This window comes from Pandoraea pnomenusa (assembly GCF_040391475.1).
In the GTDB taxonomy this organism is placed as follows: Bacteria; Pseudomonadota; Gammaproteobacteria; order Burkholderiales; family Burkholderiaceae; genus Pandoraea; species Pandoraea pnomenusa_C.
In genome coordinates this window covers 55346-113016 of sequence record NZ_JBEBXS010000014.1, presented here as the reverse complement: position 1 = coordinate 113016, position 57671 = coordinate 55346, and the positions used below count along the sequence as shown (strand labels likewise).

47 protein-coding genes and 1 pseudogene (2 of these 48 running past the window's edge) are annotated in these 57671 nt (G+C 65.6%); 32 read left to right on the top strand and 16 right to left on the bottom strand.

What is annotated here, in order from left to right; translation table 11 throughout:
- The 9 genes from mutL to ABWO90_RS16255 form a co-directional block, all read left to right on the top strand.
- A protein-coding gene (mutL, locus tag ABWO90_RS16295; RefSeq protein WP_502922633.1) for a DNA mismatch repair endonuclease MutL crosses the window boundary here: on the top strand, positions 1-776 show its final stretch. The gene continues 1282 nt to the left of window position 1, outside the view; 776 of the gene's 2058 nt are visible here — the last part of the coding sequence; its start codon lies beyond the left edge, outside the window; the stop codon is at positions 774-776.
- Positions 777-783: 7 nt separating this feature from the next.
- Complete coding sequence (gene miaA / locus ABWO90_RS16290) at positions 784-1731, top strand: tRNA (adenosine(37)-N6)-dimethylallyltransferase MiaA (RefSeq protein ID WP_353192266.1); 948 nt, start codon at positions 784-786, stop codon at positions 1729-1731.
- 317 nt (positions 1732-2048) lie between these two features.
- On the top strand, positions 2049-2894 hold the full coding sequence (locus tag ABWO90_RS16285) for an ABC transporter permease (protein WP_502922637.1): 846 nt from the start codon (positions 2049-2051) through the stop codon (positions 2892-2894).
- Between the two features lies 1 nt (position 2895).
- Entirely contained in the window at positions 2896-3948 is a 1053-nt protein-coding gene (locus tag ABWO90_RS16280) for an ABC transporter ATP-binding protein (protein WP_353192264.1), read from the top strand.
- Between the two features lie 110 nt (positions 3949-4058).
- Positions 4059-5123, top strand: a complete 1065-nt coding sequence (locus ABWO90_RS16275) for an extracellular solute-binding protein (protein ID WP_353192263.1) — start codon at positions 4059-4061, stop codon at positions 5121-5123.
- 26 nt (positions 5124-5149) lie between these two features.
- Entirely contained in the window at positions 5150-6061 is a 912-nt protein-coding gene (locus tag ABWO90_RS16270) for an ABC transporter permease (protein ID WP_353192262.1), read from the top strand.
- A 101-nt stretch (positions 6062-6162) separates the two neighbouring features.
- A complete protein-coding gene (locus tag ABWO90_RS16265; RefSeq protein ID WP_353192261.1) occupies positions 6163-7359 on the top strand; it encodes a M24 family metallopeptidase in 1197 nt (398 codons plus the stop codon).
- A gap of 29 nt (positions 7360-7388) precedes the next feature.
- Positions 7389-8630 carry a metal-dependent hydrolase family protein gene (locus ABWO90_RS16260; RefSeq protein WP_353192260.1) on the top strand — a complete coding sequence of 414 codons (1242 nt, stop codon included), beginning with the start codon at positions 7389-7391 and terminating at the stop codon, positions 8628-8630.
- Between the two features lie 143 nt (positions 8631-8773).
- Positions 8774-9688: a LysR substrate-binding domain-containing protein gene (locus ABWO90_RS16255; RefSeq protein WP_353192259.1), complete on the top strand. Its 915-nt coding sequence runs from the start codon at positions 8774-8776 to the stop codon at positions 9686-9688.
- A gap of 128 nt (positions 9689-9816) precedes the next feature.
- On the opposite strand, the gene purM is transcribed toward ABWO90_RS16255, so the two are convergent.
- On the bottom strand, positions 9817-10863 hold the full coding sequence (gene purM, locus ABWO90_RS16250) for a phosphoribosylformylglycinamidine cyclo-ligase (RefSeq protein ID WP_353192258.1): 1047 nt from the start codon (positions 10861-10863) through the stop codon (positions 9817-9819).
- A 146-nt stretch (positions 10864-11009) separates the two neighbouring features.
- On the opposite strand from purM, the gene hda reads away from it, so the two are divergent.
- The 6 genes from hda (at position 11010) to panB (ending at position 16007) form a co-directional block, all read left to right on the top strand.
- Positions 11010-11720, top strand: coding sequence for a DnaA regulatory inactivator Hda (hda, locus tag ABWO90_RS16245; RefSeq protein WP_353192257.1), 711 nt, complete (start codon positions 11010-11012; stop codon positions 11718-11720).
- Between the two features lie 30 nt (positions 11721-11750).
- Positions 11751-12431 carry a histidinol-phosphatase gene (locus tag ABWO90_RS16240; protein WP_353192256.1) on the top strand — a complete coding sequence of 227 codons (681 nt, stop codon included), beginning with the start codon at positions 11751-11753 and terminating at the stop codon, positions 12429-12431.
- On the top strand, positions 12428-13960 hold the full coding sequence (gene pcnB / locus ABWO90_RS16235; protein WP_353192255.1) for a polynucleotide adenylyltransferase PcnB: 1533 nt from the start codon (positions 12428-12430) through the stop codon (positions 13958-13960). Before ABWO90_RS16240 ends, pcnB begins: the two co-directional genes overlap by 4 nt.
- Positions 13957-14469 (top strand): 2-amino-4-hydroxy-6-hydroxymethyldihydropteridine diphosphokinase, encoded by a 513-nt coding sequence (gene folK / locus ABWO90_RS16230; RefSeq protein WP_353192254.1) that lies wholly within the window; start codon positions 13957-13959, stop codon positions 14467-14469. Before pcnB ends, folK begins: the two co-directional genes overlap by 4 nt.
- Complete coding sequence (locus ABWO90_RS16225) at positions 14466-15122, top strand: deoxynucleoside kinase (protein ID WP_353192253.1); 657 nt, start codon at positions 14466-14468, stop codon at positions 15120-15122. The genes folK and ABWO90_RS16225 overlap by 4 nt, the downstream gene beginning before the upstream one ends.
- A gap of 66 nt (positions 15123-15188) precedes the next feature.
- On the top strand, positions 15189-16007 hold the full coding sequence (gene panB, locus ABWO90_RS16220) for a 3-methyl-2-oxobutanoate hydroxymethyltransferase (protein WP_353192252.1): 819 nt from the start codon (positions 15189-15191) through the stop codon (positions 16005-16007).
- 62 nt (positions 16008-16069) lie between these two features.
- On the opposite strand, the gene ABWO90_RS16215 is transcribed toward panB, so the two are convergent.
- Complete coding sequence (locus tag ABWO90_RS16215) at positions 16070-17437, bottom strand: sensor histidine kinase (RefSeq protein ID WP_353192251.1); 1368 nt, start codon at positions 17435-17437, stop codon at positions 16070-16072.
- On the bottom strand, positions 17434-18096 hold the full coding sequence (locus ABWO90_RS16210) for a response regulator transcription factor (protein WP_353192250.1): 663 nt from the start codon (positions 18094-18096) through the stop codon (positions 17434-17436). Before ABWO90_RS16210 ends, ABWO90_RS16215 begins: the two co-directional genes overlap by 4 nt.
- A gap of 205 nt (positions 18097-18301) precedes the next feature.
- Between ABWO90_RS16210 and ABWO90_RS16205 the strand changes: the two genes are divergently transcribed.
- Genes ABWO90_RS16205 through ABWO90_RS16195 form a run of 3 tightly spaced genes read left to right on the top strand, consistent with a single transcriptional unit; the run spans position 18302 to position 21117 of the window.
- Complete coding sequence (locus ABWO90_RS16205; RefSeq protein ID WP_353192249.1) at positions 18302-19117, top strand: ABC transporter ATP-binding protein; 816 nt, start codon at positions 18302-18304, stop codon at positions 19115-19117.
- A gap of 8 nt (positions 19118-19125) precedes the next feature.
- Positions 19126-20034 (top strand): ABC transporter permease, encoded by a 909-nt coding sequence (locus ABWO90_RS16200; protein ID WP_353192248.1) that lies wholly within the window; start codon positions 19126-19128, stop codon positions 20032-20034.
- A 54-nt stretch (positions 20035-20088) separates the two neighbouring features.
- Positions 20089-21117 (top strand): ABC transporter substrate-binding protein, encoded by a 1029-nt coding sequence (locus ABWO90_RS16195; RefSeq protein WP_353192247.1) that lies wholly within the window; start codon positions 20089-20091, stop codon positions 21115-21117.
- 64 nt (positions 21118-21181) lie between these two features.
- On the opposite strand, the gene ABWO90_RS16190 is transcribed toward ABWO90_RS16195, so the two are convergent.
- The 5 genes from ABWO90_RS16190 to grpE form a co-directional block, all read right to left on the bottom strand.
- Positions 21182-23128 (bottom strand): chorismate-binding protein, encoded by a 1947-nt coding sequence (locus ABWO90_RS16190; RefSeq protein ID WP_353192246.1) that lies wholly within the window; start codon positions 23126-23128, stop codon positions 21182-21184.
- Positions 23129-23132: 4 nt separating this feature from the next.
- Positions 23133-24275, bottom strand: a complete 1143-nt coding sequence (gene dnaJ / locus ABWO90_RS16185) for a molecular chaperone DnaJ (RefSeq protein WP_353192245.1) — start codon at positions 24273-24275, stop codon at positions 23133-23135.
- Between the two features lie 128 nt (positions 24276-24403).
- The gene (gene dnaK / locus ABWO90_RS16180; RefSeq protein WP_353192244.1) at positions 24404-26329 is read right to left on the bottom strand and encodes a molecular chaperone DnaK; all 1926 of its coding nucleotides are present in this window, start codon (positions 26327-26329) and stop codon (positions 24404-24406) included.
- Positions 26330-26425: 96 nt separating this feature from the next.
- The gene (locus ABWO90_RS16175; RefSeq protein WP_353192243.1) at positions 26426-26854 is read right to left on the bottom strand and encodes a thioredoxin family protein; all 429 of its coding nucleotides are present in this window, start codon (positions 26852-26854) and stop codon (positions 26426-26428) included.
- Positions 26855-27034: 180 nt separating this feature from the next.
- On the bottom strand, positions 27035-27580 hold the full coding sequence (grpE, locus tag ABWO90_RS16170; protein ID WP_353192242.1) for a nucleotide exchange factor GrpE: 546 nt from the start codon (positions 27578-27580) through the stop codon (positions 27035-27037).
- A 305-nt stretch (positions 27581-27885) separates the two neighbouring features.
- Between grpE and ABWO90_RS16165 the strand changes: the two genes are divergently transcribed.
- Positions 27886-28077 carry a hypothetical protein gene (locus ABWO90_RS16165; RefSeq protein WP_353192241.1) on the top strand — a complete coding sequence of 64 codons (192 nt, stop codon included), beginning with the start codon at positions 27886-27888 and terminating at the stop codon, positions 28075-28077.
- A 204-nt stretch (positions 28078-28281) separates the two neighbouring features.
- Here ABWO90_RS16165 and ABWO90_RS16160 read toward each other — a convergent pair whose 3' ends face one another.
- The 4 genes and pseudogenes from ABWO90_RS16160 to hrcA all read right to left on the bottom strand — a co-directional run bounded on the left by ABWO90_RS16160 (position 28282) and on the right by hrcA (position 33666).
- Complete coding sequence (locus tag ABWO90_RS16160) at positions 28282-28677, bottom strand: RNA-binding S4 domain-containing protein (protein ID WP_502922636.1); 396 nt, start codon at positions 28675-28677, stop codon at positions 28282-28284.
- A gap of 158 nt (positions 28678-28835) precedes the next feature.
- A pseudogene (hemH, locus tag ABWO90_RS16155) lies at positions 28836-29867 on the bottom strand (ferrochelatase); the annotation flags it as partial.
- A 110-nt stretch (positions 29868-29977) separates the two neighbouring features.
- The gene (locus tag ABWO90_RS16150) at positions 29978-32359 is read right to left on the bottom strand and encodes a DUF6600 domain-containing protein (protein ID WP_353192239.1); all 2382 of its coding nucleotides are present in this window, start codon (positions 32357-32359) and stop codon (positions 29978-29980) included.
- A 278-nt stretch (positions 32360-32637) separates the two neighbouring features.
- Positions 32638-33666, bottom strand: a complete 1029-nt coding sequence (gene hrcA, locus ABWO90_RS16145) for a heat-inducible transcriptional repressor HrcA (RefSeq protein ID WP_353192238.1) — start codon at positions 33664-33666, stop codon at positions 32638-32640.
- Positions 33667-33783: 117 nt separating this feature from the next.
- On the opposite strand from hrcA, the gene ABWO90_RS16140 reads away from it, so the two are divergent.
- The gene (locus ABWO90_RS16140; protein ID WP_353192237.1) at positions 33784-34692 is read left to right on the top strand and encodes an NAD kinase; all 909 of its coding nucleotides are present in this window, start codon (positions 33784-33786) and stop codon (positions 34690-34692) included.
- 22 nt (positions 34693-34714) lie between these two features.
- On the top strand, positions 34715-36379 hold the full coding sequence (recN, locus tag ABWO90_RS16135; RefSeq protein WP_353192236.1) for a DNA repair protein RecN: 1665 nt from the start codon (positions 34715-34717) through the stop codon (positions 36377-36379).
- A 45-nt stretch (positions 36380-36424) separates the two neighbouring features.
- Here the strand turns inward: recN and glnE are convergent, their stop codons facing one another.
- A complete protein-coding gene (gene glnE, locus ABWO90_RS16130) occupies positions 36425-39289 on the bottom strand; it encodes a bifunctional [glutamate--ammonia ligase]-adenylyl-L-tyrosine phosphorylase/[glutamate--ammonia-ligase] adenylyltransferase (RefSeq protein WP_353192235.1) in 2865 nt (954 codons plus the stop codon).
- Between the two features lie 173 nt (positions 39290-39462).
- On the opposite strand from glnE, the gene ABWO90_RS16125 reads away from it, so the two are divergent.
- The 4 genes from ABWO90_RS16125 (at position 39463) to aroG (ending at position 47921) form a co-directional block, all read left to right on the top strand.
- A complete protein-coding gene (locus tag ABWO90_RS16125) occupies positions 39463-43935 on the top strand; it encodes a YhdP family protein (protein WP_353192234.1) in 4473 nt (1490 codons plus the stop codon).
- Between the two features lie 54 nt (positions 43936-43989).
- Positions 43990-44850, top strand: a complete 861-nt coding sequence (locus ABWO90_RS16120) for a carbon-nitrogen hydrolase family protein (protein ID WP_353192233.1) — start codon at positions 43990-43992, stop codon at positions 44848-44850.
- A 53-nt stretch (positions 44851-44903) separates the two neighbouring features.
- Positions 44904-46364: a metalloprotease TldD gene (tldD, locus tag ABWO90_RS16115; protein WP_353192232.1), complete on the top strand. Its 1461-nt coding sequence runs from the start codon at positions 44904-44906 to the stop codon at positions 46362-46364.
- Positions 46365-46847: 483 nt separating this feature from the next.
- The gene (gene aroG / locus ABWO90_RS16110) at positions 46848-47921 is read left to right on the top strand and encodes a 3-deoxy-7-phosphoheptulonate synthase AroG (protein ID WP_353192231.1); all 1074 of its coding nucleotides are present in this window, start codon (positions 46848-46850) and stop codon (positions 47919-47921) included.
- Between the two features lie 91 nt (positions 47922-48012).
- On the opposite strand, the gene ABWO90_RS16105 is transcribed toward aroG, so the two are convergent.
- Entirely contained in the window at positions 48013-48576 is a 564-nt protein-coding gene (locus ABWO90_RS16105) for a cob(I)yrinic acid a,c-diamide adenosyltransferase (RefSeq protein WP_353192230.1), read from the bottom strand.
- A 330-nt stretch (positions 48577-48906) separates the two neighbouring features.
- On the opposite strand from ABWO90_RS16105, the gene ABWO90_RS16100 reads away from it, so the two are divergent.
- From ABWO90_RS16100 to glcE, 4 genes are read left to right on the top strand one after another with little or no spacing between them, the layout of a single operon-like run.
- The gene (locus ABWO90_RS16100) at positions 48907-50328 is read left to right on the top strand and encodes an FAD-binding oxidoreductase (RefSeq protein ID WP_353192229.1); all 1422 of its coding nucleotides are present in this window, start codon (positions 48907-48909) and stop codon (positions 50326-50328) included.
- Positions 50329-50335: 7 nt separating this feature from the next.
- A complete protein-coding gene (locus ABWO90_RS16095; RefSeq protein ID WP_502922632.1) occupies positions 50336-51886 on the top strand; it encodes an FAD-linked oxidase C-terminal domain-containing protein in 1551 nt (516 codons plus the stop codon).
- A gap of 1 nt (position 51887) precedes the next feature.
- A complete protein-coding gene (locus tag ABWO90_RS16090; protein WP_353192228.1) occupies positions 51888-52757 on the top strand; it encodes an ion transporter in 870 nt (289 codons plus the stop codon).
- Positions 52757-53839: a glycolate oxidase subunit GlcE gene (gene glcE / locus ABWO90_RS16085; protein WP_353192227.1), complete on the top strand. Its 1083-nt coding sequence runs from the start codon at positions 52757-52759 to the stop codon at positions 53837-53839. The genes ABWO90_RS16090 and glcE overlap by 1 nt, the downstream gene beginning before the upstream one ends.
- Before the next feature lie 35 nt (positions 53840-53874).
- On the opposite strand, the gene ABWO90_RS16080 is transcribed toward glcE, so the two are convergent.
- On the bottom strand, positions 53875-55362 hold the full coding sequence (locus tag ABWO90_RS16080; RefSeq protein WP_353192308.1) for an aminotransferase-like domain-containing protein: 1488 nt from the start codon (positions 55360-55362) through the stop codon (positions 53875-53877).
- 248 nt (positions 55363-55610) lie between these two features.
- On the opposite strand from ABWO90_RS16080, the gene ABWO90_RS16075 reads away from it, so the two are divergent.
- Positions 55611-56135, top strand: coding sequence for a hypothetical protein (locus ABWO90_RS16075; protein ID WP_353192226.1), 525 nt, complete (start codon positions 55611-55613; stop codon positions 56133-56135).
- A 7-nt stretch (positions 56136-56142) separates the two neighbouring features.
- On the opposite strand, the gene ABWO90_RS16070 is transcribed toward ABWO90_RS16075, so the two are convergent.
- Positions 56143-56640, bottom strand: a complete 498-nt coding sequence (locus tag ABWO90_RS16070; protein WP_353192225.1) for a glutathione peroxidase — start codon at positions 56638-56640, stop codon at positions 56143-56145.
- Positions 56641-56858: 218 nt separating this feature from the next.
- Between ABWO90_RS16070 and ABWO90_RS16065 the strand changes: the two genes are divergently transcribed.
- Together ABWO90_RS16065 and proC are read left to right on the top strand one after the other, a co-directional pair.
- Complete coding sequence (locus tag ABWO90_RS16065) at positions 56859-57572, top strand: YggS family pyridoxal phosphate-dependent enzyme (RefSeq protein WP_353192224.1); 714 nt, start codon at positions 56859-56861, stop codon at positions 57570-57572.
- A gap of 58 nt (positions 57573-57630) precedes the next feature.
- A protein-coding gene (gene proC, locus ABWO90_RS16060) for a pyrroline-5-carboxylate reductase (RefSeq protein WP_353192223.1) crosses the window boundary here: on the top strand, positions 57631-57671 show its 5' end (the start). It continues 772 nt past the right edge of the window; the window shows 41 of its 813 coding nt (coding positions 1-41); it begins with the start codon at positions 57631-57633; its stop codon lies beyond the right edge, outside the window.

The window sequence follows — 57671 nt, the reverse complement described above, 5'->3', positions numbered from 1 at the left end:
TCTCCGTCTACGACAATCTGTTCGGACGCACCGCGCCGCCCGCGCCGCGCCCCTACGGCCAGCCCGGCGTGACCGATGCGCCCCCGCGCCCTTACCTGAACGACGGCGCCGCCACGGATGCGCAAGGTGGTTCGGCATTGACCGGCGGTCTCGAATCGGCGGGCACCGGTGCGCAAGACGTCATGTCGCTCGAACAGCCGCTCGGCTTCGCGCTCGGCCAGTTGCACGGCATCTACATCCTCGCGCAGAACGCCTACGGCCTCGTCCTCGTCGACATGCACGCCGCGCACGAACGCATTCTGTACGAGCGCTTCAAGCAGGCACTCGTCGAGCAAAGCGTGCCGGTACAGCCGTTGCTGATTCCCGTGACGTTCTTCGCCGATCCGGTCGAGATCGGCACGGCAGAAGAGCATCAGGAAACGCTCACCGCACTCGGCTTCGACCTCGCGGCGATGTCGCCGACGACGCTCGCGGTCCGCGCGATTCCCGCACTGCTCGATGGCGCGGACGCACAGGCGCTCGCGCGTGCCGTGCTCGCCGATCTGCGCCAGTACGGCGGCTCGCGCGTGCTCACGGAGCGTCAGCACGAACTGCTCGGCACACTCGCCTGCCACACGGCGGTGCGCGCCAACCGGCGTCTCACGCATGAAGAGATGAATGCGCTGCTGCGCCAGATGGAAGCGACGGAACGCGCCGACCAGTGCAATCACGGACGTCCCACCTGGTACCAGCTCACGCTCGGCGACCTCGACAAATTGTTCATGCGCGGACGTTGAGCGGTTCATGAAGGCACATCCCCCGATCGTCTGTCTGCTGGGCCCGACGGCTTCCGGCAAGACCGCCGCCGCGCTCGCGCTGGCACAAGAGACCCCGCTGGAGATCATCAGCGTCGACTCCGCACTCGTCTATCGCGAGATGGATATCGGCACGGCCAAGCCGAGCGCCGCCGAACTGGCGGCGGTCCCGCATCACCTGATCGACATCATCGATCCACGTGACGCTTACTCCGCCGCGCAGTTTCGCGAAGACGCACTACGTCTGGTCGACGAGATTGCCGCGCGCGGACACCGTCCGCTACTCGTTGGCGGCACGATGCTCTACTACAAGGCGCTCACGCAAGGCCTCTCACCGCTACCGTCGGCCGACGCACAAGTGCGTGCGAAACTCGACGAAGACGCCGCACGCGAAGGCTGGCCCGCGCTGCATGCGCGCCTGGCGAGCGTCGATCCGGTGACGGCCGCGCGCCTCGCACCGAACGACTCGCAACGCATTCAGCGCGCGCTGGAAATCTTCGAACTGTCGGGCAAGCCGATGTCGCAATGGCTGGCAGAACAAGCACAGTCGCCCGAAGCCGCTTCGGCACACACGTTCGTGCCTGTCGCACTCGAACCGGGCGACCGCTCGGTGCTCCACGCACGTATTGCCGAACGCTTTCGCCTGATGCTCGCGGCGGGCTTCGTCGAAGAAGTCGAACGCCTGCGCGCGCGCGGCGATCTCGACCCGGGCCTGCCGTCGATGCGTTGCGTCGGCTATCGACAGGTGTGGGAATACCTCGACGGCGAGACCGACTACGACACGATGCGCGACAAGGGGGTCTTCGCCACGCGTCAGTTGTGCAAACGCCAGCTCACGTGGTTGCGCTCGATGCCTGAGCGCCATATCGTCGACTGCACCGCCCCCGACGCTCCGCAACGCGCCCTCGCGACCGTGCGCGCACTCTGGCAAGCCTGAACGCCGCATCGCAAGCGATGTGCAACGCTTCACCGCAGACGCGGTGAAGCCAGCCGCTGCCTGGCGCGCGCCGTACGCGAAACGTGCGAAACACGCGACGCACTCGCCCTGCACCGCTCGCCGTCGCCTTCCGCGGTGCGAAACATGCCCCCTTCCCCAGTCATTCGTCTCGGTTGAAACCCTGACAGCTTTCCGGTTTGCATGTCGATTTTGATATGCTAATTTGCATATCAACGTTTCGAGCAATGCAAATTTGCATCGAATCCACGATACCGGGAAGAGCGCCAATGACGCAGACTTCGATGGAGCCGAGTGGGATGACGGGTGACGTGCTGCGGCTGCCGGCAGGCAGGCCGCGACGTGTACCGGTCGCGAAATGGGCTGTGCGGGCAGGCATCGCGCTGATCTATCTGTTCATGTTGAGCCCGCTCATCTTCGTGGTCTGGCTGAGCTTCTTCAAGGACGCGATCATCACGTTCCCGCCGAGCGGCTACACGGTCTCGTGGTACCTGAATGCCTGGCGCAACGCCGCCTTCGCCGACGGTTTCCTGCTCTCATTGCAACTCGCGGCATGCGCGGCCATCGGGGGCGTGATCCTCGGCGTGGCCGCCTCGCTCGCCATCGCGCGCTATCGCTTCCCCGGGCGCCGTACGCTCGGCAACGTGCTGTTGTTGCCGCTCGTCGTGCCGGGCATCGTAGCGGGCATTGCCACCTATCTCTTCTATCTGCGCGCCGAGAACACGCTCGACATGGACATCGTCGGCACGTTCGGCGGCCTCGTGATCGCGCACATCTGCCTGACCATTCCGTGGACGATGCGTCTCGTCGGCGCGAGTCTGGCGCAGATCGACGGCACCATCGAGGAAGCCGCCCGCAATCTCGGCGCGGGGCCGTGGCGCACGCTCTGGCGCGTGACACTCCCGATGCTGCGCCCGGCGATCGTTGCGGCCGTGCTGTTCAGCTTCATCGTGTCGTTCGAGAACCTCGAACTCACGCTGCCGCTCGTGGGCCCGGGCAAGACCACCCTGCCCATCGCGATCATGCAGTACCTCGAATTCAATCTCGATCCGACGATTGCCGCTGTTTCCGCGGCGCAGATCGTGCTGCTCGGCATCGTCATGCTGATCACCGATCGCTTCGTCAAACTCAGCCAGGTGATCTGACATGGCCAATGTTTCGCTTCGCGGACTGCGCAAGCAATACGGCAACGCCGCTGCCGTGACGGACTTTTCGCTGGAGATCGGCGAGGGTGAGCTCGTTGCGTTCCTCGGCCCGAGCGGCTGCGGCAAGACCACCACGCTGCGCATGGTCGCCGGATTCGTCGAGCCGACGGCCGGCGAAATCTGGATCGGCGGCAAGGAAGTCTCGCGCCTGCCACCGCACCGGCGCAACACGGGCATGGTGTTCCAGCGCTATGCGCTCTTCCCGCACATGACCGTGGCCGAGAACGTGGCGTTCGGGCTGGAGATGCGACGCGTGTCGAGCGCCGAGCGCGCCACGCGCATACGCGAGGCACTCGATATGGTGCGTCTCTCGCAACTCGCCGATCGCTATCCGCGCCAGCTCTCCGGCGGTCAGCAACAGCGCGTGGCGATTGCACGTGCCCTTGCGATCCGCCCCGACGTCTTCCTGCTAGACGAACCGCTCTCGAACCTCGACGCGAAGCTGCGCACCGAAGTCCGCGAGGAAATCCGCGCGTTGCAACGGCGTCTGGGCCTCACCACGATCTTCGTCACGCACGATCAGGAAGAAGCACTTGCCATCGCCGACCGTCTTGCCGTGATGCATGACGGCTGCGTGCAGCAGATCGGCACGGCCGATGCGCTCTACGAACGTCCGGCCAATCCGTTCGTCGCGAACTTCCTCGGCAAGATGAATTTCCTCGCAGGTCAGATGCACGACGGCCATTTCGTGACGGCCAAAGGCGAACGCCTCGCCCTCGCCGGCGCGACACCCGACGCCCGAACCCTCGGCATTCGCCCCGAGCGCCTGCGCTTGACCGATGCGCCCGCACACGACGAGACGGCCGTGCCCGTCACGGTCGATCAGACGATCTACCTCGGCTCGACGCTGGAGCTTCGCCTGAAGAGTCCGCAAGGCGAGACGCTCGTGGCGCACGTGCCCAACACAGCGCGCGACGACGCGGGCCGTTACGCGCCGGGACGCGCCCTCAAGGCGTGTTTCGCCAGTACCGATTGCCTGTTCTTCAACGCCTGACGACGCCACGACTGCCACCACAACGCTTCGATTTCTTCACGCCTCGATTTCTTCACGCTTCGCCCCCTACCTTGGCCAGTCGACTGGCCGACGTTTAGAAGGATGACGACATGACGCACGCCCTGAACCGCCGCACGTTCCTGAAGACCGCTTCCGGTCTGGTGATTGCCCCCGCGCTCGGCCTCGATGCCCTCTCGGCGCACGCGGCCGCTGCCTGCCCGAACGTGGTCGTCGGCACCTGGGGCGGCGACTACCTGAACCTGCTCGAACAAAACATCGCCAAGCCGATCATCGAGCCCGCCGGCGGCAAGGTGACGTACGACTCGGCGGGTCAGGTCGAGCGCATGACGAAGCTGCGCGCCGAGAAGGCGTCACGTCGCGGCTCGCTCGATGTCGCCTGTCTGGCCGATCTCGATATGTACGACATCAACCGCTCGGGCATTCTCGAAGCGGTCGACGCCAAGCTCGTGCCCAACCTGGCGAACACGCTGGAATCGCTGCGCCGCCCGTACTCGATCCCGCACATCTTCAGCGCGATGGTGATCGTCTACAACCCGGAGAAGCTCGGCACGAAACCCGACTCGTTCACGACCGCACTCGATCCGAAGCTCAAGGGCAAGGTCGGCTTTTCGGACATCCTTTACAACTTCAACGTGGTGAGCAGCTCGCTCGCGGCCGGGCACAAGGACGGCGACATGGCCGGCGGCGTGCAATTCCTGCGTGAACTGCGCAAGACGCAGCAGCCCAAGGTCTATCCGTCGAACGAAGCGGTGGCGTCTGCGCTCAAGAGCGGCGATATCTGGTTCACCTGCATGTGGAAAGCGCGCGCGCTGCAATGGAAGAAGGCCGGGGTGCCCATCGAGTACGTCGTGCCCAAGGAAGGCGCGGTGCCGGTCACGTTCGAGGCCGCCGTGCCGAAGAACTCGCAATCCAAGGCGTGCGGCTTCAACTATCTGAACGCGATGCTCGACCCGCGCGCGCAGATCGGCTTTGCCGAAACGATGGGCTACGCGCCGACCGTGAAGAACGCGAACCTGCCGCCGTCGCTGCAGCAAAGTGTGGGCTTCACGAGCGCCGAACTCGATCGCATGGTCAAGCTCGACTATGCCCGCTTTACCGCCGAGAAGCCTGCGTTGCTCGACTTCTGGAACAAGGAATTCAAGGTGGGGCTGTGAACGTCGCCGCCCCACCGGAGCCAGCGATGAATTCGCGCACCGCTTCGCCTCACGCCTCACGGGCCGCCAGCGCACGCGCGCTGCGCGGCGCCTTCACGGGCGGCTCGCTCGCCACACCGGCCACGCTCGTCGTGCTGCTGGTGATCGTGCTGCCCGGTCTGCAACTCGTACGGTACAGCTTCAACCGGTTCGACCCCGTCGACATGATGCAGGCGGCGTTGACCGTCGAGAACTACCTCAAGTTCTTCACCGATCCGTACTACCTGTCGGTGCTGTGGACGACGATCAAGGTGGCCTCGCTGTGCACTGCGCTCGCGCTCGTGTTCGGCTTTCCGGTCGCCTATGTGCTCGCCCGCACGCAGAGCCGTTTCAAGAGCCTGCTCGTGATGCTGCTGGTCTTCCCGCTGCTCGTGGGCAACGTGGTGCGCGCCGCAGGCTGGATGGTCATGCTCGGCAACGCCGGGTTCGTCAATTCGCTGCTTGTCTCGCTGGGCATCGTGCCGCAACCGGTGCGCTTGCTGTACACGCCGTTTGCCGTCGTCGTGGGCACCACGGCCGTGGTGTTGCCGTACATGATCCTCACGTTGCAGAGCGTGCTCGAAGGCATGGACTTCTCCGTCGAGGAGGCCGCGCGAAATCTCGGTGCCACGTTCTGGCAGACGCTCATGCGCGTGCTCCTGCCGATGGCTGCACCGGGCATCGCGGCAGGCACCATGCTCGTGTTCATCCTTTGCATGAACGCCTATGCCACGCCGGTCCTGCTCGGCGGCACCGGCATCACGATGATGACGCCCACGATCTACGACCAGATTGCCAAAGCGAACAACTGGCCGTTCGGCGCGGTGCTCTCCATCGTCTCGATGGTCGTGACATTCGCGCTCGCCATCGCCTCGCACTGGGTCATCCATCGCCGTTACGCGAAGACGATGATGACCTGACGTTCCGAATGCTTACCGCATTGTCCGACGCGACCGGCGCGCAGGCGCCGAACGCGCGGCAATGGATTTGAACGCCATGACAAGGACAGGAGAACCCCGCCATGCCAACGCTTTCCGACGCGACACGTCAGTACCGCCGCAACCTCATGAACGACCTGATGGACCGAACGCGCGTCGATGCGCTCGTGTTCACCGCCGCCGACTTCTTCCAGTGGGCGACCAACTTCCACGTCGACGTACAGACGTGGGAGCGCCCCATTGCCGTGTGCGTGCCACGCAACGGCGAGCCGTTCGCCGTGATGAACGAACTCTCCACGCATCATCTGATGATGGCCAGGGAGCGTCATCATCTCTGGCTCGATCTCACGCGCGTCACCCTCTACGCCGAACACCCGCGCGTGACGCAACGTCAACCGCTGCTCGCCGAAGTGCCCGCGCTCATCGCCGACACGCTGCGCGCTGCCGGTCTGGGCAACTCGCGCATCGGCGTCGATGCCGCTGGCGGGCCCCTCGCCCGAGCCGGGGCGATGCTGCCGGATGCAAAGTTCGTCCCGATGCTCGCCGAGATGCGTGGGCTGCGCTGGGTCAAGCACGAGGAAGAGATCGCGATCATGCGCGCTGCCGCCGAGCTTGCCGACTGGGTGCAGGAGCGCTATCGCGAGAACATTCGTCCGGGGCGTCTGGTTCAGGAACTCGACTACTCGATGGCCGCGCTCATGGTGACCGAAGGCGCGAAGCGTTTTCCCGGCGAGAACCTCGAAGTGATGCGCTGCTGGACGCTTTCCGGCCCGGCATCGGCCTCCCCACACGGTGACGGTGCGTCCTGCGGCGCGCGCATCAGCGAGGGCGACGGCATGGTGAACATCGTGATTCCGCGTCTGAACGGCCTGGTCATCGAGAACGAGCGCACGTGGTTCTGCGGCAAGCCGTCGAGCGAACAAGCGCGCTTCTATGAGGTCGCGCGCGCGGCCAATGAAGCCGCCGTCGGCGCAGCCGTCACGGGCCAGCCCGTTTCCGGCATCGATGCCGCCGCGCAGGCGGTGATCGAGAAAGCGGGATGCGGCGAGTACATCCGCCACCGCACCGGGCACGGCATGGGCATCATCGGCCACGAGTATCCGGACGACATGGCGTTCAACCACCGACCGCTGCTGGCCAACGAGGTCTACTCCGCCGAGCCGGGCATCTACGTCTACGGACTGGGCGGCTTCCGTCTGGACGACTCGGTCGTCACCGGCGACACCCCGCTGATGCTTACGCGCACCCCGCGCACGCTCGCTCACGCCACGATCGATTGAGCCGCACACCACATCCCGGAGGAGAGGTCATGGAGTCGATTCTGCTGTCGAACTGCGCGTTGCTGGACCCGGTCAAGGGCGAACTGCGCGAGGATCACGCCGTTCTGATCGAGAACGGACGCATCAAGGAAGTCTCGGACAAACCCATCCGCACGCAGGCCGCGCGCGAGATCGATGCCCACGGGCGCACCGTCATGCCCGGGCTCATCGATCTGCACGTTCACGTGCACGCCACGCAACTCAACCTGGCGGCGCAGGCGCATCTGCCCAACGTGCTGGTCACGCTAAAGTCCGTGCCGATTCTGCAAGGCATGCTGCGCCGGGGCTTCACGACCGTGCGCGATGCGGGCGGTGCGGGGCACGCCATCAAGCACGCGGTCGAGAGCGGGCTGGCCGAAGGGCCGCGCCTGTTCGTGTCGGGCCGGGCCATCAGCCAGACCGGCGGACACGGCGACGGACGTGCACGCACCGACTACATCGGCACCGACGGCCCATGCCCGTGCTGCGTGCGCGTGGGGGCGCTGTCGCGTGTGGCCGACGGCGTGGACGAAGTGCGCCGCGCCGTGCGCGAAGAACTGCAAATGGGCGCCGACCAGATCAAGATCATGGCCTCGGGCGGCGTGGCCTCCCCGACCGACCCCGTGGGCGCCTGGGGTTATTCGGAAGACGAGATCCGTGCGATCGTCGCCGAGGCGCGCGGGCGTGGCACGTACGTGCTTGCGCACGCCTACACCGCCGCCGCCATCGAGCGTGCCGTGCGCTGCGGCGTGCGCACCATCGAACACGGCAACCTGGTCGATGCCCCCACGGCGCGGTTCATGGCCGAACAAGGCGCCTTTGTCGTTCCCACACTGGTGACCTACGACGCGCTGGCCAACGAAGGCAAGTCGCTCGGCTTGCCGGACGACAGCGTGGCGAAAATTGCCGATGTCCACGCAGCGGGCATGCGCTCGCTGGAGATCTTCCGCGACGCGGGCGTCAAGATGGGATACGGCTCCGATCTGCTCGGTGAATCGCAGCGTCTGCAAAGCGACGAGTTCCGTCTGCGCGCCGAAGTGCTCACCCCTGCGGAGATTCTGCGCAGTGCGACGGTCGTCGGCGCCGAGGTGCTCGGCCAGTCCGGACAACTGGGCGAGATCGTGCCCGGCGCGCATGCCGACGTGCTGATCGTCGACGGCAATCCGCTCGCGTCCCTCGACTGCCTGCTCGGTCAGGGGGAGCAGATTCCGATGGTGATGAAGGGCGGTAGAATCCACGCTTTCGCGCTGTAAGGCGATGGTTGCCGGGCGAACGGGCGTCTCGACGGGCGCCGTGCCCGGCGCTCGCCCCCGCCCTCGCGGTCCGGCACCGCACCGATCGCCGATCCGGGCGCCTGCGCGCGCGGCGAACACGCTAACCCTTCCGTGGAGAATCGATGGATTTCCGGCACATCGACGCCTTTCGGGCGCTGATGCTCACACGCACGACCACCAAGGCCGCACAGGTGCTCGGCACGTCGCAGTCTGCGGTCAGCCGTCTCGTGGCCGATCTCGAACGCTCGACGCGTCTCACGCTGTTCGACCGGGCGCGCGGCCGGCTCGAACCCACGGCCGAGGCGTTCGCGCTGTTCGAAGAGGTGGAGCGGCGTTACGCCGGGCTCGACAACATTCGCGAGTTCGCGCTGAATCTGCGCAATCCCGACCGCGCCGTCATTCGCGTGGGGTCGGTGGTCTCGTTCGGCTTGGGCTTCTCCGCCCGCGTGATGGCCGGCTACCGCGCGCTGCACCCAAGCGTTCAACTGGCGTTGACGACCGGCGCGTCGGACCTGATTCGCGATCAGGTCGTGACACATCAGTTGGCCCTCGGCCTCGTGACCGACACCATCGACGTGGCGGCAACCGACGCCGTCTCCTTTGCCAAGCTCGATGCCATCTGTGCGCTGCCCGCCGGTCACCCGCTCGCGCGCAAGCGCGTGGTGAAACTGGCCGATCTGAAGGGGCAGCCGATTTTGTCCTACGAACCGACGGACATGATTCGCTGGGGCATGGATCAACTCTTCGCCGACGGGAATCTGCATGAGCAGGTCGTCGCGACCGCGCGTTACTCGATCAATATCGGCACGATGGTCAAGGAGAACGTGGGCATCGGGTTGCTGCACCCGGTATCGGCCTACGACTTCCTGGACTCGAACCTCGTGTTGCGCCGCTTCGAGCCGTCGATGCCGTTTCACACGCTGCGCATCACGCCGCGTGCCGCCGCCCCCAGCAGCCAGCTCGACGATCTCGTGCGCGTGATGGAAACCACGCTCGACGAGGTGCTGCGCGCCGTCGAGGCAAGAATGAAGGCCTGACGTCCGACGGGAGGCCGCCTCTCGCCGCTCGCCGAACCAACAAAAAGCCCGCCGAGGTTTCTCCCGGCGGGCTTTTGCGATTTCCAACGACGCAGGGCGCTGTGCTGCCTCGCGCCCTCGCAGGTGGCTTACGACACGATCGTCTGTGCTTCGCCTTCCTTGCGCTCGCGGATCGTGCCAAGACGGTAGACCGTCTCGCCCGCGTCTTTGAGTTGCTGCATGGCGGCGTCGGCGTCGGCTGCCGACACGATCACTGCCATGCCGATACCGCAGTTGAACACGCGGTGCATTTCGGCGTCGGCCACCTTGCCGTGCGCCTGCAGCCACTGGAACAGCGGCGGCAGGGTCCAGGCGTCCTTCGAGATGTCGGCCGTCAGGTGGTCCTGCAGCACGCGCGGAATGTTCTCGACGATGCCGCCGCCGGTGATGTGGGCCATGCCCTTGACCGTCAGCGTCTGCATCAGCGCGAGCAGCGGCTTCACGTAGATGCGCGTGGGCGCCATCAGCACGTCTCGCAGCGGTTGGCCGTGGAAGTCGGCGTCCAGATCCGGCTTCGCGACTTCGATGATCTTGCGAACCAGCGAATAGCCGTTCGAATGCGCGCCCGACGAGGCCAGGCCCAGCACCACGTCGCCCGGCACGATGGACTTGCCGTCGATGATCTTGCTCTTTTCCACCGCACCGACCGCGAAACCGGCCAGGTCGTACTCGCCGTCCGGGTACATGCTCGGCATTTCGGCCGTTTCACCGCCGATCAGCGCGCAGCCGGCCAGCTCGCAGCCCTGGGCGATGCCCTTGACGACGGTCGCGGCCGTGGCCACGTCCAGCTTGCCGCAGGCGAAGTAGTCCAGGAAGAACAGCGGCTCGGCGCCTTGCACCAGAATGTCGTTCACGCTCATGGCGACCAGATCCTGGCCGACCGTGTCGTGCTTGTTCAGGGTGAAAGCCAGCTTGAGCTTGGTGCCCACGCCGTCGGTCCCCGAAACGAGCACCGGCTCCTTGTAGCGCTTGGGCACTTCGAACAGTGCGCCGAAGCCGCCAATGCCGCCCAGCACGCCGTCGCGCAGGGTTTTCTTGGCAAACGGCTTGATCGCTTCGACCAGCGCGTCGCCCGCTTCGATGTCGACGCCAGCGTCGCGATAGGAAAGGCCGGAAGTTTCGTTAGGGTGTGACATGACGGGAATGCATCAAGGTTCGGTAAAATGCGATTTTACCCGATGCGCGAGTCCTTTCGGCACGCAAACCGGATATCGGACGCCGGATGACCCCGGCGTGCCCCGTAAACCGTACTCTGCCGGCCTGTTGCCGGCTTTCTTCGTTCGTGATCCAGCAACTGTATCTCGACCTCGGCACGCCGCCGCCCGCCACGTTCGACAATTTCATTGTCGGGCCCAATCGCGAGGTGGCGCTCACGCTCGCCGGCCTGAGCGCCGAATTGTCGGCCGGCACCGCGCGCGACCGTGGCATCTACCTCTGGGGAACGGCCGGGTCCGGGCGTACCCACCTGATGGAGGCCCTGTGCCACGCCGTCGGCCCGAGCGCGCGCTATTTGCGCCCGAACAGCCCGCTGGCCGCCTTCACGTTCGACGAGGCGAGCACGGTCTACTGCGTCGACGACTGCGACAACCTGTCGGCGACCCAGCAGATTGCCGCGTTCAACCTGTTCAACGAGACCCGCGCCCGCCCGCATTGCGCTTTCGTGGCCGCCGGCTCGCAGCCCCCGGTCGACATGCCGCTGCGCGAAGACCTGCGCACCCGCCTCGGCTGGGGTCTGGTATTTCACATTGTGGGACTCGACGACGAGGGCAAGAAGCAGGCGCTGCAAAATGCCGCGCGTGAGCGCGGCTTGCAGCTCGCGGCCGATGTCCCGGCCTATCTGCTGACCCACTTCCAGCGCGACATGTCGAGCCTGATGGCCTTGCTCGACCGCCTGGACCGATTTTCGATGGAACAAAAGCGCGCGGTGACCTTGCCGTTGCTGCGCCAGATGCTCACCCACACCGATCCTGCCTCCCCCGACGGCAAAAACTGACCGGTGTTAGCTTCAGGTAAAATTCGCGCAATGACCAATTTAGCTCTCTTCGATCTGGACCACACCCTGCTGCCTACGGACAGCGACAAGGAGTGGGGCCGCTTTCTCGTGCGCCAGGGCGCGGTCGAGCGCGACTCGTACGCGCAGGCCAACGAGGCCTTCTATCAGGATTACCGCGCGGGCCGGCTCGACATGCCGGCCTATCTGCGTTTCTGCCTGGCGCCGCTCGCCCGCTACCCGCGCGATCAGCTCGACGCCTGGCACGCGCAGTACATGGAAGAAGCGATCTTGCCGCACGTGCGTCCGGAAGCGCTCGAACTGCTCGATACGCACCGCAAGGCAGGCGATCTGTGTGCGATCGTCACGGCCACGAACACGTTCGTCACGCGCCCGATCGCCAAGGCCTTCGGCGTGGATCATCTGATCGGCACCGAACCGGCCACCGCCGGCGACGACCCGAACGCGCGCTATACCGGCGAATACGTGGGCACGCCGAGCTTCCGCGAAGGCAAGATCACCCGTACTGAAGCGTGGCTCGCCAGCCTGGGCAAGACCTGGGCCGACTTCGACCACGCATTTTTCTACAGCGATTCCGCCAACGACGTCCCCCTGATGGAGAAGGTGAACCATCCGGTGGCAACGAACCCTGATGAGGCGCTGCGCGAAATCGCGCTGGCGCGTCGCTGGCCCATTCTCGAGTTGTTCCAGTGATCCGCAAACTCATCAAGAAGCTGCTGGGCAAAGACGGCCAGACCAACGGCGGCGCAGGCAGCCCGCCCGCCCCCGGCATGCCGGTCGTCATTCCCGTCTCCGTGCACGGTATCGATCCGAGCCTGCTCTCGAAGAACGCCGTGCGCGTGACCGACACGCTGCAACAGGCCGGCTTCAAGGCCTTCATCGTCGGCGGCGCCGTGCGCGACCTGCTCCTGGGCATCGCGCCGAAGGACTTCGACGTGGCCACGAGCGCCACGCCCGAACAGGTGCAGCGGCTGTTCCGCCGTGCGCGCATCATCGGACGCCGCTTCCAGATCGTGCACGTGCAGTTCGGACAGGAAATCATCGAAACCTCGACGTTCCGCGCGCTGGTCGAAGCGGTCGATAGCGAGCAGATCGGTGCGCGCCGTCCGAAAAAGGGCGAGCTTGATCGAAAGACGCACGTCACCGACGAATCGGGTCGTGTGCTGCGCGACAACGTCTGGGGCGAGCAGGACGAAGACGCCGCCCGGCGCGATTTCACCGTCAACGCCATGTATTACGACCCGGCGACGCAGACGGTGCACGATTACCACCGTGGCTGGGAAGATATCCAGAAGCGCGTGCTGCGCATGATCGGCGATCCGGCGACACGCTATCGCGAAGATCCGGTGCGCATGCTGCGCGTGGTGCGCTTCGCGGCCAAGCTCGGCTTCAAGATCGACGAGGCCACCGCGGCACCGATTCATCAGCTCGCGCCGCTCATCGACAACGTGCCGGCGGCGCGTCTGTTCGACGAGATGCTCAAGCTGCTGCTCTCGGGCCATGCCTGGGCCTGCGTGCAGCAACTGCGCACGCAAGGTCTGCATCATGGATTGCTGCCGCTGCTCGACGTGGTGCTGGAGCAGCCGCTGGGCGAGAAGTTCGTCACGCTCGCACTCGCCAACACCGACGCACGGATTCGCGCAGGCAAGCCGGTGTCGCCGGGCTTCCTGTTCGCTGCGCTCCTGTGGCACCTCGTGCTCGAGAAGTGGCAGGCCTATCAGAGCGCGGGCGAATATCCGATTCCTGCACTGCATCTCGCGATGGACGACGTGCTCGACGCGCAAACGGGCAAGCTGGCGATCCAGCGCCGTTTCGTCGCCGACATGAAGGAAATCTGGGGCTTGCAGGTGCGTCTGGACAAACGCGTCGGTCGCACGCCGCTGCGGCTGCTCGAGCATCCGCGCCTGCGCGCCGGTTACGACTTCCTGCTGCTGCGTTGCGAGTCGGGTGAAGTCCCGGCCGAAGCAGGTCAGTGGTGGACGGACTTCCTCGAGGGCGACGCCGCCACACGCGACACGTTGCTCGCGCAAGGCAGCGGCTCGGGCAGTACTCCGGCGGCCAAGCGCCGTCGCCGTCGTCGCAAGCCGGGCGGCGGACGCGGGGGTGAAGGCTCGGGTGGCGAGCACAACGAGCGCGAAGGCGGCGGCAATGAGAATGCCGCCAGCGAGAATCAGGGCAAGCGGGTATCATCGCGACAGCATGGTTCCGAAGGTGCTTCATGACTGTTGCCTATATCGGGCTCGGCGCGAATCTCGGCGACGCCCGCCAATCGATCAAGGACGCCGTGGTGTGTCTGGCGCAGCAGATCGGCGTCACCATCATCGGTAAATCCGATCTGTACCGCACCGCGCCCATCGACTCGAGCGGCGACGACTATCTCAATTGTGCCGTCGCCGTCGAGACCAGCCTCACGGCGCGCCAGTTGCTCGCGCTCTGCCTGAAGATCGAATTGCATTTCGGACGGGAGCGGCCGTACAAGAACGCGCCGCGCACGCTCGATCTCGACCTGTTGCTCTACGGCGACGAACGCATCGCCGAACCCGACCTGATCGTGCCGCATCCGCGCATGGCCCTGCGTGCCTTCGTACTGCGCCCGCTCGCCGATCTCGCTCCCGAACTCGACATCCCCGGTGTGGGACGCGTGAGCGCTCTGCTCACCGACGTCGCCGACCAGCGCATCGAGCGCGTCGCGCAGTGTTGCTGCCCGACGAAGCGCGCCTACGCCTCATGAGATCTCCCGTCCTCGGGCGTTTCCGCTATCTGGCGGTCGAAGGCCCCGTCGGCGTCGGCAAGACCTCGCTCACACAGCGCCTGGCCGATGCCGCCGGCGCCGACGTGATGCTCGAGCAGCCGGCGCTCAATCCGTTTCTCGAACGTTTCTATCGCGACAGCGCCCGCTATGCGTTGCCCGCGCAACTGTCGTTCTGTCTGCAGCGTGTGGACGAAGCGACGGAAATCGCGCGTCGCGAAATCGACGGCAAGCCGATCTTCACCGACTTCCTGCCGGAGAAGGACAGCCTGTTCGCCCGCCTCACGTTGTCCGCCGACGAGCTCGACCTGTACCGCAAGCTCGTGGCACACATCGAGCGTCCGCATCGCGCACCGGATCTCGTGATTCATTTGCAGGCCAGTCCCGAAACGCTGTTCGCTCGCATCCAGAAGCGCGCGATTCCGATGGAGCAGCAGATCCCGGACACTTATCTGCGCGCGTTGTGCGACATCTACGGCGAATTCTTCTATCATTACGCCGCAGCGCCGGTATTGACTGTCGACACCGAACAGTTCGACCCGGCGCACAACGACAGCGACTTCGCCCTGCTGGTCGAGCGCATCGATCAGATGCGCGGACGCAAGGAAGTCTTCGTCAAGGGCGCCCGCCCCTGATCGTCTCCCGAGATTCGTCGATTGCGCGCCCGTCGCGCCAGCGAACCCTGCTGAACCGAGGCTGACATGAGTTATCTGCAAGAATCCAACCGCAAGGCCGTGACCGTTCCCGGACTTGCCCAGATGCGTGAGCGCGGCGAGAAGATCGCCATGCTTACCGCCTATGACGCGAGCTTCGCTGCGCTGCTCGATCGCGTGGGCGTCGACGCCATCCTGATCGGCGACTCGCTCGGCAACGTGATTCAGGGCCAGCGCACCACGCTGCCCGTCACGCTGCGCGACATCTGCTATCACACCGAATGCGTGGCACGCAGCGTGAACAAGGCGCTGGTGCTGGCCGATTTGCCGTTCGGCACGTACGGCACGAAGGAACAGGCGTATCAGAGCGCGGTGGCCGTCATGCAGGCCGGTGCGCAGATGGTAAAGATCGAAGGCGGCGCGTGGCTCACGGAGACCGTGCGCTTTCTGGTCGAGCGCAGCATCCCCGTGTGTGCGCACCTGGGGCTCACGCCGCAGTCCGTGCACGCGTTCGGCGGCTTCAAGGTTCAGGCGCGTGAAGACGGCGCGCAAGCCCAGTTGATCGACGACGCCCGCGCCTTGCAGGCGGCCGGTGCACAGTTGGTCGTTCTCGAAGCGATTCCGGCGGCGCTCGCCTCGCGCGTGACGCCCGAGTTGCCGACGATGCCGACCATCGGCATCGGGGCCGGCCCCGAGTGCGACGGCCAGGTGCTCGTGCTGCAGGACATGCTCGGCGTGTTCCCCGGCAAGTCGCCCAAGTTCTCGAAGAACTTCATGGAAGGCCAGCCGAGCATTGCCGCTGCCATCGAGGCCTACGTGCAAGCCGTAAAGCACGTCTCGTTCCCGTCACAGGAACATTGCTTCTGAGCGATAGCAGTACGGCAATACACCGTTGAAGATGAAAGCGGCCCGGCAATGGGCCGCTTTTTTTATGCCATCACCGGCAACGTCAACACCACGGCGAATCCCTCACCCTGCACGCGTTCGAAGGTCATCTGTCCGCCATGCGCGCGCATGACTTCGGCCACCATCGCCAGTCCGAGGCTCGCGCCTTCGCGGCCGTCCGCACGCGACGAGAACGGCGTACGCACGCGCTGCCACTCCGATTCGGGAATGCCGGGGCCATCGTCGAAGAAACGTAGCCGCCATTGCTCGCCGGTCTGCGTCACGTCGACATGCAATCGCTGCGGCGCACCGTAGGCCAGCGCGTTGACCAGCACGTTCTTGATCGCCTCGCGCAAGCTCAGTGCGTCACCGACGATCATGCAAGGGGCGTCCGGGGCATGCAGCGCAACGTCGATATCGCGCGTGGCGTACGACAACGTCTCGCGCATCGCCGTCTGCAACAACTCATTCAGATCGACCGGCACCGGCGCCACGCTATCGGCCCGGTGCTGCACCATCGCGTGATTGATCAGTTGATGGATGAGCCCACCCAGTCCGCGCGCCTGCTTCTGGATGCGTGCGATATGCGTCTGACGGGCCGTCTCATCCTGCGTTTGCGTGAGCATTTCCGTCTGCGCGGTGAGTGCGGTCACCGGCGTTCGCAGTTGATGCGCAGCGTCGCCGATCACGCGCCGCATCAGCGAGCGCGACGTCGCCAGCCGCTGCATGAAGTCGTTGATCGCGCCGACAAGCGCGAGCGTCTCGGCCGGTGCCGTCACCGCGAGTGGCACGAGATCGTTCGAGTCGCGCGCACGAATCGCCGCCTCGATCTGCTTGAGCGGCGCGAGCGCCTGGCGCAAGGTCCAGAGCGCAGCGAGCATCGTCAGCACACCGGTGGCGATAGTGATGAGCAAGGTGTTGTCGGCCAGCCCCCGCGTGAACCTCACCCGGGCGTTCTGCGTGTGCGCCAGCGCCACCACCGCCCACGGATGTTCTGCCGTCACCGGCATGCGACGCCCGACGATGGCGATGCGAATCGGCATCTCCTGGTACGTGCCGTCGACCACGAGCGGCCCGTCGGCGAGCTTGTCCCACGGAATCGGTGGACGGAATTCGGAATCGCCGGCGACCGAACGTCCGTTCGGATCGAGCACGGTGTAGAAGATCTGATCGCCGGGGGCCAGCGCCGAGAACGCGGCCAGCGGCACGTCGACGTTCACCTCGCCGTTCTGATACCACGTGTTCTCCGCCACCTGCAACGCGCTGCCCAGCAGCCACCGGTCGTAGGCGCGGTCGACCGCCGCGCGCGTGGAGAACCAGATACCGAGCAGCACGGCCGCCACCGCGAACGCCAGCACGGCGCCCATGCGCACGACCAGCCGCAGATACAGGGAACGGCCGGGAACGATCATGACAGGACGAGCTGGTAACCGAGTCCGCGCAGCGTGCGGATCTGGAATTGCGCCGCCGCAAGCTTCTTGCGCAAGCGGGCGACGTACTGCTCGATGGCGTTGGCGTTCGGCGCGGGCTCGTCGCCGTAGAGCCGATCCATCAATTCGTCCTTGCCGAAGATTCGCCCGGGGCGCGCCGCGAGAATCTCGAGCAGTGTGACTTCGCGACGCGTCAGCTCGATGGGCTGCCCGTCGATCTCCACGCCACGGCTCTTGCGATCGAGCGTGAGATTGGCGCAGGCGAGCCGGTTCGTGGCGTCCTGCCCGGTGCGGCGCATGAGTGCGCGCACGCGTGCTTCCAGTTCGCGGAAGTCGAATGGCTTGGTGAGGTAGTCGTCGGCCCCGAGATCGAGCGCCCGCACGCGCTCCTCGATCTCGGCACAGGCCGTGAGCATCAGCACGCGGGTGGACAGCCCGCGCTCGCGCACGCGCCGGAGCAATTCGAAACCGTCGACGTGCGGCAGCATGACGTCGAGGATCAGCAGGTCGTAATCGTCGCCGATGCGGGCGGCGGCCACGGCGCCGTCCGTCTCGCAGTCGAGCGCGTGACCGAGTTTGCGCAGTTGGGTGGCGATCGCCTCGGCGACATCGGCGGTGTCTTCCACCAGCATGATGCGCATGATTGTTCTGTCTCCTTCATGGGCGCGGGGCGTCGCAGTGTGCAGCGCACCCCGGCTTCTGGGCGCGATTGTCTCGGAAATCGGCGAGGCCGTCCTCGGGGTTTCCCCTGAAAGCGCGCCGCCTGAGCGCCCGATGTCAGCTTCGCTACAGCTTGGCTGCTTAGTATCGGAACCGATTATAAAAGCATCCATTCGGAGACACGCCATGCCCCATGCCCCCCATGCCCCCCATGCGGGCCGCGGCGACAGCAGCGCAAGCGCGCCTGCCATCGCGCCACTGCTCGAAATCGACGGCGTCACGCTGCAATACAAGACCGACGACTACCTCGTCACCGCCGCCCAGCAGGTGAGCTTCAACGTGTATCCGGGCGACCGTTTCGTGCTGCTGGGCCCGTCCGGCTGCGGCAAGTCGACGTTGCTCAAGGCCATTGGCGGCTATCTGCCGCCGGTGAGCGGCGAGATCCGCCTCAAGGGCCGCACGATCAGCGAGCCGGGCCCGGATCGCATGATGGTGTTCCAGGAATTCGATCAGTTGCTGCCCTGGAAGACGGTGCGGCAGAACGTTGAGTTCGCGCTCATCGCCAGTGGCCGCCTGAAGGGCCGCGAAGCCGCGGAGCGCGCCGCGCATTACATCGAAAAGGTCGGTCTCGCGAAATTCATCGACAGCTATCCGCACACGCTCTCGGGCGGCATGAAGCAACGCGTGTCGATCGCGCGCGGCATGGCCATGGAGCCCGACGTGCTGCTCATGGACGAGCCGTTCGCCGCACTCGACGCCCTCACCCGCCGCAAGATGCAGGACGAATTGCTGCGCCTGTGGGACGACACGCGCTTCACGGTGCTGTTCGTCACGCACGGTATCGATGAAGCCATTCGCATCGGCACGCGCATTCTGCTGCTCTCGCCGCACCCGGGTCAGGTCAAGGCCGAGCTCAACAGCATCGCCCCCGAGCAACTCGGCACTGCCCACCAGAGCGCGCTCGAGACGCGCATCGATCAACTGCTGTTCGCAACGCATTGAGGACGTCCATGAACACGATTGCCCAACCGACGTCGTCGTCGCCCCAAGCCACCCGCATCGAGCCGGTCGTGCGGCCCGAGTTCGTGCTCGAGCCGGTGCAGGCCGAACTGTCCTCGATCCAGCGCCCGCTCTCCACGTTCGAGACCCTCTACCGCCTCAGCTGGCTGCGCAAGACCGTGATCCTGTGCGTGCTCGCGATCATCTGGGAAATCTACGGACGCTGGCTCGATAACGCGCTGCTCTTCCCGAGCTTCACCGACACGCTCGGCGCGTTCGTGAGCGGCATCACCAGCGGCGTACTGCTCCTGCGTGCGGTGGTCTCGCTCAAGACACTGCTGATCGGCTACGGCATCGGTATCGCGCTGGCCGCCGTGCTCACGACCGTGGCCATCAGTTCGAAGATCGGCAACGACCTGCTCGAAACGCTGACGGCGATGTTCAATCCCCTGCCCGCCATTGCGCTGCTGCCGCTCGCGCTCATCTGGTTCGGCCTGGGCAACGGCAGCGTGATCTTCGTGCTGGTGCACTCGGTGCTGTGGGCCGTGGCGCTGAACACGCACAGCGGCTTTCGCGGCGTGTCGAAAACGCTTCGCATGGTCGGTCAGAACTATGGCCTCAAGCGCTTCGCGCTGGTGCAGCACGTGCTGATTCCGGCCGCGTTCCCGAGCATTCTCACCGGGCTGAAGGTGGGCTGGGCGTTTGCATGGCGCACGCTGATCGCCGCCGAACTGGTGTTCGGCGTGTCCTCGGGCTCGGGTGGTCTGGGTTGGTACATCTTCGAGAACCGCAATTCGCTGGAGACGGCCAACGTGTTCGCCGGGCTGTTCTTCGTGATCCTGATCGGGCTGGCCGTCGAGAACCTGCTGTTCGCCCGCATCGAGAAGCGCACGCTGCACCGCTGGGGCATGCAGCATTGATTGACGCCCCTTCGGGGGCATGAATAATTCCAACTATCCGGAGACGACAACACCATGAACCGACGCCACTTCACCCGATGGGCCAGCACGCTCGCGCTGGCCGCCACCACCGCATTCTCCACGCTGGGCAACGTCGCACACGCCGAAGCCAGCACGGTGCGCCTGTCGCACGGCTACGGCATTCTCTATTTGCCACTCATGGTCATGCGCGACCAGCATCTGGTCGAGAAGCACGCCAAGGCACTGGGTCTCGGCGACGTGAAGACGACGTGGACCATTCTCGACGGCGGCAACGTCATCAACGACGCCATGCTCGCGGGCAATCTCGACGTGGCAGGCACCGGCGCACCAGGCTTCGTCACCCTGTGGTCGAAGGCGCACGGCATTCCGCGCTCGGAAGTGATCGGTCTGTCGGCGCTGTCCACCGGCCCGCTCTGGCTGAACACGAACAACCCGAACATCAAGTCGCTCAAGGACTTCACGTCGAAGGACAAGATCGCGATTCCGGGCATCAAGACGTCGCTCTCCGCCGTGCTGCTGCAAATGGCCGTGGCGAAGACGTTCGGCATCGAGAACTACGCGAAGCTCGATCCGCAGACGGTCAGCCTGAGTCACCCGGAAGCCGTGAGCGCCCTGCTCTCCGGCAAGACGGAGATCACGGCGCACTTCACCTCGCCGCCGTTCTCGTACCAGGAACTGAAGGACCCGCGCATCAAGCGCGTGCTGAATTCGACGGACGTGCTCGGCAACATCACCATCGACGTGGTGTTCGCGCCGAAGCAGTTCACCGTGCAGAACCCGAAGCTGGTGCAGGCGATCCTGGCCGCGCAGGACGAAGCGGCGGCGTACATCGCGAAGGATCACGTGGGGGCAGCGCAAACGTTCCTGCGCGTGTCGAAGATGAACCTGCCGCAGGCCGAGATCGAGCAGATGCTCGCCGACCCGGGCCTGCAGTTCACCACTACGCCCAATGGCCTGATGCAGTACGTGGAATTCATGAGCCGCGCGGGCACGATCAAGACGCGTCCGGCGAAGTGGAGCGATCTGTTCGTGCCGCAGATGGCGTCGCGTCAGGGAAGCTGAGTCAGTCGTCCAACGGCCAAACCTCGCAAGACACACAGCGGCGCTTCACAGCGCCGCTGTGCGTTCAGGCCGACGGTGTTGTCCCCGCCGGCGACGCCGACGATAGCGTCGCGGGCATGGCCCCTCGCAGTGCGTTGCACACCACGATGGCCTGCGCGTTCAGCACGTCGTCGCGCGTGAGCACGGCTTCGACCGCCGCCCACGCCGGATCGTCGAGCATCACCGCGCGCATCACGCCCGGCAACACGCCGCACGACAACGGCGGCGTCGTCCAGATGCCGTCGCGCTTGACGAACACGTTGCTGCGTCCGCCTTCGGTCAGTTCGTCGCGCTCGTTGAAGAACAGCACGTCGAATGCGCCGCTCGCCTCTGCCGCTTTCCACCCCGCATCGTAGCGCTCGCGCACCGTCGTCTTGTGGCGCAGGAACAGGTCGTCGGCACGAGTCGCGCTCGCGGTATCCGAGAGCAGCACCGTCACGGGTGTCTTCGGCAATGGCGCGAGTACGGCGTGCGTGATCGTGGCCACGCCATCATGCGACAGCGCCAGACGCACGCGATGGAGATCGTCCTCACTCAACGTGGCGACGATGGCATCCACTTGCTCACGCATCGACACTTCGTCGAAGCGAAAGCCGAAATACGCGGCCGACGTTGCGAGCCGCGAGAGATGCCTTTCGAGATGCGGCACGCCGGATATCGCGCTCGCCTGCATCGTCTCGAAAATCTCGAACCCGGGGTCGAGCGCGCTCAGGAATCTCGCCTTGAGCTTGCACTCGTCGCGCTCTTCCGCCGCCTTGCTGTCGAGCACGATGCCCGCGCCGACGCCCAGCCGTCCGCGACGCAAGCCGCTGGCCGCCGGGGCTTCGAGTTCGAGCGTCCGGATGGCGACCGACAGGCAGAAGTCACCCAGCGCCTGCGGATCGTCCGTGCGCGCATCGAGCCAGCCGATCGCCCCGGTGTAAAGGCCGCGTGGCGATGTCTCCAGTTCGCCGATCAGTTGCATCGTGCGATGCTTGGGCGCGCCGGTAATCGAGCCGCAGGGATAGAGCGCGCGGATGGCATCCGCGAACGTGACAGTCGACGGCAGCGCCGCCGTGACCGTCGACGTCATCTGCAGGACGCTCGCGAAGCGCGTCACTTCGAACAGCTTCGGCACCTTGACCGAACCGGGCGTTGCGATGCGTCCGAGATCGTTGCGCAGCAAGTCGACGATCATCAGGTTCTCGGCGCGGTTCTTCTCGTCAGCCGCGAGCGCAGCACTGCGCCGGGCGTCGATGGCAGCGTCGCCACACGCCGGCGCCGTGCCCTTCATCGGGCGCGCCTCGATTTGCCCGTGCGAATGACGCAGGAACAACTCCGGCGAGAGCGAAAGAATCGCACGCCCCGCCACGTCGGCGGCGCCGGGCAGCATCACGAGCGCGCCGTAAGGCACCGGCTGACGCGCGCGCAGGCGGCGATACAACGCGACGGGCGAGCCGAATGCGTCGAAATTCAGACGATACGTGTAGTTGATCTGGTAGCACTCACCCTGCGCGAGCCACTCGTGAATCCGGGCGATGGCGTCGTCGAAAGCCGCGTCGCTCACATCGCCTTGCAGCGACGCGACACCCGCAACGCCCGGCGGCGCGATCGCGTCGACCCGCAGCTCGCCGGACTTCGCCTCGATCGCCGACGCGCAGGCGGCTTCGCGTTGCGACAACCACGCCTGCGTCTGCGTGGCGCTCAGGTGCTGCAAGTCGCTGAACAGCAACGCGCGGAACTGGCCCGGCGCACGACGCGTGGCCACGGTCAGCACACCGGCAAGGCGAACGCCGAATTCGTAGTCGGCCAGCAGCACGGCATGCAGGCCGTGGCGCGTGGCGTCTTCCACATCGCGGAGCGCGTCGGAAAGCACACCGGGCTCGTCGCAAGTCACCTCGCGCACGAGCCCGGTATACAGACGCGCCCCGCCGGCCGGATCCGCACTGTCGTCCAACAGTGCGAATGCGGCCAGGGGCGCTTCACTTTGCATGGAATTACTCGAAGAACTGCTTCACACGGTCGAACCAGCCCTTGCTCTGCGGGCTATGACGCGCGCCGCCCGCCTTGAGCGAAGCGTCGAAGTCACGCAGCATCTGCTTCTGCTCGGCGTCGAGCTTGACCGGCGTTTCGACCTGCACATGCACGTACAGATCGCCCGGATAGCTCGCGCGCAGGCCCTTGATCCCCTTGCCGCGCAGACGGAACGTCTTGCCGGTCTGGGTGCCTTCGGGCACTTCGAACGTTGCCTTGCCGTGCAGGGTCGGTGCGTCGATGTCGCCACCCAACGCCGCCGTTGCGAACGAAATCGGCATCTGGCAGTGCAGATCGTCGCCGTCGCGCTCGAACACGTTGTGCGCCTTGATGTGGATTTCCACATACAGGTCGCCCGCCGGACCGCCATTCACCCCCGGTTCGCCGTTGCCGGACGAACGGATGCGCATGCCGTCTTCGATACCCGCCGGGATCTTGATCTCCAGCGTCTTGGTCTTCTTGATCTTGCCCGAACCGTGACAGTTCGTGCACGGCTCCGGAATGTACGAGCCCGTGCCATGGCACTTCGGGCAGGTCTGCTGAATGCTGAAGAAGCCCTGCGACATGCGCACCGAACCCGAACCGTTACAGGTCGGGCAGGTCTCGGGCTTCGTGCCCGGCTTCGCGCCATTGCCGTGACAGACCTCGCACTCTTCCCAGCTCGGCACGCGAATCTGCGTGTCGAAGCCGTTCGCGGCCTGCTCGAGGGTGATCTCCATGTTGTAGCGCAGATCGGCGCCGCGATACACCTGCGGGCCACCGCGGCCACGGCCACCGGGGCCGCCCTGCTGTCCGAAGATATCGCCGAAGATGTCGCCGAAGGCATCGGCAAAGCCGCCGAAGCCCTGACCGCCCGCCCCGCCGAAGCCGCCCATGTTCGGGTCGACACCCGCGTGCCCGTACTGATCGTACGCAGCGCGCTTTTCCGGCTCGGAGAGCATCTCGTAGGCCTCTTTGACCTCCTTGAACTTCTCCTCGGCGTCCTTGCTGTCCGGATTGCGGTCCGGGTGGTACTTCATCGCCAGCTTGCGATACGCCTTCTTGATTTCGTCGTCGTTGGCGTTCTTGGCGACGCCAAGGACTTCGTAGTAATCACGTTTGGCCATAAGTCTTTCCAGTGTTGGCGCATGTCCGCCATCAGGCAAAAAGCCGGGTCGAGATTCCCTTCGCAGAGAACTTCGATACCCGGCCTACACGCAGCGCACGTTGCCATGCGCCGCGCGCCATGCACGCCTTACTTCTTGTCGTTGACTTCCTTCACTTCTGCGTCGACGACGTTATCGTCATGCGGCTTGCCCTGCTCGGCGCCTGCGGCACCCGCAGCGCCGGCTTGCGCCTGCATGTCGGCATACATCTTTTCGCCAAGCTTCTGGCTGGCGGTGCCCAGCGCTTCGACCTTGGCATCGATGTCAGCCTTGTCCGAACCGCGCAGCGCTTCTTCCAGTGCCGTGATGGCCGATTCGATGGCTTCCTTCTCCGAAGCTTCGATCTTGTCGCCGTACTCGGTCAGCGCCTTGCGGGTGCTGTGCACCAGCGCGTCGCCCTGGTTACGGGAATCGGCCAGCTCGCGCGCCTTCTTGTCTTCTTCGGCGTTGAGCTCGGCGTCCTTCACCATCTGCTCGATCTCGGCGTCCGACAGGCCCGAGTTCGCCTTGATGACGATCTTGTTTTCCTTGCCGGTAGCCTTGTCCTTCGCGCCCACGTGCAGAATGCCGTTGGCGTCGATGTCGAAGGTCACTTCGATCTGCGGCGTGCCGCGTGCTGCCGGCGGAATGCCCTCGAGGTTGAACTCGCCCAGCGACTTGTTGCCGGCGGCCATCTCGCGCTCACCCTGATACACCTTGATCGTCACGGCCGGCTGGTTGTCGTCGGCCGTCGAGAACACTTGCGAGTGCTTCGTCGGGATCGTGGTGTTCTTCGTGATCATCTTGGTCATCACGCCGCCCAGCGTCTCGATACCGAGCGAGAGCGGGGTCACGTCGAGCAGCAGCACGTCCTTGCGGTCGCCCGAGAGCACCGAACCCTGAATCGAGGCACCGGCAGCCACGGCTTCGTCCGGATTCACGTCCTTGCGCGGATCCTTGCCGAAGAACTCCTTGACCTTCTCCTGCACCTTCGGCATGCGGGTCATACCGCCAACTAGGATCACGTCGTCGATGTCGCTCACCTTGACGCCAGCGTCCTTGATCGCGGTACGGCACGGTTCGATCGTGCGTGCGATCAGGTCTTCCACCAGCGCTTCGAGCTTGGCGCGCGTGATCTTCAGGTTCAAGTGCTTCGGACCCGAGGCGTCGGCCGTGATGTACGGCAGGTTGATTTCGGTCTGCTGGCTCGACGACAGTTCGATCTTGGCCTTTTCAGCGGCTTCCTTCAGGCGTTGCAGCGCGAGCACGTCCTTCGACAGATCGACGCCTTGTTCCTTCTTGAACTCGCCGATGATGTAGTCGATGATGCGCTGGTCGAAGTCTTCGCCGCCCAGGAACGTGTCGCCGTTGGTCGACAGCACTTCGAACTGGTGTTCGCCGTCCACATCCGCGATTTCGATGATCGAGATGTCGAACGTGCCGCCACCCAGGTCATACACCGCGATCTTGCGGTCGCCGCCTTCCTTCTTGTCCAGACCGAATGCCAGTGCGGCAGCCGTCGGCTCGTTGATGATGCGCTTGACTTCCAGACCGGCGATACGGCCGGCGTCCTTGGTGGCCTGGCGCTGGCTGTCGTTGAAGTAGGCCGGCACCGTGATCACGGCTTCCGTGACCGGCTCGCCCAGGTAGTCCTCGGCGGTCTTCTTCATCTTGCGCAGCACTTCGGCGGAAATCTGCGGCGGGGCCAGCTTCTGGTCGCGCGCTTCCACCCAGGCGTCGCCGTTGTCGGCCTTGACGATCTTGTACGGCATCAGGCCGATGTCCTTCTGCACTTCCTTTTCTTCGAAGCGACGGCCGATCAGGCGTTTGACAGCGTACAGCGTGTTCTTCGGATTGGTCACCGCCTGGCGCTTGGCCGGTGCGCCGACCAGGATCTCGCCATCGTCCATGTAAGCGATGATCGACGGCGTGGTGCGAGCACCTTCCGCGTTTTCGATGATCTTGACCTGATTGCCTTCCATGACGGCCACGCACGAGTTCGTGGTGCCCAAGTCAATACCGATGATTTTGCCCATTTAAATTTCTCCTAGCGTCCTTTGCGTCTTTCTGTCAGGCCCGTGGCCCATTCAATTCATTGATCTGCACGACATATGGGTGCAGCCCGGTACATTTCAAGACCCTTCCTGCTGTCCGGTTTTGCCCCCGGCCGCCGCGATTTTCTCGCGGGCGGCGGCCACCGCCAGCCGGAACTGGGGCAGGCCTTGCCAGCCGGTCGCCCGGCCCAGCTTCTTGCCTTCATGGAAGAAGAAAAACGTGGGCACCCCATGCAGCGCAAAGCGTTTGCCCAGCGCCATGTCGGCGTACACGTTGGCGTGAAACCAGCGCAGCGACAGGGCTTCGATGGCCTCGCGCTGCGCGAGCATCGTCTTCTTGGCAACTTCGCAGTTGAAGCAGTCCACGCCCCAGAAAAACACCACGGCGAGCGCATCGCCCGCCTCGCGCAGTCTTTCGTCGAACGTGGCGCTGGTCAGTTCGTGCATTGAAAATGCCTCGAACGCGGTGCCATCCACGCCCTTCATGCCCGGAAGATCGCTTGCCATGATCGAGATGCCTCGCGTCGAAAAGCCCGGTCGGGGCGGTGCCGCCCCTTGTGTGCCTGGTCAGCCATGTCGCGCGGACCCTCGCACGGACTCGCGCACCGTCGGGCGCCCAAAGCTTGCCACGATGTCATGACAAAAGGCGCCGGCTTGCGATGCGCGGGTTCCGTGCAGGTTCCGGTCTTACTTGCCGGCCGCGACGGTCACGAGCGCCGGACGCAACACGCGATCCGCGATCAGGTAACCCTTTTGCAGCACGGACACGACCGTGTTCGGTTCCTGTTCGGCCGGTACCATCGAAATGGCCTGATGCTGGTGCGGGTCGAACTTCGCGCCGGCCGGGTCGATGACGGACACCTTGCTGCGCTCGAGCGCCGAGACGAGCTGGCGCAGCGTGAGGGCCACGCCCTCTTGCAGCTTGGCCACGTCGCCGCTCTTGTCGGCGGCGGCAGCTTCGAGGCTGTCGATTACCGGCAACAGGTTCTCGGCGAAGCTTTCCACGGCGAATTTGCGGGCCTTGGCCACTTCGTCTTCCGCGCGGCGGCGAACGTTTTCCATCTCGGCGCGGGCACGCAGTGCCTCGTCGCGCAGCCCCGCCGCTTCGGCCTGTGCGGCCAGAAGTTGTGCCTCGACCGAGGGCAGCGCGTCGTTCGCGCCCGCCGCATCGTTCGGGGCCGCATCGGCCTGGGACGCAATCGGCTGGTCGGGGGTGTTTTGCTGTTCAGTCATGAGCTTGAGTCGTCAAAAGGTTCTTGCAGCGCACCACGACGATGCGCCACCGGTTCAAATCCCTTTGGATAGTAGGGGCGTTCACACCAATTTCAAGGGCTGGCGGGCATTCTGTGCGCCATATCGGTGCGCGCCGCGTGCCGGTAAATATCCGGTTACACGCGTTACGAGTCCTCTATTGTATCGGCCGTTGCTGCGACCTAACATGAATTACGGTCCAGTTGATGGATGTACCGTGCTGGACCCGGCCGCTCACCGGATACCGCTACGTCCGGTGTAGTGTTTATAGGTGTTAGGAGCGCATCATGAAGCTGCCACTGGCTGTTGTCTTCATCCTTGCGTTGGTGACGACGGTAACGATTACGATCTGCCTGTCGGGCGCGGTCACCCGGCGCGACACCGAATACGGTGGCGTGCGCGCGGTGTTGCATCACTATGTCGAAATGCCCGGCATGCCGGTACACCACTCGTCCAATTCCGGAATCCCCTCGCGCTGATCGCCCTCCCGAGCGCCGTGACGTGCCCACATGGACGATCGCCATGCCCGTCATGCCTGTCCGGGAATGTTCCCCCAAGGGGGACAGCTGATTTTCGCTCCCTCCCATGTCCGCCGCTGCGCGCTACGCCAGCGGCGGCGCTCATTGGGGCTCGGGAACAAGGGATGAAATGCGGGCGGCGTGCAGCGAGACGCCGGCGTCGGGCTACTCGCCCAGTCCGCCGAGACGTCGCCGGTCGCGCTTGGTCGGACGGCCGTGCATTTGCGCCGCCGGCTCGCGGAACAGGCGCTGGCGTTCGCTTTCGTCGGCGCGGGCGCGCAGGCTCGCCTCCGTTTCTTCGTAAAGCGACTGGGCGACCGGGGCGGAACCCCGGACTTCCGCGATCGCCTTCACACGCACTTCCCACCGGGTGCTGCCGTTGTCCACCGACACGAGGTCGCCGGGACGCACGTCGCGCGCCGGTTTGACGCGCGCCTCGTTGCACAGCACGCGACCACGATCCACGGCCTGCGTGGCAAGGGAGCGCGTTTTGAAGAAGCGCGCTGCCCACAGCCATTTGTCGATGCGCGTGGCGGCTTGCGGAGAATCGTCGACCTTCACCGTCACGAGCGTTCTCCCGATGCCGGCTGGTCTTGCGTTGCCGCTGCTGCGGCGGCGGCCGCCGTGGCTTCGTCGAAGGCAGCAACGGCCGCGACCTGACGCTGCCGGGTCGACGCCACCGCCGCTGCCGACGCCTGCGCCGCCCCTTCCGGCGAGAGCACCGGCCAGCCTTGCAAGTGACGCGCCGCGATCTCGCCGAGCGCCGTGATCCACGCCCCCGCACCATTCAGACACGGGATGAAGTGGAACGCCTTGCCCCCCGCCGACAGGTAAGCGTGGCGACCTTCCATGTTGATTTCCTCGAGCGTTTCGAGGCAATCGGACGTGAAGCCCGGGCAGAACACGTCGACGCGCGGGGTGCCGCCACGGCCCAGCTCCTCGAGCGTGGGCGCCGTATAAGGCTGGAGCCACTCGGCCTTGCCGAAGCGGGACTGGAACGTGAGGCGGCAGGTCGTCTCATCCAGACCGAGTGCGGCGGCGAGCAGTCGCGCCGTTCTCACGCACTGGTCGTGATACGGGTCGCCCAGATCGAGGGTGCGACGCGGTACGCCGTGGAAGCTCAGCAGCAAACGCTCACCCGCAGCGAAGTCCGGCCGGCCATGCTGCAGCCAATAGCCTTCGACTTGCTGGCGCAACGCCTCGATATAGGCGGGATGGTCGTGGTAATCGCGAACGGTGCGCACATCCGGCTGATTGCGCAGGCGCGCCAGCACGCGGAAGACGGCATCGCTGGCCGTGGCCGTCGTGCTGCTCGAATACTGGGGGTACAGCGGCAGGACGAGGATCCGCTCGACACCGTTCTGCCGCAACGCGCGAATGCGCTCGGCAATCGACGGATTGCCGTACCGCATGGCGTATTCCACGACGACGTCGTAGTCGTTCGCATGCAGCAAGGCGCGCAGGGCGTTGGCCTGATGTTCGGTATTGACCTTGAGGGGCGAGCCCTCACGCGTCCAGACCGTCGCGTATTTCTGCGCCGACTGGCGGGAGCGGAACGGCAGAATGACCAGCCGCAGCAATGGCTGCCACACGATTGACGGGATCTCGACGACGCGTGGGTCCGACAGGAATTCGCGCAGATAGCGGCGAACGGCCGCAGGGCGCGGCTCGTCGGGCGTACCGAGGTTGATCAGCAGGACGGCGGTCTTGCCGGACGGGCCGTGCGAAATGGGTTCTGGATCGAAGCGCATGGAGCGTACTTTACCGCAAACGCGTCGCACTTCCGGCGCAAATCCGGCACCCGAGCGCCGCCTGTCCACCGTCGGCAAAGGCTGACGAGGGACGGCGGCGCCGGTCTTCGTCAGCCGCGCGAATGCTCGTCGTCGTGCGGCGGGCGGTGCGCTGCGGCGTGCGCGTTGTCATGAGACGGTGCCCGCGCCCCCTCCTGCTTGCCCTCGCGCGGCGCCGACTGGGGATTCGCCCGCTCCTGTGGATGCGGCTGCGGATGCGGTGCCGGCGGGCGCTCTTGCGGCTGAGGTTGCGGTGCCGGCGGGCGCACTTGCGGCTGAGCTTGTGCGCGCTCCTGCGGTTGCGCGCGCGGCGCGGCCTGCTGACGCTCCATCTGCGGTTCAGGGCGCGGCTGGGGTTGATACTGCGGTTGATATTGCGGCTGGGGTTGCGATTGGGGCTGTGGTCTCGACTGCCATTGCTGCGGCCGGCGTGCGGGTTCCGGCGCCTCCTGTGCCGTGTGCGGCGGGGCTTCACTCCGTGCAGCCGGTTGGCCCGCCACCGCGCCCGGCGGATGCGGCACGCCGGATGGCGCAGGCTGTCCCTGACGATTCTGATAAACCTCATGCGCGGGGAAGCCGGGCGCTCCCGGCACGCCCGGTACACCCGGTACACCCGGTACGCCCGGTACGCCCGGTTGCCCCGGAACGCCGGGGACACCAGGAACACCCGGCTGCCCCGGTACCCCGGGCTGGCCGGGCACGCCCGGCACCCCGTGCCGCGACGGCATCGTCCCCGTCGGTGGCAATGCACCGGTCGGCGGCAATGCGCCGTGGGCCGGAATCGCGCCCGTCGCGCCGAGTGCTGGCTGCGCGGGCGCTCCGCCAATGGGCGCACCGACCGGCCCGTGTGTGCCGACCACGGTCACCCGAGGCTGAACGCGCCACTGCACGTTCGGCGCGCCTTGTTGTCCGGGCCGGGCGCTCTGACCGAACATCAGCGGCGCACCGCCAGCGTTCGGCACGGCGTGGAGATTGCTCGTCAACTCGCGTGACGTCGTCGTGTGCACGACCGGGGCCCGCGTGGCCAGTACCTGACGATTGAAGACCGCGGCCGGCGGCGCACCACTCGCCGGACGGCTATTGCCGAACACGCTCTGCTGCAACGGCGCCACGCCCGGCGTATTGGTCACACGCCACGCCTGTGCCTGACGGCCGTCATGGGCCGGCCCCGCCAGCGCGACCGGCCTGCCGACCGGGCGTCCCTGCACGAAAGCCTGTGCGGGCATCGTCGATACGGCGCCACGCACGTTCCGGTTCATGTAGACGTTGTTGACGTTGATGTTGTTCGTCACGTTGTTCGTGATGTCGGTCGAGCGAATGATCGTCGAACGGTTGATGTTCGAGACATACGACGAACTGGCGCGATACGCCGGGCGGTAGACATCATGCGGGCCGAGGGCAAACCACGCGAGCCCGACACCGCCCGCAGCGAACGAGATGCCCCACTGCTGACCGCCGCTATTGCCACTCATCCATCCGACCAGCGCGGGCGCATATACCGGACGCACTGCGATCGGCCCCGGCACCCAGCACCAGCGCGCGTCGACATAGGCCCAACGGCCATAGTGGTACGGCGCAAATCCCCAGGGGGCGTCGTCGACCCACGTCCACCCCCACGGATCGACCCATGCCCAGTGGCCCGTACGATACGGCGCCCACCCCGACGGCACGCTCGACGGCACCCACACGGCGCCGTAGTCTGGCGAGTCCTCCCACGTGCCGTAGTCGTCCAGGCTTTCGTAGCCGGTCATGTCGCGCGACACATAGCGCGCCGAGACGGATGCGTCCTCGCGCGCGTCGCGCTGGCGCACCCATTGGTCGAAGGCATCCGAAGTCATCGGCCCGGTGGGCTGCTGGGTGAGGTCCTGCCCCACGAACGCCACCCGCTGCCCCTGTTGCAGCGGTACCGACGCCCCTTGCCCGTACACCGTGGCCGAGCCGCGTGCCACGCTCACCGTCGTCACGCCGTTCGGATCGACATCGAGGCGGTACTCACCGGCCTGCTGCGGAACAAAGGCCAGATTCGGCGTGCTGATCTCGTAAGGCTGATTCGGATCGAAGCTGCGCAAACGCAGACCGACCGTGCCTTGCGTTACGTTCAGTTGCACATTCTGGTCGGTGACCGCCGAGAGATCGACGCTTGTCGAAGCCCCCATGCGGACCGCCGCGCCGCCCACGCGCATCTCGGCCCGGCTGTTGCGGTCGACCCAGACCGCGTCGCCTGTCGTGAGCGGCCGGTTGCGATCGGCGTAGCGCCAGTCGTCCGTGCCCGCCGGGGCGAAGGTCACGGTGCCGTCGAACTCGCTCAGTCGTGCAATGCGCCCCGGCGGATCGGCGCTCTGCGCCTGGGCGAGCGCGGGAACGCCCACGGCGCCGAGGACCCCGAGCGTCAGCCCGACACCCACGACGCGAAGATTGCGGACGATCGTCCGCCAGCCATTCAGGGAATTCATAAGAGGACTCCGGGGCCCTTCCGGTAGCGAGCCGAGCGGGTGTCCGGCGTGCCGCCATTTGTTGTTCTGTCCGAATCCTTCGGCAAATGTCGCGTCGCGATTGCCCGAACGACAGGAAACTTCCGCACGCCGCTACAAAGGCCGCAAGGGACACTTCGAGCGTATGCCTGCCGTCTGTGACAGCGTGTAATGGAATGCTACGGGGTTGTAACGCGGCGTGGCTCGCGCGCCCGCTCCGTGCTGGCTCAGTGCTGGCTCAGTGCTGGCTCAGTGCTGGCTCAGTGTTGACTAAGCGCGTTCGAGAGCAGCTTCGCGGTGATGTCGACGATCGGAATCACGCGTTCATAGGCCATGCGCGTCGGACCGATCACGCCGAGCGTGCCGACGACTTCCCCGTCGACCTCGTAAGGCGCCGTGACAACCGTCATCTCTTCGATCGGTACGAGGCTCGACTCACCGCCGATGAAGATCTGCACGCCCGAGGCGCGGCTCGACACATCGAGCAATTGCAGCAGGCCGGTCTTGGACTCGAACACGTCGAAGAGCTTGCGCAGCCGCTCCATGTTCGACGACAGATCCTCGACACCGAGCAGGTTGCGTTCACCCGAGATCAGTACGCTCTCGCGACTGGTGTCGGCCATCGCATCGCTGCCGGCCTGCACCGCCGCCTGCATCAGCGCACTCATGTCGGAGCGAATCGCGTCGAGTTCGCCACGCAAGTAAGCGCGCACATCGTCAAAGCTGTGGCCACCGAAATTGGCGTTCAGATAGTTCGCCGCCTCGACCAGTTGCGCCGGGGAATAGTCCTTTTCCGTCAGGATGATGCGGTTCTGCACGTCGCCACCGGGTGTCACGATGATGAGCAACACCCGCTTTTCGGACAACCTCAGGAATTCGATCTGACGAAACGTCTGGCTGCGACGCGGTGTGAGGACCACACCGGCGAACTGCGAGAGGTTCGAGAGCACCTGCGCTGCCGACGCGACCAACTGCTGCGGTCCGGCCGGTTGAAGACTGGTCTGCACCTGCGATGCCAACTGATGCACCGACGCTTCGAGCGGGCGCACCGACAGCATCGTGTCGACGAACAGACGGTAGGCGCGAGGGGTCGGCACTCGTCCCGCAGAGGTGTGCGGGCTGGCGACGAATCCGAGCGCTTCGAGGTCGACCATCACGTTGCGGATGGTCGCGGGCGAGAGATCCAGCCCGGAATAACGGGAAAGCGTGCGCGAGCCGACCGGCTGGCCATCTTCGATGTACCGTTCGATCAGGGTTTTGAGAAGCGTTTGCGCACGTTGATCTAGCATGGCAAAAATTGTAACGCGAAATGTAGGTACGCGGCGTGCGGCAAACCCCGAGGCGGAAACCGCCGCACGCCGCGCGTGCCGATGGTTGCTGTCATCGACTTATGGTGTAATGGCGGCATGAAAACTGGGAGCCCCTTCAAGACCGTGGCGCTCGTCGGAAAGTACCATGCCGACGGCGTTGCCGAACCCCTGCTCACGCTTGCGGCATGCATTGCCCAACGCGGGCATCATGTCGTCTTCGAGCGCGATACGGCGCATAACATCGGCGCAGGCGCCGATCCCTACGGCACCCTCGACATCCAGGCCATCGGCACGCAAGCCGACGTGGCCGTCGTCGTTGGCGGCGACGGGACCATGCTCGGTGTCGGCCGCCAACTGGCCGCGTCGAAAGTGCCGCTCATCGGCGTGAACCACGGGCGCGTCGGTTTCATTACCGACATTCCGCTCGGCGAGATGCGTCAGGTCGTGCCCGCCATGCTCGAAGGACACTTCGAAGCCGAACAGCGCACGCTGCTCTCGGCCCGCATCGAGCGAGACGGCAAGACCCTCTACGAGACGCTCGCGTTCAACGACGTGGTGGTGAACCGCTCGGGGATCTCGGGCATGGTCGAGCTGCGCGTGGACGTCGACGGCCGCTTCATGTACAAGCAGCGCTCCGACGGCCTCATCGTCGCCACACCGACCGGCTCGACGGCCTACGCCCTCTCGGCCACGGGCCCGATCCTGCATCCGAGACTCGGTGGCGTGGTGCTCGTGCCGATCGCCCCGCATGCGTTGTCGAACCGTCCGATCGTGCTGCCCGACTCCAGCGACATCGTCATCACGATTACCGGCGGACGCGAAGTCGGCGCCAATTTCGATATGCAGTCGTTTGCCGAATTGCGGCAGGGCGACCAGATTCTGGTGGGCCGCTCCGAGCATCAGGTCACGTTCCTGCATCCGGTCGGCTACAACTATTACGCGACGCTGCGCCGCAAGCTGCACTGGAACGAGCATATCTCCGACGAAGATACGCCGCAGAACTGACTTCACGCCTTTCCGATATCCCATGCTACGCAGTCTCTCGATTCGCGATTTCGTGATCGTCGATCGTCTCGACCTGGAATTCTCCGCCGGCTTCACCGTGTTCTCGGGGGAAACTGGCGCAGGCAAATCGATCCTGATCGACGCGCTTGCCCTTGCCATGGGCGAGCGCGGCGACGCCAGCATGGTGCGCACCGGCCAGACGCGCGCCGACATCACCGCGGAGTTCGCTGCCGACGCCGAAGCGCGCCCCGACCTCGAAGCCTGGCTGCAAGCGCAGGCGCTCACGCTCGAAGAGCATGGCGGCGTACTGTTGCGCCGGGTGCTCGACTCGGGCGGTCGTTCCCGGGCCTTCATCAACGGCACGCCCGCCACGCTCGCGCAGTTGCGCGAACTCGGCGAGATGCTCGTGGACATTCACGGTCAGCATGCGCATCAGCAACTGCTGCGTCCCGATGCGCAGCGCCGTCTGCTCGATTCACACGCCGGTGCGACGGCGCATGCCGCCGACACGGCCGCCGCACACAAGGAATGGCGACGCCTCGTGAAGCGCTGCGAAGAAGCGCACGGACGCGATCGCGAGCTGCAAATCGAGCGCGAGCGCCTCGAATGGCAGACGTCCGAACTCGACAAGCTGAGTCCGCAGGAAGGCGAATGGGATGAAGTGAGCGCCGAGCATCGCCGTCTCTCACATGCCGCAAGCCTCATCAACGGCGTGCAGGGTGCGCTCGACGTCCTCGCCGAATCGGACGGTGCCATCGCCCCGTCGCTCGGCCATGTGGTACATCAGATCCGCGAACTCGCGCAGATCGATGCCGGGCTCGCCGACACGCTTGCCGCGCTCGAACCCGCAGAAATCCAGCTTCGCGAAGCCGTCCATTCGCTCACCCACTACGCGCAACGCATCGATCTCGATCCGGAGCGTCTGGCAGTGGTCGAACAACGTCTCGATGCGTTGCATTCGGCAGCCCGCAAGTTCCGCGTCGCCCCGGAGCAACTGCCTGCCGAGCACGCCGAACGCCGTGCGCAACTGGAAGAGCTGACCGCGTCGCAAGATACGGCGGCCATGCAGGCGGCGGCCGATGCCGCTCACGCCACTTACCTCAAGATGGCGCAGGCGCTGTCGAAGGCCCGCGCCAAGGCCGCCGCATCGCTGTCGCGCGAGGTCACGCGCGCCATGCAGGATCTGTCGATGCCGGGCGGACGCTTCGAAGTTGTCCTGAGCCCGACACCCGAGCCGCAGTCGTTCGGTCTGGAGACGGTCGAGTTCCTCGTCGCCGGTCACCCCGGCGTGCCCACGCGACCGCTGGCGAAAGTCGCATCGGGCGGCGAACTGGCGCGTATCAGCCTCGCATTGCAGGTCATCGCCAGCAGCGCGAGCCTCACGCCGACACTGATTTTCGACGAAGTGGATTCGGGGATCGGCGGCGCCGTGGCCGAGGTCGTGGGGCGTTTGCTGCGCGAATTGGGACAGGGACGTCAGGTGCTGTGCGTCACCCACTTGCCGCAAGTGGCCGCGCTCGGCCATCAGCATCTTCGCGTGAAGAAGCGCAGCGATGGCGACACGACCATGAGCGAGATCGAACCGCTGGGCCGCACCGAACGCGTCGAGGAGATCGCGCGCATGCTGGGCGGTGTCGAGATCACCGCCACGACACGCAAGCACGCCCGGGAAATGCTGGCGCTGTGAGGCTGTCGGCGTGACGTCCGCGCGCCCGTGGACGTCACGCCATCATCAAACCGGTCCGGCGTTTGCGAAGACCGAATCCCACAACGCGATCACCGCTGCGCGCTCGGCTTCCACCTTCTCGGCCGGCACTCGCGCAGCTTCCACCCCGTCGAGTCGCAACTTGTGCTGACGCTTGCGATACGTCCGATAAGCGGCCGCCGCATCGTCGGCGAGCTTCGCGTCGATGAGCCCCAGTTGTGCCGCTTCGCGCAGTAGCGCGATGTTGCCCGCATTGCGCAGCAGCGCCGGGTGCGCGCCGGAATACAGCAGCACCAGATACTGCACGGTGAACTCGATATCCACCATGCCGCCACGATCATGCTTCAGATCGAAGAGTTGCGTCGGGTTCGGATGCCCCTCCGTCACCTTTCGACGCATCGCCACGATCTCCTGCGCGAGCGGTAGTGCCTCACGCGGCGTGGCGAGCACCTGCGCCCGAATGTTCTCGAACGCGGCACCGATCGCTTCGTCGCCCGCGCAGAACCGCGCACGCGTGAGCGCCTGATGCTCCCAGACCCACGCGGTGTTCGCATTGCCTTCGCGGAACTGGTACTGCCGGAAGCTCTCGATGTTCGTCACGAGCAACCCCGACAGCCCGTTCGGGCGCAGTCGCAGATCAACGTCGAAGAGCATGCCTGCGCCCGTGTGCGTGGTAAGCCACGTCACGAAGCGGCGGGCTAGCGCCGCGTAGGCGTCCGGCGCGCGGTCGTCGTCATCGTCGTAAAGGAAAATCAGATCGAGGTCGGACGCATACCCCAGTTCCTTGCCGCCGAGCTTGCCGTACGCGATCACCGAGAAGCGCGGCACCTCGCGATGGCGCGTGGCCACGTGCGGCCAGACCGTGGAGATCGTCACGTCGACGATGATGTCCGCAAGCTCCGAGAGCCGGTCGCCGATGGCTTCCACCGACAACGTGCCCTGCAGATCGAGCAGCAGAATGCGGAACACTTCGGCGTGATGCGCGCGCCGCAGAATATCCATCTGCACTTCGACATTGCCCGCCGCTCCCGCCGCGTTCAGGCTCAACAGCAATTGCGTTTTGAACGACGGCCAGTCGAACGGTGCGGCGAGCGCCTCGTCGTCGAGCAGTTCGTCGAGCAGTTGCGGATGGCTGATCAGATACCCGGCCGCCCAGCGCGAACCGGCCAGCACCTTGACCACGCGCTCCAGCGCGCGCGGATACTCCGTGAGCAGCGCCAGATACGAACTGCGGCGGCTGATGGTCGAGAGCAGATCGAGCATGCGTGCGAGCACGGCGTCGGCCTCGCCCGTGCCCGCCGCGCCTTCGACGGCGCGCTGCACGAGCTGATCGAAGCGCCGCCGGCTGGTCTCGCCCAGCGCCTTGTAGCGCGACGACGTCCATACCGCACGCAGGCGATCGAGGGCCCCCGGGGCGTCGGTGAAGCCGAGCTGCGTGAGCTGATTGCCGAGATCGCCCGTCTGCGCCTCGTCCGCCAGGCACTCGCTCCAGAGTTCCGGGGGACAACCGCAATCGCCCGAACCGGACGACGTGCCTTTCTGCCCGCTCCCGCTCGCCTTGTCCGCGAAGATCTCGTCGAATTGTGCAGCGACGAATTCGCGATGCTCGTCGAGCACCGTCATGAAGGTCGCTTCGTCGGGGAAGCCCATCGCGCGCGCCACGGCGAGACGGTCTTCACCGGCGGCCGGGAGGATGTGGGTCTGGGCGTCGTCCAGGTACTGAATGCGGTGTTCGAGCTTGCGCAGGAAGACGTAGGCGTTGGCGAGCTGGTCGGCCACGCTCTGCGCCAGCCAGCCACGACGCGCGGCCACGCCCAGCACGGCCAGCGTCGGACGCACGCGCAGTTCCGGCTCCTGTCCGCCGCGAATCAACTGGAACACCTGCGCCGAGAATTCGACTTCGCGAATACCCCCACGGCCGAGCTTGATGTCGTTGATGCGTGCGGGCTTCGCACGGGCACGGCGCTCCGCCTCATGGCGAATCTGCTCGTGCAATGCGCGGATCGCGCCGATCACGCCGTAATCCAGATAGCGACGGAACACGAACGGCTGCACCAGCGACGACAGCAACCGCTCGAGGCGACGGCCCGGCTCGCTCGCGACCTCGGATACCAGCCGTCCCTTGATCCAGGCGTAGCGCTCCCACTCGCGCCCCTGCACGTAGAAATACTCTTCGAGCATCGGCAGACTGCACACGAGCGGCCCCGAATCGCCGTTCGGGCGCAGACGCATGTCCACACGGAACACATAGCCGTCAGGCGTGAGCTCCGAGATCATGCCGATCAGCTTGCGACCGAGCTTGGTGAAGAATTCGTGGTTCGAGAGCAGACGCAGGCGGCTCGCGGCCGTCGGGTCGGCATCGTCGGGTGCCGACGTATCGCCGTCGTCTTCATAAAGAAAGATCAGATCGATGTCCGACGAAACGTTCAGTTCACGTCCGCCGAGCTTGCCCATGCCGACCACCGCAAGCGTCTGACGCTCGCCTTCGGCATTGCGTGGCACGCCGTGGATCGCCTCGAGTTCGTGCGTGAGCACCGTGATCCCTGCCTGCACCGCGAATTCCGCGAGTGCCGTCATCGCCTCGGTCACCTCGGCAAGCTCGGCACGGCCGTCCAGATCGCGTTGCATGACCGCGCAAAGCGCTTCGACGCGCAGCACGCGAAGCGCGCGGGCGAGCCCGGCCTCGTCGATGCCCGACACGCCCGAGGGCTGCTCGGGCGGCGTGAGGATCGTGCCGGTGATGGCTTCGAAACGGCGCGCAAGCCAACGCGCATCCACCGGGTGTTCGGCGAGGGCGGGCAGCGCCTCGGACAGGGCGGGGCGGCTCGCCAGCATGCGCGCGGCATAGCGCGAGTAGGAGGAGATATCGAGCGGTTTTTCGGGTGAACTCACTGGCGGGGTTCCGGTCAGCAATGAGAATGAAGAGACTTTCGCATGCTTACCTGTGCGCGATGAAACGCCGGATCACACGTCTGTTTCTCCTACGGCCGGGCCATCGATGGGCCTTGGGCTTGTGTTACAGTCTTTGCCACAGAAACTACCACATTCCCTCGTAGACGCGCAGCATGACCGACCGTAAGCAGCCCGCCTCGCCCATTGCGACCCGGTCCTGGTTCTCGTCACTGCCGCGTGGCCTGCGCCTGGGCCTGGAATGGTTGTTGGCGCTCGTCGTCATCGTCTATTTCGGACTCGGTGCCGTTGTCCTCGCGACCCGGTACGTCATCCTTCCCCGAGTGTCGGACTACCGCCCCCAGATCGAGGCGGCGGCCACGCGCGCCATTGGCCTGCCCGTCACCATCGGCAAAATCGACGCCGTCTGGCAAGGCTGGCACCCCTATCTGACGCTCGAAGACGTGCGCATCACGCCCGTAGTCCCCGGCACGCCGCCCAGGGCCTCGGTCATCGCACGCGTGGTCAGACCGCTGCACCCGGGCGCCGCGTCCCATGCTTCCAACGCAGCCCCGAGGGCCGCCAGCGCCCCAACAGGCGCATCGAAGGCGGCGTCCGACAACCCGCCGGTCACCTACGCGCCGCCCGGTTCGCCCCCGCCCGCCGAAGCGAGCCTCACGCTCCACCGGCTCGACGCCACGCTCTCGTGGACCAGCCTGCTCCATTTCGACCTGCGGCTCTCGAACCTCACGCTCCATGAGCCGGATCTGACCATCGAGCGTCTCGCCGACGGCTCGATCCTCGTGGCCGGCCTGCCAGTCACGGGAGGCGGCGCCAGTGCCGACACGCAGGCCGGCGACTGGCTGATGCGTCAGGCGCGCATCATCGTTCGAAACGGCACGGTCCGGTGGCGCGACGCCACGCGCGATGTGCCGGAAGTCGTCGTCACCCACGTCAACGCCATGCTGCGTAACCGAGGCTTCGAGCACCGCTTCGGCATGCAGGCAAACCCGCCGCAAGGCATGGTCGCGCCGCTCGACGTGCGTGCGCGCTTCACCAACCCGCTGTTCGCACGCCCCGGGGAAATCAAGCGCTGGCGCGGACAGGTCTATAGCGAAGTCGGCACGCTCGATCTGGCCGAACTCGCCCGCTACGTCGATCTGCCGGGCAAAGACTCGCGTGGCCGTGTGGCCGCGCGCGCCTGGGTGGACTTCGATAGCGGCACGATCACCGGCGCGACGCTGCGCGCTGCGGGCGAGAAGACGTCGGTACAACTGGCCGACGATCTGCCGCCGCTGACCTTCGACGCGACGCAAGGGCGGATCGACGTGACGCGCGCCGGTCCGAAACCCGACGCGGGCTGGAACCTCCGTGCGCGTGATCTGACGTTGCAAGCCGCCGGCCGACCGACGCTGGACGTGCCCGATCTACGCGCCACTTACGCGCCCGGCTCCGACGAACAGGGGCTGCATGTGGCCGTCTCGGGGCAGCGCTTCGACATCGGTGCGGTCATGGCGCTGGTGCCCTCGCTGCCCATCGACGCGCAGACGCGCGACACGCTCGCGAGCTTCCGCCCGCGCGGGCGCCTCGGCAAGTTCGACGTCAACTATCAGGCGCCCAAGCCGCACGGCCCCGGCAATTGGCGAGACTTGCCCGGCATCAAGCAACTGCCGCCGGAGCGGGACCGTTATCACGTCGTCGCCGATTTCGAGGAGGTCGGGATCGACAGCCAGCCGAGCCAGGCCGCGCCGCGCCCGGGCTCGCCGAACGCCGGGCGCCCCGGTTTCGCCAATTTGAGCGGGCACATCGACGCCGACCAGTCGCGCGGCAGCCTCACCCTCGATGCCAAACGGGCCACCCTCGATTTCCCGGGGCGCTTCGATCAACCCCGCATCGACCTCGACACGCTCACCGCCCACACCTCGTGGCACATCACGCACTCGAAGACGAAGCGCGACGCCCCGGCCGACGTGCAGGTACACGTCGATGCCGCACACCTGCAGAACACCGATCTGACAGGCGACGTGAGCGGCACCTGGCGCAACGGCGGCAAGGGCAACGGCATCGTCGACCTGAAGGGCACCATCGTGCGCGTCAACGCCAACGCGGTGCCGCGTTATCTGCCGACGGACATCGGCGCCGGCGTGCGCGACTATCTGCAACGCGCGCTGCTCGCAGGTACGGTGCAGAACGCACCGTTTGCGGTGCAGGGCGATCTCGACGACTTCCCCTACGGCAAGGGCGGCGGCAAGTTCCGCATCGACATTCCGCTCGTGGACGTGACGTTCAATCCGTCGCCGCTGCGCCCGGGGCACACCGAAGTCTGGCCCGCCTTCGAAAAGGTCCGCGGCAACCTGCGCTTCGACGCCGACAAGCTGCATATCGCGATCGACAGCGGTACGGTCTACGGCGTGACGCTCACGCAAGTGCTCGGCGACATCAACAACATCGGTCAGGACGACTCCACGCTCACACTCAAGGGCGACGCGCGCGGCCCGGCGGCGGACTTCGTGAAATACCTGAACAGCAGCCCCGTCGGACAATGGATCGGCGACTTCACCGACGAGACGCGTGCGAATGGCAACGCGCAGCTCGCGCTGCAACTCTCGATGCCCCTCGAACATACCGACCGCGCGAAGGTCACGGGACGCGCACGCTTCCTGCGCAATGACATCACCCTGTTGAGCGGCTTGCCGACCTTCGGAGCCGTGGACGGCGAACTCGCGTTCACCGAGCGCGGCATTTCGCTCGACAACCTGCGCGGCACCTTCCTCGGCGGCGACGTGCGCGCCTCCGGCGGCAGCCGCGACGACGGCAGCATTGCGCTGAACATCGCCGGCACGATGAGTGCGCAGGGTCTGCGCGATAACCGCGAGAACGCGTCGCTGGCGCAACTGGCCAAGCGCATGACGGGCAGCACGCCGTACACGGCAACGGTCAATGTGCGTCAGGGCATGACGGATCTGGCGGTGCAATCGACGCTCGCGGGGCTGGCCGTCAATCTGCCCGCGCCCTTGGGCAAGAGTGCGGACACGTCGCTGCCCGCGCGCTTCACCATGCGGCCGCAGGCGAACCCGGGCGGCCGACGCATCGACACGCTCGACTTCGCCATCGGCAGCGTGCAGGGGAACTACGTGCAGCAGCGCAACGGCGCCCGTGTCGAGGTGCTGCGCGGCGGTATCGGCATCAACCAGCCGGTGCCGTCGCCACGCGAAGGCGTGCAGGCCGCCGCGCAGTTCGACATGCTCGACGTGGACGCCTGGCGCGCCGTGATCGCGTCGCTCGGCAGCGACGCCGTCACACCGGGCACGCAAGGCACGCCGCCGGCACCTGCCGCGACCGCCGCCGCCGCGCGCGACGAGTTCGGCGCGCTCACACCGTACGTGCCCACCCGCATCGCGCTGCACGCCCGGCAGGTGCGTCTGATGTCGCGGCTGTGGCCGGAACTGGTCGTCGGCGCGCAGCGAAACGACCAGAACTGGCAGGTCAGCCTGGCCTCGGATCTGGTCTCGGGCTTCGCCGAGTGGAAAGCTCCTGACGCCAAGAATCCGAAGGGGGAAGTTCGTGCGCGCCTGGCCAAGCTGGTGATTCCGCGCGAGGAGCACGGCAGCGATGTGCTCACGCAAGTGCTCGACGAGCCGAGCGACGAATTCCCCGCCATCGACGTGATCGCCAACGACTTCGTGTTGCGCGACAAGCCGCTCGGGCGCTTGCAGCTCAACGCGCACAACGACATCGAGGACGGCGTGCCGGTGTGGCAACTGACGAAACTTCAGTTGAGCAACAGCGCCGCCACGCTCGACGTCAAGGGCAACTGGCGGACTTCGCGCCGCCGTGCAGCCGTGGCCGGCAGCGACGAAGACGTGCCGCGCCGCACCGTGCTCGACTTCAATCTCGACGTGAAGAACGCGGGCGACCTGCTCGACCGCCTCGGCCTGGCCAAGACGCTCAAGGACGGCTCCGGCACCATTTCCGGTCGCTTCGGCTGGCGCGGCGGGCCCGATGCCATCGACTATCCGACGCTTGGCGGTCGCGTGAAGGTCGATCTGCGGCGAGGACAAATCCTGAAGGCCGATCCGGGACTTGCGCGCCTGCTGGGCATTCTGTCGATGCAAACACTCACCCGCATTCTGACGTTCGACTTCAACAGTGTGCTGGGCAGCGGGTTGCCGTTCGACAGCATCGAAGGGAGCGCCACGATTCAGAACGGGGTGGCCAACACGAACGACCTGACCGTCAATGCGAGCGTGGCGACGATCAAGATCGACGGGCACACCGACCTCGCCCGCCAGACGCAGGACCTGAACATGCTGGTGCTGCCGAAGATCAATGCCGCGTCGGCGTCGCTCGCGTGGGCCATCGTCAACCCGGCGTTGGGCATCGGCTCCTTCTTCGCGCAACTGGCGCTGGGCGATCAGTTGTCGCGCACGCTCTCGACGACGTATCACGTGACCGGCTCCTGGGACAATCCGGTCATCGGACGGGGCGAAGGCAATAAGAGTAAGATCGACCTGTCGCCGGAAGCTGCGCCCTCCCCGGTGCCAGCGTCAGCGCCGGCAGCGGTGTCAGCCCCGGAAGCGCGACCGGCAACGCGCGAGAACCGCCGGAACGTACAGCGCACCCTGCCGGACATCTTTCGCGGCAATTGAACGCACACCGGGCCGCAGGCCAGACATTTCCAGCGCACCGACCACCGCAACGACATGACCAGTCCCGATCCGAAGGTATCCAAGCCGACCGAAAGTTCAGCCGCCGCCCCGGTACGTGTCGCGGCCGCCCAGATGGTCAGCGCGCCCGACGTCGAGCGAAACCTGCGCGAAGCCGGTCGTCTGGTCGCGCAGGCCGCCGAGGCCGGGGCGCAACTCGTGCTGCTGCCCGAGTACTTCTGCTACATGGGCCAGCGCGACACGGACAAGCTCGCGCTGCGCGAAACCCCGGGTCAGGGTCCGATTCAGGATTTCCTGACCGAGACGGCCCGCCGACATGGCGTCTGGCTCATCGGCGGGACATTGCCGCTGGCCGCCCCCGAAGCCGAGCGCGTGCTCAACACGACGCTGGTCTTCGCCCCGGACGGCGCACCGGCCGCACGCTACGACAAGATTCACCTGTTCAACTTCGTCAAAGGCGAAGAGGCCTATGACGAAGCCCGGACGATCCGCCCCGGCGATGCCGTACGCACGTTTGAAGCGCCCTTCGGCCGCGTGGGGCTGTCGGTCTGCTACGACCTGCGTTTTCCCGAGTTGTACCGGGCGATGGGCGACTGTACGCTCATGGTCGTACCCGCCGCCTTCACCTACACGACAGGCCGCGCGCACTGGGAACTGCTGCTGCGCGCCCGGGCCATCGAGAACCAGTGTTACGTGCTGGCGTCCGCGCAGGGCGGCCATCATGAGAACGGGCGGCGCACCTGGGGGCATTCCATGCTGATCGACCCGTGGGGCGACATCGTCGCCCAGCGTGAAGCGGAAGGCGCTGGCGTGATCGTCGGCGATATCGACCCGGCCCGGCTGGCCGGCGTGCGCCAAAGCCTGCCCGCGTGGCGGCACCGCGTGCTGTCCGGTTGAATTTTCCGCACTCGCCCCAATCTACCGATTACATTTCCTTGGCCTGACACCGCATGAAAATCATCGACACCGGCATCCAGAACCTGGCCACGGCCCGCGAGCTGCTGCTCACGCCGTACGGCCTCGACGAAAGCCATCTCCAACGCGCACTCGGCGACATCTTCACGCACCGCGTGGACTACGCCGATCTGTACTTCCAGTACACGCGCAGCGAAGCGTGGAGCCTTGAAGAAGGCATCGTCAAATCGGGATCGTTCTCGATCGACCAGGGCGTCGGCGTGCGGGCCATCGTGGGCGACCGCACCGCGTTCGCGTACTCCGACGACATCTCCGAGATCGCCCTCAAGGACGCGGCGGCGGCCACGCGCAGCATCGCCTCGGCCGGTCGCGGCCGCGTGAAGGTTGGCCACAAACTGTCGAACACCTCCGGCCACGGCCTGTATCTGCCGTCCGATCCCCTCGCCTCGCTCGACGCCAACGGCAAGGTGGCGCTGCTCGAACGTATCGAGAAGCTCGCCCGCGCCCGCGATCCGCGCGTCTCGCAGGTCATGGCCGGTCTGGCCGGTGAGTACGACGTGGTGCTCGTGGCCCGCAGCGACGGCGTGATCGCCGCCGACGTGCGTCCGCTCGTGCGTGTGTCGGTCACCGTCATCGTCGAGTCCAACGGACGCCGGGAGATCGGCAACAGCGGCGGCGGTGCACGTCTGGACTACGGCTACTTCACGGACGAACTGCTCGAGAAGTATGTCAAGGAAGCGGTCGACGGCGCCATCGTCAAGCTCGACGCCCGCCCGGCACCGGCCGGTGCCATGACGGTCGTGCTCGGCCCGGGCTGGCCCGGCGTACTGCTGCACGAAGCCATCGGCCACGGCCTCGAAGGCGACTTCAACCGCAAGGGCTCGTCGGCATTCTCCGGACGCCTGGGCGAGCGCGTGGCGGCCAAGGGCGTCACCGTGGTCGACGACGGCACGCTGGCGAACCGCCGCGGCTCGCTGAACATCGACGACGAAGGCAACCCGACGCAGTGCACCACGCTCATCGAAGACGGGATTCTGCGCGGCTACATGCAGGACAGCCTGAACGCACGCCTGATGAAGATGCCGGTGACCGGTAACGCTCGCCGCGAGTCGTACGCCGCGCTGCCGATGCCGCGCATGACCAACACGTACATGCTCGGTGGCGACAAGGACCCGGAAGAGATCATCAAGTCAGTCAAGCACGGCCTGTACGCGGTGAACTTCGGCGGCGGCCAGGTGGATATCACCAACGGCAAGTTCGTGTTCTCGATGTCCGAGGCCTACATGATCGAAGACGGCAAGATCACGTACCCGGTCAAGGGCGCCACGCTGATCGGCAACGGGCCGGAATCGCTCAAGGACGTGACCATGATCGGTAACGACATGGCGCTGGACTCGGGCGTGGGCGTGTGCGGCAAGGAAGGCCAGAGCGTGCCGGTCGGCGTGGGCCAGCCGACGCTGCGCATCGAAAACATGACGGTCGGCGGCACGGCGTAATCACTGCAGATCGCCGCGGATTGCCGCGAATCGCCGTGCGGCCGCGCCGCGTGCAGTGCGATGGCGCACTGCAAAAAATGCGCAAAGCTTAGCAAGACGCCCGGGTCAAACCGGGCGTTTTCGTATGTTTTTCGAAAAACATGATTTTTCACCGCATTTTGAATTTTAAAAATGCGTGATTTCCGCGCGTTTTTCGGGCGTTTAGCGGCCTTACGCGGTTGCGGCGTCATTCGATTAGGCGTATAAAGTTGGTTCTGTGCACGGCAAACCGCCTGCAAAGCAATGTCCAAGACATCCGCCATGACCGCCAACAAGTTTTACTTTTACTTTTTTGCGTATCTCACACCGCTGGCGGATGGAGAGGGACAGTTGCAGCAGTAAGCACCGAACGAATCCTAAGAAACCGCCAGCGAGTCTGGCGGTTTTTTTTTGACCCGCATCCCGAGAAACGAACCGCAGTCAGAACTGCCCAGGAGAAAAACCATGCCTCCCCACAACACCGATGATGTCCGTATTCGCGAACTGAAGGAACTGACGCCCCCGGCGCACCTGATCCGCGAATACCCCTGCTCGGAACAGAGCGCGGACCTCATCCATCGCTCGCGCGGCGCCATTCACCGCGTGCTGCACGGCATGGAAGACCGCCTGGTCGTCATCATCGGGCCGTGCTCGATCCACGATCCGAAGGCCGCGCTGGAATACGCAGCCCGTCTGGTCGAGCAACGCGAGCGCCTGAAGGGCGAGCTGGAAATCGTGATGCGCGTGTACTTCGAGAAGCCGCGTACCACGGTGGGCTGGAAGGGTCTGATCAACGACCCGCATATGGACAACAGCTTCAAGATCAACGACGGCCTGCGTCTCGCGCGCGAGTTGCTCGCCCAGATCAACGAACTGGGCCTGCCCGCCGGCACGGAATACCTCGACATGATCAGCCCGCAGTACATCGCCGATCTCGTGTCGTGGGGTGCCATCGGCGCGCGTACCACCGAATCACAGGTGCACCGCGAGCTGGCCTCCGGCCTGTCGTGCCCGGTCGGCTTCAAGAATGGCACGGACGGTAATGTGAAGATCGCCGTCGACGCGATCAAGGCCGCCTCGCAGCCACACCATTTCCTGTCGGTGACCAAGGGCGGTCACTCGGCCATCGTGTCGACTTCGGGCAACGAGGACTGCCACCTGATCCTGCGCGGCGGCAAGGCGCCGAACTACGACGCCGCCAGCGTGCAGGCCGCCTGCGAGGACATCGCGAAGTCGGGTCTGGCCGCACGTGTGATGATCGATGCGTCGCATGCGAACAGCCAGAAGAAGCACGAGAACCAGATCCCGGTGTGCGAAGACATCGCGCGCCAGATCGCCGGCGGTGACGATCGCATCATCGGCGTGATGGTCGAATCGCACCTCGTCGCGGGACGTCAGGACCATGTGCCGGGCAAGCCGCTGACCTACGGTCAGAGCATTACCGACGCCTGCATCGACTGGGAAGACAGCCTCGGCGTGCTCGACACGCTGGCCGAAGCCGTGCGCGCACGCCGCCTGAAGCGCGGCGCAGGTAACTGAAATTGCTGACGGCCGGGCGGCGTGCTGCCGCACCGGTCGTTGGCGTGGGCGGCGGCGCCGCCTCGCAAGTTCGTTACAAGGGTTCCGGGCGTTATTGCGCCCCGCCTTCGGCCCGGTCGCGTTGCCACAACACGTCGGTGCCGCCACCCGCGCGATTCAGCACGCGGGCCAGCACGAACATCAGATCCGAGAGCCGGTTGACGTACTGACGCGGCGCCGGATTCACCGTCTCCTCCGCCCCCAACGCCACCATGGCCCGCTCGGCCCGACGTGACACGGTACGCACCACATGCGCCAACGCCGCCGCACGGGTGCCGCCCGGCAGAATGAACTCCTTGAGCGGCGGGACATCGGCGTTGTAATGCGCCAGCCAATCATCGAGTTTCGCCACGTGCGCGTCGCCGAGCAGCGTATGACGCGGCATGCTCAACTCGCCGCCCAGGTCGAACAGATCGTGCTGAATGTCGAGCAGCAGCGAGCGGATATCCGACGGCAGGGCTTCGCACAGCAGCACGCCGATATGCGTGTTGGTTTCGTCGATCTCGCCAATGGCGACGATCCGCAGGCTGGACTTGTCGACACGCGCCCCGTCGCCCAGACCGGTCTTGCCACCGTCGCCCGTGCGCGTGACGATCTTGCTCAAACGATTCCCCATCTTCTGACACCTACCCCTTGCGGCAGCTTCGTCCGCGCACACCCGGTCGGGCGCGGCGCGAATGGCCTTCCATGATTGAAATTGACCGCGCCTGCCACCCGTTGCCTGTTTTTCAGGCAATTCCGATGGCGCGTCGTTGCGGCAAGTCCGTATGATATGACGCAAAGGGTGGGGAAAAACGCCGCCTCAGCGTAAAATCCCCGCTCATGAGGTGTCAGGGAGGCGTCGCCCGCCATGCAATGGCGCGCGGCCCTACCCGAGACCCCGCCCGATATGGCGCTGACCATCGCCCCACGGCGTTGACAGCCCGGAGACCCGAAGGAGAATGCCGTGAATCACCCCCATCTGCCGTTCGCCGCCAAGCGTCCGTTTCCCGACGCCTTGCTTACCGAGTTGCAAGCCCTGCTGGGCGAGCGCGTGAGCACCAAGGAGGCGCTTCGCGAACATCACGGCCGTGACGAATCTCCGTTCGATCCGATGCTGCCCGACGCGGTCGCCTTCGCGCACAGCACCGAAGAGGTCTCGCAGATCGTCAAGCTCTGCGCCAAGTACGACACCCCCATCATTCCCTACGGCGCGGGTTCGTCGCTCGAAGGTCACCTGCTTGCCGTCGAGGGCGGCCTGTCGCTCGATCTGTCCGAGATGAACCAGGTCGTCTCGATCAACGCCGAAGACCTGACCGTCACCACGCAACCGGGCATCTCCCGCAAGGCGCTCAACGAAGCGCTGCGCGATACCGGCCTGTTCTTCCCGATCGACCCGGGCGCCGACGCCAGCATCGGGGGCATGTGCGCCACCCGTGCCTCCGGCACGAACGCGGTGCGCTACGGCACCATGCGAGAGAACGTGCTCGCGCTGACCGTGGTGCTCGCCGACGGACGCGTGATCCACACGGGCACGCGCGCCCGCAAGTCCTCGGCAGGCTATGACCTCACGCGCCTGTTCGTCGGCAGCGAAGGCACGCTGGGTATCATTACCGAAACCACCGTGCGCCTGTACCCGCAGCCCGAAGCCGTCTCCGCTGCGATCTGCTCGTTCCCGAGCATGACGGACGCGGTGAACTGCACGATTCAGACGATCCAGCTGGGTGTGCCGGTGGCACGCGTCGAGTTCGTGGATTCGCTGGCCGTGCGTGCCATCAACAAGCACTCCAAGATGACGTTGCCGGAAACCCAGACGCTGTTCTTCGAATTCCACGGCAGCGAAGCCGGCGTGAAGGAGCAGGCGGAAACGGTGCAGGAACTGGCCAAGGAAAACGGCGGCACCGGCTTCGAATGGGCCACCCGCACCGAGGACCGCAACCGGTTGTGGAGCGCACGACACAGCGCGTACTTCGCGATGCTGCAACTCAAGCCGGGCAGCCGCGCGGTCACGACCGATGTCTGTGTGCCGATTTCGCGTCTGGCCGAGTGCGTGGGCGAGACGGAAGAAGACTTGAAGGCATCGAGCCTGCCCTGCCCGATCGTGGGTCACGTCGGCGACGGCAATTTCCACGTCGCGATCCTCATCGATCCGGACAAGCCCGAAGAGATCGAAGAAGCCGAGCGCCTCAACCAGCGCATCGTCGAACGGGCGATCCGCATGGGTGGCACCTGCACCGGTGAGCACGGCGTCGGCCTGCACAAGATGGGCTTTCTCGTGACGGAGCATGGCGAAGACGCCATCGACGTCATGCGTGCGATCAAGACGTCGCTCGATCCGCACAATCTGCTCAATCCGGGCAAGATCTTCCGGTTGCGCTCGGCGGGCTGAGCGCCGCATGAACGCACCGAACCCACCCAATATGCCGGGGGCCGCGAATTCGTCCGGCCCGTTGCCGGCGGGCGCGGCGAGCGCCGACACCGAGTCGCTGGCCACGCGTCAGCGCCAGTTGCTCGACGCGCTCGCGCAAATCCTGCCGGCGCACTGCATTCTGCATCGCCGCGAAGACACCACGCCTTACGAGTGCGATGGCCTCGCCGCGTATCGCCGCGTGCCGCTTGCCGTTGTGCTGCCCGAGTCCGAATCGCAGGTCCAGCGCATTTTGCAGGCATGCCACCAACTCGGTATTCCCGTGGTGCCGCGCGGGGCCGGCACGAGCCTGTCGGGCGGTGCAATGCCCATCGCCGAAGGGCTGGTGCTCTCGCTGGCGAAGTTCAAGAAGATCGTCGAGGTCGACCCCTATGCCCGTACCGCAACGGTGCAGCCCGGGGTGCGGAACCTGGCGATCTCCGAGGCCGCCGCGCCCTACGGGCTTTACTACGCGCCGGATCCGTCATCGCAGATTGCCTGCACGATCGGTGGCAATGTCGCGGAGAATTCCGGTGGCGTGCACTGCCTCAAGTACGGGTTGACCGTGCACAACGTGCTGCGCGTGCGCGCCATCACCATGTCAGGCGAAGCCATTGAATTCGGCTCGCTCGGCCCCGACGCGCCCGGACTCGACCTGCTTTCCGTTTTCATCGGCAGCGAGGGCATGTTTGGCGTCGTGACCGAAATCACCGTCAAGCTGGTGCCCAAGGCGCAAACGGCGCAGGTCATCATGGCAAGCTTCGACGACGTGGAGACCGGCGGCAACGCGGTCGCCGCGATCATCGCGGCCGGCATCATCCCGGCCGGACTCGAGATGATGGACAAGCCTGCGACGCAAGCCGTCGAGGAGTTCGTGCACGCCGGTTACGACCTCGATGCTGCCGCCATCCTGCTGTGTGAATCGGACGGCACCCCCGAGGAAGTCGCCGAGGAAATCATGCGCATCTCGCACGTGCTGCGCACGTCGGGCGCGACGCGTTTGCAGATCTCGCGCAGTGAGGAAGAGCGGCTGCGCTTCTGGTCCGGCCGCAAGAACGCCTTCCCTGCCGCCGGGCGCATTTCGCCCGACTACTACTGCATGGATGGGACGATTCCACGCCGCGCGATTGGGACATTACTCAAACGCATCGAAGGCCTGGAACAACAATACGGATTGCGCTGTATTAACGTCTTTCACGCGGGAGACGGCAACATGCATCCGCTCATTCTTTTCAACGGCAACGACCTCGACGAATGGCATCGCGCCGAAGCGTTCGGTTGCGACATTCTCGAAGCCTGCGTCGAGCTTGGCGGCACGATCACCGGTGAGCACGGCGTGGGCATCGAGAAGATCAACTCGATGTGCGTGCAGTTCTCAGCGCAGGAACGCGACGCGTTCTTCGGCGTGAAGCGCGCCTTCGACCCGGTCGGGCTGCTCAATCCGGACAAGGGCATTCCCACGCGTGCGCGCTGCGCCGAATACGGCAAGCAACACGTGCGTGGGGGCTTGCTGCCGCACCCCGATCTGCCGAGGTTCTGACATGCGCGGGCTGTCGGAATGGCTGCCGCACGATTGGCGGCAGCGTCTTTACATCATCATCTTCGAGGCCGACACGCGCGAAGGGCGGCTGTTCGACATCGCGCTGCTCATCGCGATCATCCTGTCGGTGCTCACGGTCATCGTCTCGAGCGTGCCGGCCGTGCAGGCCACGGCGCCGCTGCCGATGGCCATTCTCGAGTGGTTCTTCACGCTGCTCTTCACGGCCGAATACATTGCACGTCTGCTCAGTGCCCACCGGCCGATGCGTTACGCGCTGTCGTTCTACGGCGTCATCGATCTGCTCGCCATCCTGCCGACGTATCTGGCAATTCTCGTACCGGAGCTGCACGGCCTGATCGACGTGCGCCTGTTGCGACTCATGCGCGCCTTCCGGATTCTGAAACTCACCGCGTACGTGAACGAGGCGGGCGTACTGAGCATTGCGCTCTACAATGCGCGCCGCAAGATCCTGGTGTTTCTCGGATTCATCTCGATCATCGTGGTGATATTCGGCACGCTCATGCACATCATCGAAGGCCCGGAGCATGGCTTCACGAGCATTCCCGTGGGTATCTACTGGGCCATCGTGACCGTGACCACGACCGGCTACGGCGACGTGGTGCCCGTGACCGGACTGGGCAAGGCGATCACTGGCTTCGTGATGCTGCTCGGCTACAGCGTGATCGCCATCCCGACCGGCATCATGGGCGCGGAAATTCATTCGGCCATGCGTCAGCGCCTGATCACCACGCGCACGTGCGCGCAATGCCATACCGAAGGTCACGACCCCGACGCGCGCTACTGCAAGCATTGCGGCAGCGAACTCGGGGCTTATCAAACCGACACGCCAACGCCGCCAGAACCGAGCTGATGACCGATACGAACGACACTCTCGAGCAATTCCGCGCTGTCATCGAAAACGCCACGGCGCGACGCGCGCCGATTCAGATTCGTGGCGGCGGCACCAAAGCCTGGTACGGCCAGCAGCGTGTCGGTGACGTGCTCGACACGCGCACGTACAGCGGCATCGTTGCCTACGATCCGGCCGAACTCGTGATTACCGCGCGGTGCGGCACGCCGCTGGCGGACGTCGAAGCCGCGCTCGCCGAGCACAATCAGTTGCTGCCCTTCGAGCCGCCCTACTTCGGCCCCGGCGCCACCATTGGCGGTGCGGTCGCTGCCGGACTCGCCGGCCCGCGCCGCAGCGCGGTCGGTTCGGTGCGCGATTTCGTGCTCGGCGCCAAGGTGATGGACGGCCGCGGCCATGTGCTGAACTTCGGTGGCCAGGTGATGAAGAACGTCGCAGGTTACGACGTCTCACGCATGCTTGCAGGCTCGCTCGGCACCTTGGGGCTGATTCTCGAGGTCTCGCTCAAGGTACTGCCGCAGCCGTTCGCCGAACTGACACTGCAATTCGAGATGAATGCCGTCGATGCCGTGCGCAAGCTCAATGAATGGGGCGGGCAACCGCTGCCGATTACGGGCAGTGCGTGGCGTAGCGATCTGCTGGTGATCCGTCTGGCAGGCGCATCGGCGGCAATCAAGGCCGCGCGCGTGAAGATGGGCGGCGAACTGGTCGATGCGATTCACGCCGCCAAGTTCTGGCACGCGATTCGCGAACAGACAGACAACTTCTTCGCGGATGCCGGACCGGGGCAGGCGCTATGGCGTCTGGCCGTACCGTCGACGGCCGAACCGCATCGTCTGCCGGGCAAGCAATTGATCGAATGGGGTGGTGCGCAGCGCTGGTGGATTACCGACGCCGATGCCCAGATCGTGCGCTCGGCGGCACGGCAAGACGGCGGACACGCCACGCTCTTCCGCTATGGCGAGCCGGGTGTGAGCGTTTTCACGCCGCTCCCCGCACCGGTCATGCGCATCCATCGCAACCTGAAGTCGGTGTTCGATCCCGCCGGTATCTTCAACCCGGGACGGATGTATCCGGAGTTCTGAAAAACGTCCCGAGTCGGGCCGCAGCCCTTCGGCGTTCAGCCCTTCGCGTCCAGCAGGCGCGACACTTCCGTCGCGAGGGTTCGCACCGCTTTGTCGACCTCCCGCGTGAACGGCTGTCCGCCGTTGATACGCAGGAAGTGGTCGTAACGCGCCGAGTTCGAGAAGAGGCTGCCCGGCGCCACACGAATGCCCTTCGCGAGCGCGGCGTCGAACAATCGCTCGGAACTCACACCGCCAGGCATTTCCACCCACAGGCTCAGGCCGCCCGCGGGCAACGTCAGGCGCGTGCCCGCCGGGAAGTATGTTGCGATCGCCTCCGCCATCGCCGCACGATGCTCTCTCAATTGCACGCGGAGATGCCGCAAGTGGCGGTCGTAGCGCGGCGAGTCGATGAACTCGCCCATGGCGATCTGCGCCAGCGCCTCGTTCGGACGCGTCTGCGCATACTTGAGCATCTCCACCCGCCACTGCCACTTGCCGCCGGCGATCCAGCCGAGGCGCATGCCCGGTGCGAGCGTCTTGTGCAGCGACGCGCAGTGAATCACATTGCCCATCGTATCCCATGACCGAATGGCCGCAGGAATATTGCCGTCATCGCCCAGCGCCGCGTAGGTGTCGTCCTCGATGATGGCGATCCCGCGCGACTCCGCCCACTTCACGAGCCGCGCCTTGTGCGAATCGGGCATCACGGAACCGAGCGGATTCTGGAAATGCGGCACGACGATCACGGCCTTGATGTTGTCGTAGGTCTCGCTGGCCAATTCGAGCGCTTCCAGCGAAATGCCGGTTTGCGGGCTCGTCGGGATCTCGAGCGCGCGCATGCCCATGCTTTCCAGCGTTTGCAGCAGCGCGTAGTAAGTCGGCGACTCGACAGCGACCACGTCACCCGCTCCCGCCACAGCCCGCAAGGCGAGATTGATCGCCTCGATGCAGCCGTGTGTGACAACGATCTCTTCCGGATTGATGTTCATGCGGGCTTCGAGTGCGCGCCGGGCAAGCGCCGAACGAAAACGCGCTTCGCCCCCGCCGGGTGGCGGCGTGCCGAACAGCATCGGGTTGTCGCGCATCGCGCGAATCGTCGCCTGACGCAATTCGTTGACCGGATACAGCGATGGCGACCCGTGCGCGACAGCGAGATTGACCTTGATGTCGGCCTGCAACCCGCGCGCGAGGATCGACGACACGCGCTGGTTGATACCGACGTACTGCGACAGATCCGGTACCCACGGGCGCGGCTCGGGCACCGGTACGAGGCTCGCCCGGGCCGGAGTCCTCACGAAATAGCCCGAACGCGGGCGGGCTTCCAGAACGCCCTGCGCCTCGAGATGGCGGCACGTTTGCAGCGCTGTGGACAGACTGACCTGGTGACGCTCCATGAGCGTTCGCACGCTGGGCATGCGGTCGCCCGGCGCGAGCGTGCCGGCTTCGATGGCGAGACGGTAGTGGTCGGCGAGCTGACGATACAGCGGCGTGCGCTCCTCGGGCAACGCGGCGGCGGCCGGCGCCGGAGCGGTAGCGCGCATCGGCGCGGACGGGCTCAGCGAGGCATCGTCAGGGGTGGCGAGTTCGGGGGTGGCGGCATCCATGCGCAGATGATCGGGCATTGCACGGGACCATAACAGATACAGATTCGTGGAATCGGCATCGTAACAGATTGCCGGACGCCCTTCTGTTATGGGCGAAACGGACGTGGTGTGTGCCTACCGGGGCCCGCGGCTGGTCGATACGCTGTCTGTACCTGTCCTGCCTGTTCAACACCCCGGAGTCCATCATGGTCAAGCCCGCCGCTGCCTCGTCTTCATCGCCCTCGCTGGCATCGCCATCCTCGCTCAAGGCAATGTCGTTGCTGGCCCCGCTGTCGTCCATGTCTCCGCTGGCGTCCGCAGGTTCGATGCCCTCTGCGAGCCTGGGGCGCGCTGTCAGCGCCGACATGGCACCGACCCGCGAACTCGTCGAGGGTATCGACCAAACGTCGCTGCCTGCCCGCACTGACGACGCGGCCATCACCCGCCCTTCGCTCGTCATACTCGCGCCGGGTCAATCGTTCCACGGGTATGTGTGTCGAGGTACGGTGCTCCACGTTCAGCAGGGACACGTCGTGCTGAACGCGGCGCCACGCCGGCTGGCGGCGCACGTCTGGCGCACAACAGCATCGTTGCAGGCCGGCGAGGTCTACGTGATCGACTGCGCCGGCTGGCTGACGCTCGGCAGCGACGCCGGTGCGCGAGTCATCCTGCGCGACAACACCGTCCCCTCGGGATTCTGGCAACGCCTGATGGAACGTCTGGGCGCTTGAGCGCCCCTCACGCGGTCAACAGCCGTTCGATATCGGCGCGAATGTCCTCGGGCTTGGCCGTCGGCGCGTAGCGCGCCACGACCTTGCCCGTCGCGTCGACGAGAAACTTCGTGAAGTTCCACTTGATCGCCTTCGTGCCCAGCACGCCGGGCTTTTCCTGCGTCAGATAGCGATACAGCGGCGCGGCGTCCGGCCCCTTGACGTCGATCTTGGCGAACATCGGAAACGTCACGTGAAAGCGCAAGTCACAGAAGCTGCGGATGGCCTGCGCATCGCCCGGCTCCTGTTTGCCGAACTGATTGCACGGGAACGCCAGCACTTCGAAGCCGCGCGGGCCGAGCTGTTCGTAAAGCGTCTGCAAACCAGCGTACTGTGGCGTGAAACCGCACTCGCTCGCCGTGTTGACGATGAGCAGCACCTTGCTTCGGTACTGCGACAGGCTGACGCTTTCGCCCGCCAGCGTCTGGACCGAAAAATCGTACACTTGCTGCGAAGTCGCGCTCATCTCTGGCTCCCTGTGGATGTCGGCACCGCGAAGTCTGCCACAAGCCGTGTGGACCCGCCGCCAGCGAATCGTTGCCATCGCGGGTAGCACCTTGTTTTTTCCCGGGTAGCACCTCTGCTTTGCGCGCGGCTATAATCGTTGACCTGTTGCGCCTTTCCGGTGCACGCTCAAGTTTACGACACCGCACCACCGCCGCCCGAACCTGCCGAACCCGCATCATGTCGACCATCGCCGCACATCTCGACGACGTCCTTTCCCGGATTGCCCGCGCCACTGCCGATGCCGGCCGCCCCGCGAACAGCGTGCAGTTGCTGGCCGTCTCCAAGACGTTCGGGGCCGATGCCGTGCGCGAGGCGATCGCCGCCGGTCAGCGAGCGTTCGGCGAGAACTATGTGCAGGAGTCGCTCGACAAGATCGCGGCGCTGGCGGACGAAACGCTCGACGACAAACCGCTGGAGTGGCACTTCATCGGCCCGCTGCAAAGCAACAAGACGCGCCCCGTGGCGGAGCACTTCGACTGGGTGCATTCCGTCGACCGCCTGAAGATCGCCGAACGCCTGAGCGCCCAACGGCCCACCGGCATGGCGCCGTTGCAGGTCTGTCTGCAGGTGAACATCAGCGGTGAGGCAAGCAAGAGCGGCGTCTGCCCGGCGGAAGTCCCCGAGGTCGCGCGCGCCATCGCCGCACTGCCGAATCTGACGCTGCGCGGCCTGATGGCCATTCCCGAACCCGAAGACGACCCGGCACGCCAGCGCGCGCCGTTCAAGGCCGTGCGGACCTTGTTCGACGCCCTGCGCGCGGACGGCCTGGCGCTCGACACGCTCTCGATGGGCATGTCCGGCGACCTGGAGGCCGCCATTGCCGAGGGTGCGACAATGGTGCGCATCGGCACCGCAATTTTCGGGGCACGCGATTACGGACACCGAGGTTGAACGCGAACCTCGGCGGCCACAACCCGACACACGAAAACACGCAACGCAAAGGATGGTTATGAGAATTGCATTCATCGGCGGCGGCAATATGGCCAACGC

Coding starts and splice junctions, on each gene's coding strand:
- aroG (WP_353192231.1), top strand. CDS start 46,848: ATGCCTCCCCACAACACCGATGATGTCCGTATTCGCGAACTGAAGGAA.
- glcE (WP_353192227.1), top strand. CDS start 52,757: ATGACCGATACGAACGACACTCTCGAGCAATTCCGCGCTGTCATCGAA.
- ABWO90_RS16120 (WP_353192233.1), top strand. CDS start 43,990: ATGACCAGTCCCGATCCGAAGGTATCCAAGCCGACCGAAAGTTCAGCC.
- ABWO90_RS16260 (WP_353192260.1), top strand. CDS start 7,389: ATGGAGTCGATTCTGCTGTCGAACTGCGCGTTGCTGGACCCGGTCAAG.
- dnaJ (WP_353192245.1), bottom strand. CDS start 24,275: ATGGCCAAACGTGATTACTACGAAGTCCTTGGCGTCGCCAAGAACGCC.
- ABWO90_RS16210 (WP_353192250.1), bottom strand. CDS start 18,096: ATGCGCATCATGCTGGTGGAAGACACCGCCGATGTCGCCGAGGCGATC.
- ABWO90_RS16095 (WP_502922632.1), top strand. CDS start 50,336: ATGAACGCACCGAACCCACCCAATATGCCGGGGGCCGCGAATTCGTCC.
- ABWO90_RS16190 (WP_353192246.1), bottom strand. CDS start 23,128: ATGCAAAGTGAAGCGCCCCTGGCCGCATTCGCACTGTTGGACGACAGT.
- dnaK (WP_353192244.1), bottom strand. CDS start 26,329: ATGGGCAAAATCATCGGTATTGACTTGGGCACCACGAACTCGTGCGTG.
- ABWO90_RS16285 (WP_502922637.1), top strand. CDS start 2,049: ATGACGGGTGACGTGCTGCGGCTGCCGGCAGGCAGGCCGCGACGTGTA.
- ABWO90_RS16090 (WP_353192228.1), top strand. CDS start 51,888: ATGCGCGGGCTGTCGGAATGGCTGCCGCACGATTGGCGGCAGCGTCTT.
- ABWO90_RS16165 (WP_353192241.1), top strand. CDS start 27,886: ATGAAGCTGCCACTGGCTGTTGTCTTCATCCTTGCGTTGGTGACGACG.
- panB (WP_353192252.1), top strand. CDS start 15,189: ATGAGTTATCTGCAAGAATCCAACCGCAAGGCCGTGACCGTTCCCGGA.
- ABWO90_RS16080 (WP_353192308.1), bottom strand. CDS start 55,362: ATGCGCGCTACCGCTCCGGCGCCGGCCGCCGCCGCGTTGCCCGAGGAG.
- ABWO90_RS16065 (WP_353192224.1), top strand. CDS start 56,859: ATGTCGACCATCGCCGCACATCTCGACGACGTCCTTTCCCGGATTGCC.
- ABWO90_RS16195 (WP_353192247.1), top strand. CDS start 20,089: ATGAACCGACGCCACTTCACCCGATGGGCCAGCACGCTCGCGCTGGCC.
- ABWO90_RS16240 (WP_353192256.1), top strand. CDS start 11,751: ATGACCAATTTAGCTCTCTTCGATCTGGACCACACCCTGCTGCCTACG.
- recN (WP_353192236.1), top strand. CDS start 34,715: ATGCTACGCAGTCTCTCGATTCGCGATTTCGTGATCGTCGATCGTCTC.
- ABWO90_RS16175 (WP_353192243.1), bottom strand. CDS start 26,854: ATGGCAAGCGATCTTCCGGGCATGAAGGGCGTGGATGGCACCGCGTTC.
- miaA (WP_353192266.1), top strand. CDS start 784: ATGAAGGCACATCCCCCGATCGTCTGTCTGCTGGGCCCGACGGCTTCC.
- ABWO90_RS16075 (WP_353192226.1), top strand. CDS start 55,611: ATGGTCAAGCCCGCCGCTGCCTCGTCTTCATCGCCCTCGCTGGCATCG.
- tldD (WP_353192232.1), top strand. CDS start 44,904: ATGAAAATCATCGACACCGGCATCCAGAACCTGGCCACGGCCCGCGAG.
- ABWO90_RS16255 (WP_353192259.1), top strand. CDS start 8,774: ATGGATTTCCGGCACATCGACGCCTTTCGGGCGCTGATGCTCACACGC.
- ABWO90_RS16205 (WP_353192249.1), top strand. CDS start 18,302: ATGCCCCATGCCCCCCATGCCCCCCATGCGGGCCGCGGCGACAGCAGC.
- ABWO90_RS16070 (WP_353192225.1), bottom strand. CDS start 56,640: ATGAGCGCGACTTCGCAGCAAGTGTACGATTTTTCGGTCCAGACGCTG.
- ABWO90_RS16225 (WP_353192253.1), top strand. CDS start 14,466: ATGAGATCTCCCGTCCTCGGGCGTTTCCGCTATCTGGCGGTCGAAGGC.
- ABWO90_RS16215 (WP_353192251.1), bottom strand. CDS start 17,437: ATGATCGTTCCCGGCCGTTCCCTGTATCTGCGGCTGGTCGTGCGCATG.
- ABWO90_RS16200 (WP_353192248.1), top strand. CDS start 19,126: ATGAACACGATTGCCCAACCGACGTCGTCGTCGCCCCAAGCCACCCGC.
- ABWO90_RS16150 (WP_353192239.1), bottom strand. CDS start 32,359: ATGAATTCCCTGAATGGCTGGCGGACGATCGTCCGCAATCTTCGCGTC.
- ABWO90_RS16125 (WP_353192234.1), top strand. CDS start 39,463: ATGACCGACCGTAAGCAGCCCGCCTCGCCCATTGCGACCCGGTCCTGG.
- hrcA (WP_353192238.1), bottom strand. CDS start 33,666: ATGCTAGATCAACGTGCGCAAACGCTTCTCAAAACCCTGATCGAACGG.
- ABWO90_RS16105 (WP_353192230.1), bottom strand. CDS start 48,576: ATGGGGAATCGTTTGAGCAAGATCGTCACGCGCACGGGCGACGGTGGC.
- ABWO90_RS16275 (WP_353192263.1), top strand. CDS start 4,059: ATGACGCACGCCCTGAACCGCCGCACGTTCCTGAAGACCGCTTCCGGT.
- folK (WP_353192254.1), top strand. CDS start 13,957: ATGACTGTTGCCTATATCGGGCTCGGCGCGAATCTCGGCGACGCCCGC.
- purM (WP_353192258.1), bottom strand. CDS start 10,863: ATGTCACACCCTAACGAAACTTCCGGCCTTTCCTATCGCGACGCTGGC.
- ABWO90_RS16140 (WP_353192237.1), top strand. CDS start 33,784: ATGAAAACTGGGAGCCCCTTCAAGACCGTGGCGCTCGTCGGAAAGTAC.
- ABWO90_RS16265 (WP_353192261.1), top strand. CDS start 6,163: ATGCCAACGCTTTCCGACGCGACACGTCAGTACCGCCGCAACCTCATG.
- ABWO90_RS16270 (WP_353192262.1), top strand. CDS start 5,150: ATGAATTCGCGCACCGCTTCGCCTCACGCCTCACGGGCCGCCAGCGCA.
- grpE (WP_353192242.1), bottom strand. CDS start 27,580: ATGACTGAACAGCAAAACACCCCCGACCAGCCGATTGCGTCCCAGGCC.
- ABWO90_RS16280 (WP_353192264.1), top strand. CDS start 2,896: ATGGCCAATGTTTCGCTTCGCGGACTGCGCAAGCAATACGGCAACGCC.